This window comes from Micromonospora zhanjiangensis (assembly GCF_042650605.1).
Lineage (GTDB): Bacteria > Actinomycetota > Actinomycetes > Mycobacteriales > Micromonosporaceae > Micromonospora_J > Micromonospora_J zhanjiangensis.
On sequence record NZ_JBHSBN010000034.1, the window covers coordinates 1 to 56,232 of the forward strand.

The 56,232-nt window shown below is 72.5% G+C and carries 53 protein-coding genes and 1 pseudogene; 29 read left to right on the top strand and 25 right to left on the bottom strand.

Going from position 1 to position 56,232, the window contains the following annotated elements; genetic code table 11:
* The 4 genes from ACFOX0_RS29875 to ACFOX0_RS29890 all read left to right on the top strand — a co-directional run.
* On the top strand, positions 1–290 hold a 290-nt coding region (locus tag ACFOX0_RS29875), incomplete at its 5' end, for a LysE family translocator (RefSeq protein ID WP_377552273.1).
* 375 nt (positions 291–665) lie between these two features.
* Positions 666–1,379: a hypothetical protein gene (locus tag ACFOX0_RS29880; RefSeq protein WP_377552275.1), complete on the top strand. Its 714-nt coding sequence runs from the start codon at positions 666–668 to the stop codon at positions 1,377–1,379.
* Positions 1,380–1,523: 144 nt separating this feature from the next.
* Positions 1,524–2,009 (top strand): ricin-type beta-trefoil lectin domain protein, encoded by a 486-nt coding sequence (locus ACFOX0_RS29885; protein ID WP_377552276.1) that lies wholly within the window; start codon positions 1,524–1,526, stop codon positions 2,007–2,009.
* A 247-nt stretch (positions 2,010–2,256) separates the two neighbouring features.
* On the top strand, positions 2,257–3,465 hold the full coding sequence (locus ACFOX0_RS29890; RefSeq protein WP_377552278.1) for a cellulose-binding domain-containing protein: 1,209 nt from the start codon (positions 2,257–2,259) through the stop codon (positions 3,463–3,465).
* 103 nt (positions 3,466–3,568) lie between these two features.
* Here ACFOX0_RS29890 and ACFOX0_RS29895 read toward each other — a convergent pair whose 3' ends face one another.
* Together ACFOX0_RS29895 and rho are read right to left on the bottom strand one after the other, a co-directional pair.
* The gene (locus ACFOX0_RS29895) at positions 3,569–4,552 is read right to left on the bottom strand and encodes an asparaginase (RefSeq protein ID WP_377552279.1); all 984 of its coding nucleotides are present in this window, start codon (positions 4,550–4,552) and stop codon (positions 3,569–3,571) included.
* Positions 4,553–4,631: 79 nt separating this feature from the next.
* Positions 4,632–5,945 (bottom strand): annotated as a pseudogene (rho, locus tag ACFOX0_RS29900) (transcription termination factor Rho); the annotation flags it as partial.
* 1,141 nt (positions 5,946–7,086) lie between these two features.
* Here rho and ACFOX0_RS29905 point away from each other — a divergent pair.
* From ACFOX0_RS29905 to ACFOX0_RS29915, 3 genes are all read left to right on the top strand, one after another.
* Positions 7,087–7,821 (top strand): DUF5753 domain-containing protein, encoded by a 735-nt coding sequence (locus tag ACFOX0_RS29905; protein WP_377552282.1) that lies wholly within the window; start codon positions 7,087–7,089, stop codon positions 7,819–7,821.
* Positions 7,818–7,994 carry a DUF397 domain-containing protein gene (locus ACFOX0_RS29910; RefSeq protein ID WP_377552284.1) on the top strand — a complete coding sequence of 59 codons (177 nt, stop codon included), beginning with the start codon at positions 7,818–7,820 and terminating at the stop codon, positions 7,992–7,994. The genes ACFOX0_RS29905 and ACFOX0_RS29910 overlap by 4 nt, the downstream gene beginning before the upstream one ends.
* A gap of 127 nt (positions 7,995–8,121) precedes the next feature.
* Positions 8,122–8,754 (top strand): CG0192-related protein, encoded by a 633-nt coding sequence (locus ACFOX0_RS29915; protein WP_377552285.1) that lies wholly within the window; start codon positions 8,122–8,124, stop codon positions 8,752–8,754.
* Positions 8,755–8,838: 84 nt separating this feature from the next.
* Here the strand turns inward: ACFOX0_RS29915 and ACFOX0_RS29920 are convergent, their stop codons facing one another.
* The 4 genes from ACFOX0_RS29920 to ACFOX0_RS29935 all read right to left on the bottom strand — a co-directional run bounded on the left by ACFOX0_RS29920 (position 8,839) and on the right by ACFOX0_RS29935 (position 11,082).
* A complete protein-coding gene (locus ACFOX0_RS29920; protein WP_377552286.1) occupies positions 8,839–9,249 on the bottom strand; it encodes a VOC family protein in 411 nt (136 codons plus the stop codon).
* A gap of 10 nt (positions 9,250–9,259) precedes the next feature.
* Positions 9,260–9,679 carry a helix-turn-helix transcriptional regulator gene (locus tag ACFOX0_RS29925; protein WP_377552288.1) on the bottom strand — a complete coding sequence of 140 codons (420 nt, stop codon included), beginning with the start codon at positions 9,677–9,679 and terminating at the stop codon, positions 9,260–9,262.
* Positions 9,680–9,718: 39 nt separating this feature from the next.
* Positions 9,719–10,495, bottom strand: coding sequence for a hypothetical protein (locus ACFOX0_RS29930; protein ID WP_377552289.1), 777 nt, complete (start codon positions 10,493–10,495; stop codon positions 9,719–9,721).
* Positions 10,496–10,674: 179 nt separating this feature from the next.
* On the bottom strand, positions 10,675–11,082 hold the full coding sequence (locus tag ACFOX0_RS29935) for a hypothetical protein (RefSeq protein ID WP_377552290.1): 408 nt from the start codon (positions 11,080–11,082) through the stop codon (positions 10,675–10,677).
* 192 nt (positions 11,083–11,274) lie between these two features.
* Between ACFOX0_RS29935 and ACFOX0_RS29940 the strand changes: the two genes are divergently transcribed.
* Complete coding sequence (locus tag ACFOX0_RS29940) at positions 11,275–14,106, top strand: ExeM/NucH family extracellular endonuclease (protein ID WP_377552291.1); 2,832 nt, start codon at positions 11,275–11,277, stop codon at positions 14,104–14,106.
* A gap of 60 nt (positions 14,107–14,166) precedes the next feature.
* On the opposite strand, the gene ACFOX0_RS29945 is transcribed toward ACFOX0_RS29940, so the two are convergent.
* The 4 genes from ACFOX0_RS29945 to ACFOX0_RS29960 form a co-directional block, all read right to left on the bottom strand.
* Positions 14,167–15,342, bottom strand: coding sequence for a PP2C family protein-serine/threonine phosphatase (locus tag ACFOX0_RS29945; RefSeq protein ID WP_377552292.1), 1,176 nt, complete (start codon positions 15,340–15,342; stop codon positions 14,167–14,169).
* Positions 15,343–15,410: 68 nt separating this feature from the next.
* Positions 15,411–15,626, bottom strand: coding sequence for a hypothetical protein (locus tag ACFOX0_RS29950; RefSeq protein ID WP_377552293.1), 216 nt, complete (start codon positions 15,624–15,626; stop codon positions 15,411–15,413).
* Between the two features lie 254 nt (positions 15,627–15,880).
* Positions 15,881–18,229 carry an endopeptidase La gene (gene lon / locus ACFOX0_RS29955; RefSeq protein WP_377552295.1) on the bottom strand — a complete coding sequence of 783 codons (2,349 nt, stop codon included), beginning with the start codon at positions 18,227–18,229 and terminating at the stop codon, positions 15,881–15,883.
* A gap of 76 nt (positions 18,230–18,305) precedes the next feature.
* Entirely contained in the window at positions 18,306–19,202 is an 897-nt protein-coding gene (locus tag ACFOX0_RS29960) for a lytic polysaccharide monooxygenase auxiliary activity family 9 protein (RefSeq protein ID WP_377552297.1), read from the bottom strand.
* 128 nt (positions 19,203–19,330) lie between these two features.
* On the opposite strand from ACFOX0_RS29960, the gene ACFOX0_RS29965 reads away from it, so the two are divergent.
* The 3 genes from ACFOX0_RS29965 (at position 19,331) to ACFOX0_RS29975 (ending at position 21,486) form a co-directional block, all read left to right on the top strand.
* Positions 19,331–20,416 carry an S-(hydroxymethyl)mycothiol dehydrogenase gene (locus ACFOX0_RS29965; protein ID WP_377552298.1) on the top strand — a complete coding sequence of 362 codons (1,086 nt, stop codon included), beginning with the start codon at positions 19,331–19,333 and terminating at the stop codon, positions 20,414–20,416.
* Positions 20,416–21,045: an MBL fold metallo-hydrolase gene (locus ACFOX0_RS29970; RefSeq protein WP_377552300.1), complete on the top strand. Its 630-nt coding sequence runs from the start codon at positions 20,416–20,418 to the stop codon at positions 21,043–21,045. Before ACFOX0_RS29965 ends, ACFOX0_RS29970 begins: the two co-directional genes overlap by 1 nt.
* A gap of 129 nt (positions 21,046–21,174) precedes the next feature.
* Positions 21,175–21,486 (top strand): hypothetical protein, encoded by a 312-nt coding sequence (locus ACFOX0_RS29975; protein ID WP_377552301.1) that lies wholly within the window; start codon positions 21,175–21,177, stop codon positions 21,484–21,486.
* 49 nt (positions 21,487–21,535) lie between these two features.
* Here ACFOX0_RS29975 and ACFOX0_RS29980 read toward each other — a convergent pair whose 3' ends face one another.
* The 7 genes from ACFOX0_RS29980 to ACFOX0_RS30010 form a co-directional block, all read right to left on the bottom strand.
* A complete protein-coding gene (locus ACFOX0_RS29980) occupies positions 21,536–22,753 on the bottom strand; it encodes a GNAT family N-acetyltransferase (protein WP_377552302.1) in 1,218 nt (405 codons plus the stop codon).
* 74 nt (positions 22,754–22,827) lie between these two features.
* Positions 22,828–23,487, bottom strand: coding sequence for a response regulator (locus ACFOX0_RS29985; protein WP_377552303.1), 660 nt, complete (start codon positions 23,485–23,487; stop codon positions 22,828–22,830).
* Entirely contained in the window at positions 23,484–24,650 is a 1,167-nt protein-coding gene (locus tag ACFOX0_RS29990) for a sensor histidine kinase (protein ID WP_377552305.1), read from the bottom strand. The genes ACFOX0_RS29985 and ACFOX0_RS29990 overlap by 4 nt, the downstream gene beginning before the upstream one ends.
* Entirely contained in the window at positions 24,647–25,483 is an 837-nt protein-coding gene (locus tag ACFOX0_RS29995) for a CPBP family intramembrane glutamic endopeptidase (RefSeq protein WP_377552308.1), read from the bottom strand. The genes ACFOX0_RS29990 and ACFOX0_RS29995 overlap by 4 nt, the downstream gene beginning before the upstream one ends.
* Positions 25,484–25,640: 157 nt before the next feature.
* Positions 25,641–26,336 (bottom strand): hypothetical protein, encoded by a 696-nt coding sequence (locus ACFOX0_RS30000; RefSeq protein ID WP_377552309.1) that lies wholly within the window; start codon positions 26,334–26,336, stop codon positions 25,641–25,643.
* Positions 26,333–27,163, bottom strand: coding sequence for an ATP-binding cassette domain-containing protein (locus ACFOX0_RS30005; protein WP_377552311.1), 831 nt, complete (start codon positions 27,161–27,163; stop codon positions 26,333–26,335). Before ACFOX0_RS30005 ends, ACFOX0_RS30000 begins: the two co-directional genes overlap by 4 nt.
* A complete protein-coding gene (locus ACFOX0_RS30010; protein ID WP_377552312.1) occupies positions 27,160–27,498 on the bottom strand; it encodes a PadR family transcriptional regulator in 339 nt (112 codons plus the stop codon). Before ACFOX0_RS30010 ends, ACFOX0_RS30005 begins: the two co-directional genes overlap by 4 nt.
* 66 nt (positions 27,499–27,564) lie before the next feature.
* Between ACFOX0_RS30010 and ACFOX0_RS30015 the strand changes: the two genes are divergently transcribed.
* From ACFOX0_RS30015 to ACFOX0_RS30025, 3 genes are all read left to right on the top strand, one after another.
* Positions 27,565–28,521 (top strand): DUF2332 family protein, encoded by a 957-nt coding sequence (locus tag ACFOX0_RS30015; RefSeq protein ID WP_377552314.1) that lies wholly within the window; start codon positions 27,565–27,567, stop codon positions 28,519–28,521.
* A 424-nt stretch (positions 28,522–28,945) separates the two neighbouring features.
* Positions 28,946–29,743, top strand: a complete 798-nt coding sequence (locus tag ACFOX0_RS30020) for a helix-turn-helix domain-containing protein (RefSeq protein ID WP_377552316.1) — start codon at positions 28,946–28,948, stop codon at positions 29,741–29,743.
* Positions 29,734–29,934, top strand: coding sequence for a DUF397 domain-containing protein (locus ACFOX0_RS30025; protein ID WP_377552318.1), 201 nt, complete (start codon positions 29,734–29,736; stop codon positions 29,932–29,934). The genes ACFOX0_RS30020 and ACFOX0_RS30025 overlap by 10 nt, the downstream gene beginning before the upstream one ends.
* An 83-nt stretch (positions 29,935–30,017) precedes the next feature.
* Here ACFOX0_RS30025 and ACFOX0_RS30030 read toward each other — a convergent pair whose 3' ends face one another.
* The gene (locus ACFOX0_RS30030) at positions 30,018–30,884 is read right to left on the bottom strand and encodes an alpha/beta fold hydrolase (RefSeq protein ID WP_377552319.1); all 867 of its coding nucleotides are present in this window, start codon (positions 30,882–30,884) and stop codon (positions 30,018–30,020) included.
* A gap of 106 nt (positions 30,885–30,990) precedes the next feature.
* On the opposite strand from ACFOX0_RS30030, the gene ACFOX0_RS30035 reads away from it, so the two are divergent.
* A complete protein-coding gene (locus ACFOX0_RS30035; protein ID WP_377552320.1) occupies positions 30,991–32,958 on the top strand; it encodes an AfsR/SARP family transcriptional regulator in 1,968 nt (655 codons plus the stop codon).
* Positions 32,959–32,973: 15 nt separating this feature from the next.
* On the opposite strand, the gene ACFOX0_RS30040 is transcribed toward ACFOX0_RS30035, so the two are convergent.
* Complete coding sequence (locus tag ACFOX0_RS30040; protein WP_377552322.1) at positions 32,974–33,696, bottom strand: PP2C family protein-serine/threonine phosphatase; 723 nt, start codon at positions 33,694–33,696, stop codon at positions 32,974–32,976.
* Between the two features lie 66 nt (positions 33,697–33,762).
* Between ACFOX0_RS30040 and ACFOX0_RS30045 the strand changes: the two genes are divergently transcribed.
* From ACFOX0_RS30045 to ACFOX0_RS30060, 4 genes are all read left to right on the top strand, one after another.
* Positions 33,763–34,785 (top strand): LuxR C-terminal-related transcriptional regulator, encoded by a 1,023-nt coding sequence (locus ACFOX0_RS30045; RefSeq protein ID WP_377552323.1) that lies wholly within the window; start codon positions 33,763–33,765, stop codon positions 34,783–34,785.
* 156 nt (positions 34,786–34,941) lie between these two features.
* Positions 34,942–36,783: an SCO2524 family protein gene (locus ACFOX0_RS30050; protein ID WP_377552324.1), complete on the top strand. Its 1,842-nt coding sequence runs from the start codon at positions 34,942–34,944 to the stop codon at positions 36,781–36,783.
* Between the two features lie 2 nt (positions 36,784–36,785).
* A complete protein-coding gene (locus tag ACFOX0_RS30055; protein WP_377552325.1) occupies positions 36,786–37,703 on the top strand; it encodes an SCO2523 family variant P-loop protein in 918 nt (305 codons plus the stop codon).
* Positions 37,700–38,662, top strand: coding sequence for an SCO2522 family protein (locus tag ACFOX0_RS30060; protein ID WP_377552326.1), 963 nt, complete (start codon positions 37,700–37,702; stop codon positions 38,660–38,662). Before ACFOX0_RS30055 ends, ACFOX0_RS30060 begins: the two co-directional genes overlap by 4 nt.
* Positions 38,663–38,714: 52 nt before the next feature.
* Here ACFOX0_RS30060 and ACFOX0_RS30065 read toward each other — a convergent pair whose 3' ends face one another.
* Positions 38,715–43,283, bottom strand: coding sequence for a HEAT repeat domain-containing protein (locus ACFOX0_RS30065; RefSeq protein ID WP_377552328.1), 4,569 nt, complete (start codon positions 43,281–43,283; stop codon positions 38,715–38,717).
* A gap of 86 nt (positions 43,284–43,369) precedes the next feature.
* Here ACFOX0_RS30065 and ACFOX0_RS30070 point away from each other — a divergent pair, with 86 nt between their 5' ends.
* On the top strand, positions 43,370–44,302 hold the full coding sequence (locus ACFOX0_RS30070; RefSeq protein ID WP_377552329.1) for an SCO2521 family protein: 933 nt from the start codon (positions 43,370–43,372) through the stop codon (positions 44,300–44,302).
* Between the two features lie 22 nt (positions 44,303–44,324).
* Here the strand turns inward: ACFOX0_RS30070 and ACFOX0_RS30075 are convergent, their stop codons facing one another.
* The 4 genes from ACFOX0_RS30075 to ACFOX0_RS30090 form a co-directional block, all read right to left on the bottom strand.
* Positions 44,325–44,699, bottom strand: a complete 375-nt coding sequence (locus ACFOX0_RS30075) for a hypothetical protein (RefSeq protein ID WP_377552331.1) — start codon at positions 44,697–44,699, stop codon at positions 44,325–44,327.
* 29 nt (positions 44,700–44,728) lie between these two features.
* Entirely contained in the window at positions 44,729–44,968 is a 240-nt protein-coding gene (locus ACFOX0_RS30080) for a hypothetical protein (RefSeq protein WP_377552332.1), read from the bottom strand.
* 193 nt (positions 44,969–45,161) lie between these two features.
* The gene (gene mscL / locus ACFOX0_RS30085; protein WP_377552334.1) at positions 45,162–45,632 is read right to left on the bottom strand and encodes a large conductance mechanosensitive channel protein MscL; all 471 of its coding nucleotides are present in this window, start codon (positions 45,630–45,632) and stop codon (positions 45,162–45,164) included.
* Positions 45,633–45,670: 38 nt separating this feature from the next.
* On the bottom strand, positions 45,671–46,354 hold the full coding sequence (locus ACFOX0_RS30090) for a FadR/GntR family transcriptional regulator (RefSeq protein WP_377552336.1): 684 nt from the start codon (positions 46,352–46,354) through the stop codon (positions 45,671–45,673).
* A gap of 50 nt (positions 46,355–46,404) precedes the next feature.
* On the opposite strand from ACFOX0_RS30090, the gene ACFOX0_RS30095 reads away from it, so the two are divergent.
* Positions 46,405–47,649, top strand: coding sequence for an MFS transporter (locus ACFOX0_RS30095; protein ID WP_377552338.1), 1,245 nt, complete (start codon positions 46,405–46,407; stop codon positions 47,647–47,649).
* A 100-nt stretch (positions 47,650–47,749) separates the two neighbouring features.
* Here the strand turns inward: ACFOX0_RS30095 and ACFOX0_RS30100 are convergent, their stop codons facing one another.
* Positions 47,750–48,106, bottom strand: coding sequence for an STAS domain-containing protein (locus ACFOX0_RS30100; protein WP_377552340.1), 357 nt, complete (start codon positions 48,104–48,106; stop codon positions 47,750–47,752).
* Positions 48,107–48,267: 161 nt separating this feature from the next.
* Between ACFOX0_RS30100 and ACFOX0_RS30105 the strand changes: the two genes are divergently transcribed.
* The 8 genes from ACFOX0_RS30105 to ACFOX0_RS30140 all read left to right on the top strand — a co-directional run bounded on the left by ACFOX0_RS30105 (position 48,268) and on the right by ACFOX0_RS30140 (position 56,205).
* Positions 48,268–49,146: an STAS domain-containing protein gene (locus ACFOX0_RS30105; protein WP_377552342.1), complete on the top strand. Its 879-nt coding sequence runs from the start codon at positions 48,268–48,270 to the stop codon at positions 49,144–49,146.
* The gene (locus ACFOX0_RS30110; protein ID WP_377552344.1) at positions 49,146–49,565 is read left to right on the top strand and encodes an STAS domain-containing protein; all 420 of its coding nucleotides are present in this window, start codon (positions 49,146–49,148) and stop codon (positions 49,563–49,565) included. Before ACFOX0_RS30105 ends, ACFOX0_RS30110 begins: the two co-directional genes overlap by 1 nt.
* A complete protein-coding gene (locus ACFOX0_RS30115) occupies positions 49,562–49,981 on the top strand; it encodes an ATP-binding protein (RefSeq protein WP_377552346.1) in 420 nt (139 codons plus the stop codon). Before ACFOX0_RS30110 ends, ACFOX0_RS30115 begins: the two co-directional genes overlap by 4 nt.
* 13 nt (positions 49,982–49,994) lie before the next feature.
* Positions 49,995–51,005 carry a SpoIIE family protein phosphatase gene (locus ACFOX0_RS30120; protein WP_377552348.1) on the top strand — a complete coding sequence of 337 codons (1,011 nt, stop codon included), beginning with the start codon at positions 49,995–49,997 and terminating at the stop codon, positions 51,003–51,005.
* 126 nt (positions 51,006–51,131) lie between these two features.
* Positions 51,132–52,460, top strand: a complete 1,329-nt coding sequence (locus ACFOX0_RS30125) for an ATP-binding protein (protein WP_377552354.1) — start codon at positions 51,132–51,134, stop codon at positions 52,458–52,460.
* On the top strand, positions 52,457–54,001 hold the full coding sequence (locus ACFOX0_RS30130) for a SpoIIE family protein phosphatase (RefSeq protein ID WP_377552356.1): 1,545 nt from the start codon (positions 52,457–52,459) through the stop codon (positions 53,999–54,001). Before ACFOX0_RS30125 ends, ACFOX0_RS30130 begins: the two co-directional genes overlap by 4 nt.
* A 15-nt stretch (positions 54,002–54,016) precedes the next feature.
* Complete coding sequence (locus ACFOX0_RS30135; protein WP_377552358.1) at positions 54,017–54,646, top strand: ABC transporter ATP-binding protein; 630 nt, start codon at positions 54,017–54,019, stop codon at positions 54,644–54,646.
* Positions 54,643–56,205 carry a DUF6297 family protein gene (locus ACFOX0_RS30140; RefSeq protein ID WP_377552350.1) on the top strand — a complete coding sequence of 521 codons (1,563 nt, stop codon included), beginning with the start codon at positions 54,643–54,645 and terminating at the stop codon, positions 56,203–56,205. The genes ACFOX0_RS30135 and ACFOX0_RS30140 overlap by 4 nt, the downstream gene beginning before the upstream one ends.
* The last annotated feature ends 27 nt before the right edge of the window (positions 56,206–56,232 follow it).

The window sequence follows — 56,232 nt, forward strand, 5'->3', positions numbered from 1 at the left end:
CCGGATTCGGGGTCTACCTGCTCGCCACGGCCGCCGGGCTCGTCGCTGTGTTCACGGCCGTCCCGATGCTTTACACCGCGCTCAAGGTCACTGGCGCTGCGTATCTGCTGTATCTGGCGTACCGGGCACTGCGCGGGCGCAAGGGCTCCCCTTTTGAGTCCCAGGAACTGCCGAAGGACTCCACACGTCGGCTGTTCACGATGGGCTTCCTGACGAACCTGCTCAACCCGAAGATCGCGATGACCGGCTCCACATCGAGGGCGTCTCGGGTTCCACCACGGAAAGTGTGATCCATACCCTCCGGGAATACTTACGCCGGCACAATGGCGGCATCTCGGGGCAGACGAGCGTACCCGGCAGTCTCCCGCCGCTCGGCCCGGAGTGACGCGGACGAGGCCTCGCCGCCAGGGCGGTGGTGTGGGCTCGGGGACGCGCCGTAGGTGACCGGGGATGCTGGGCGTCGTCCGCGAGTTGCGGCCTGCGGGACGCCCGGATCGGCGGTCGCATCATCTGCAAAAGGTGCCGGGTTGCGAAGCCGAGACTCTGGTCGATGCGCGTAGGACGAACGTGGCCTTGGACGGAACTGAGGGGAAGCTGAACCAGAATGCCGCGGACGACGTTATGGGGCCGACATCGTTGCCGACGACGATCGGAGTCGAACATCCATGGACGCGACCGAGGGTCAGGACTGGCCGACCTACCACTTCACCGGCGACGACCCCGAGACGGAGGCGGAACTCGCCGGTGACCTGCTCGGGATCGAGCAGGTCAACCGTACTGCTCCGCACCTTGCCGTTGAACCCGCGATCGTGGTCACCGGTACGACGGTGGAGGTGTCGTATCCGGGCATGTCCGCGCAAGCGGTCAGCTTCGACACACAGAACTGGCCAAATCCTTCTGCGGCACAACTCGACAGTCTCCGATTGGCTCCGGAGCAGGCTTTCCCGTCTGCCGACCAAGATGCCTTGGCGAACCTCCAGTACGCCGCGGACCGCCTGCTCGTCGGCCGGGTCAATCAGAGACTCGCCACGGTTGCCGGCGATGAGACCGCGCGCGCGGCACTCGGCAGTGAGGTGCAGCAGGCAATAGCGCCGTTCGCCAACGCGTACGACGCTGTTCGGACCTCGCATCGGAACAACGAGGCGGCGGCGGCCGCCGCGGCGAGGGCGGCCGCGGCGAGAGCCGCCGAGGGACAACGACGGGCCTGGCAGCAGGCCGCCGCCGAGATGCGGCCGGGCGGCCAGGAGGCCGGCCAGTCATCCCGCCGATCGAGTGGATCGGGCCGGTCGAGTGGATCCGGCGGATCGGGTCGGTCGAATGAACACGGCGATTCGGGTCGGTCCGGTCGGGAGCGTCGCCATCGGCGGTCGGCGAGGTAGCGGACACTGCGGCGGCCCGGGTCCGGGGGCCGAGTCGCCGCGCGCGGCAACGTGGGCAGTTGGAACTGAAGCATGCCTTCTAAGAATCCACTGAGAAGGTCGGCCCATGGTATGGCGAAACGGACTCACCATGGAGGCGGCAACATGCCATCACGAGGGAAGATCGCGTCGCTGCTGACGGCCGGGGTCGCGGCTGTCGTCGCCGTGCTCGTCGCGGCGACTCCGGCCGCGGCGAGCACCGCCGGCGCTCCGCAGGGAGTGCTGCGCAACGCGGGGACCGGGCTGTGTCTGGACTGGTCGGGGTCGCTCAATCCGGGCAACGCCACGTTCGTGGTGACGGCACCGTGCACCGGTTCGAAGACCCAGCGGTGGACGTACTCGGAGGCGGACCACCAGATCCGCAACACGGGCACGGACTACTGCGCCGTCACCGGCAACACGAACGCGGTCTTCGTCGCCACCTGCGCCGACCTGTGGGGCCAGCACTGGGGATACACCGGCGACGGCCGGTTCCACCAGCTCGACTGGACGGTCGGCTGCATGCAGGACGACACGTCCTTCAGCTACGTCAGCTGGACCGGCATCTGCCGGAACACCGACATCGAGGTCTGGCGGCAGGCGGCCGCCTGAGCGGCCGGCGTCGCGCGTCCCGCCCGGTCCGCCGGGCGGGACGCTTTCGCGTACGGCTTGATTAAATAGTCATCCCTCAATACATTGGGTCAGGGCACCGCCGCGGTCCGTTCCACCGGGCCGGCCGCGGCAGACAGTTTCCGTCCGAGCCGGGCTTCTTCGGTCGTACGCGCCGACCGCCACTCCCGCGCACCGTGTGCTTCGCGTCGTGCGCGCCCACCCGCTCGATGCCAAGAGGACCCACACCATGACGAACACCCGTGCCCGTCTCACCCCGCTGCTGGCGGCCACCGTGGCGGTGGCCGCCGCCACGGCCGTCACCGGCACCACCCTGATCGGCGGTCCCGCCTCGGCGGCGCAGGGCTGTCAGGTCACCTACCAGGCCAACCAGTGGACGGGCGGTTTCACCGCGAACATCAAGGTCTCCCCGGGCGACACCGCCGTCAGTTCCTGGACCGTCACCTGGACGTACGGCGGTGACGAGCGCGTCACGAACGGCTGGAACGCCACGGTCAGCCAGTCCGGTGCGGTGGTGACCGCCCGCAACGTGTCGTACAACGGCAGCATCCCGGCCGGCGGGTCGACCGAGTTCGGCGTGCAGGGCACGAAGGGTGCCGGGACCGCGGCGCCGACCGGGTTCACCCTGAACGGCGTACCGTGCAACGGCGCGCCGGTGCCGACCACCGCGCCGCCGACCACGGCGCCGCCCACGACGGCCCCACCGACCACCGCACCGCCGACCACGGCGCCGCCCACGACGCCGCCGCCGGCCGGCTGCGGGTCCGCGGTGCTCTGCGACGGGTTCGAGAACCAGAGCGGTACGACCCCGTCCGGCGACTGGACGGTGGTCAACCCGGACTGCTCGGGCGCCGGCACGGCCACGGTCGACGCCGGTACGGCGCACAGCGGCGGCAAGTCGATCCGGATCAACGGCGCGGCCGGCTACTGCAACCACGTCTTCCTCAAGTCCACCCGCAACCTCGGCGTGGGCGGCGTCCGGTACGTCCGGCTCTGGGTGCGGCACACCACCGCCCTGCCCACCGAGCACGTCACCATGCTGGCCATGGCCGACTCCGCCGACGGCAACAAGGACCTGCGGATGGGCGGCCAGAACGGCGCCATGCAGTGGAACCGCGCCTCGGACGACGCCACGCTGCCCGAGCAGAGCCCGGCCGGGGTGGCGCTCAGCGTTCCGCTGCCCACCAACCGGTGGGCGTGCGTGGAGTTCATGGTGGACGGTTCGGCCGGCCAACTGCGCACCTGGCTGGACGGCACCGCGATCACCGGCCTCACCGCTGACGGCACGCCCACCCACGACGTCGACGGGCAGTGGTACAACCGCACCTGGCGTCCGCAGCTCACCGACCTGAAGCTGGGCTGGGAGGCCTACGGCGGCGGCTCGGACACCCTCTGGTACGACGACGTGGCCCTCGGCAGCAGCCGGATCGGCTGCTGACCACCGACGAGCCGACCGCCGGTCGGACGACCGTCGACCGACCCTGACGCACAGTGCCGCGGTGCCGCTCCGGTGGCACCGCGGCACCGTCCCGCCGGGTGGGTCAGGACCGATCGGCGAAGACGGCGCGGATCCGGTCGGCGTCCGCGCCGCCGGCCAGCAACGTCCGCAGCAGCACCCGCGCCTGGTACGAGCGCAGCAACCCGCCGCCGATCAGCCCGCGCCGCATCAGGTCCCGCTCCGAGCCGACCGCCCCGTACGTGTCGGTGAACACCGAGCCGGCGCCGCTGCGCGAGGTCAGCACCACCGGGATCCGCCCGGCCAACTCCCCGAGCACCGGGGCGAGATCGGCCGGTACGTGACCCACGCCGAAGCCGGCGACCACCAGGCCCTGGTGGCTGTCGGCGAGCCCGGCCAACCCCGTGCCGTCGTCGTCCAGCGAGACGGTGTGCAGGGCGACCCGGTTGGCGGCCAGCCCTTCAGCGGCGGGCCGGGGGAGTGGGGCGTGCCGGGGCAGGCCGACGAGCAGGCGTACCCGGCCCTCGACGACGTGCCCGACCGGCCCGAGGTTGGGCGAGACAAAGGTGGCCGTGCTGGAACTGTGCGACTTGGCCACCCAGCGGGCGGCGTGGATCTCGTTCTTGAAGGCGACCAGCGCGCCCAGGTCACGGGCCGTCCGGTCGGCGGCCACCCGGACCGCGGCGAGCAGGTTCGCCGGACCGTCCGCGCCGGGCAGCGTCGGGTTGCGCATCGCGCCGGTGAACACCAGCGGCTGCGCGTGCGGCCAGACCAGGTCGGCCAGGAACGCGGTCTCCTCCAGCGTGTCGGTGCCCTGGGTGACCACCACCCCGTGCGCCCCGCCGGCCACCGCCGCCGCGGCGTCGTCCAGCACGTCGAGCACCTGACCGAAGGTGAGGTTCGCGCTGGGCACGGCCCGCGGATCCCGTACGTCGAGGGACACCCCCGTCCCGGCGAGCCCGGGTACGGCGGCGACCAGGTCCGCTCCGCCGAGCCGGCTGACCACCCCGCCGCCGTCGTGACCGGTCATCGAGATGGTCCCGCCGAGGGCGAACAGGGTCACGTCCATCGGCGTCAGCGTCCTTGCTGTCCGGTCACCGGCACGCCGGCCGGCATACCCACGGCGGCGATCCTAACCCGCGGCTCCGTCAGCGGCGGGCGGCCAGGCCAGGGCTGGCCAACCGGGCGAGGAAGTGGCGGTTGCTCTCCGACTTGGCGAGCTGCTGGACCAGTTGGTCGATCGACTGCTGGCGGTCGAGGTTGGACAGCGCCCCTCGCAGGTTGCGGACCGCGGCGTGTTCGGCGGGCGCCAGCAGGACGTCCTCCTTGCGGGTGCCGGACGAGCGGATGTCGACGGCCGGGAAGGTGCGCCGGTCGGCGGCGGCTCGGTCCAGTTTGAGTTCGGCGTTGCCGGTGCTCTTGAACTCTTCGTAGATCAGGGTGTCGGCGGCCGATCCGGTCTCCACCAGGGCGGAGGCGATGATGGTGAGCGAGCCGCCGTTCTCGATGTTGCGGGCGGCGGCGAGCAGTCGCTTCGGCGGGTGCAGCGCGCTGACGTCGATGCCGCCGGACAGGGTCCGGCCGCCGCTCTTGGCGGCCAGGTTGTACGCCCGGCCCAGCCGGGTCAGCGAGTCGAGCAGGATCACCACGTCGCGGCCCAGCTCGACCAGCCGCTTGGCGCGCTCGACGGCCAACTCGGCGACCGCGATGTGCTCGTGCGGCGGCCGGTCGAAGGTGGCCGCGACGACCTCGCCCTTGACCGAGCGACGCATGTCGGTAACCTCTTCGGGCCGCTCGTCGACCAGCAACGCGATCAGGTGCGCCTCGGGGTGGTTACGGGCGACGGCGTCACCGATCGCCTGCAGCACCATCGTCTTGCCGGCCTTCGGCGGGGAGACGATCAGCGCCCGCTGGCCCTTGCCGATCGGCATCACCAGGTCGATGACCCGGGTGGTCAGGACGTGCGGGTCGGTCTCCAGGCGCAGCCGCTGCTGCGGGTAGAGCGGGGTCAGGTCGTAGAAGTCGGGCCGCCGCCGGGCGGCCTCGGCGGGCAGCCCGTTGACCGCGTCGAGGCGGACGGCCCGATGCCCGTACGCCCGGCGGCGACCGCCGGAGCGGGTGGTTTCCTCCGCGACGCCGGTGACCTCGTCGCCTCGGCGCAGGCCGTGCCGGGACGCCAGGCCCGACGGCACGAGTACGTCGTCGGGCGACGGCAGGTAGTTGTCCACCCGGACCACCAGCTCGTTGTCGACCGTGTCGACGACACCGGCGAAGGCGACGAGCTGCTCGCTCCGGCCCTGCTGCTGGCCGCCCCGGCGACTCTGGGCGTCCTGCCTGTCCCGGCGGCTCTGGCCGTCCTGGCCGGTGCGTCCGCCCTGGCCGGTGCGTCCGGTCTGGGTGCTCTGGCCGGCGGGTTTGTTGCGGGTCGGGCGGGTCGCCCGGTCCGCCGGCCGGCGCCGATTCGGTGCCGCCACGGCGGTGGAGGGAGGGGTCATCGAGGTTCCTTTCGCTGGGAGCGGTGCGCTGCCTGGCGCTCACCGTCGCCGTGGTGTGGCTCGGGTCCGGCGGTCCGGTCGAGGCGTCGGCGTGGCGGCCCTTGCGGCTGTTTCCGCAGGTCGGGCTGGCATCGCTCGGAGAACCGGTGGAGCGGGCGCGGGGACTGCCACCGGTGGTGGCGCGGCGCCGGGTGAACCTGGCGTCGGTACCGCTGGCGTCGGTGATGCGGCGCCGAAACGGTGAGTCTCCGTCCCCGGTGCCCGGTAAACCCGGTTCGTCGGGGATCGTTGCTGATTCGTGTTGTCCGGCCGTATCAGGGCGCCTCGTCGAGGCCGTGTACGGGCAGGTCACGGGCGAAGAGGTGCCTGCCTGTCGTCAAGGACGCCCGGCACATGCCGGTGGTGCCACTGCCGGTACGGCGACCCTGTGCGTGCGTGATGTCGTCGGGAGATCGTCGTCGTCAGAACCGACAGCCGAGAGGAACATCCGTGTGGCGCCCCAACGCGCCGAGAACACCGGACCTACCAGCACACTACAAGCCCTCGCCCCCACGTGACAAGACAACCCGGATCCGCGCCGCCGCCCACTGGTGGATGAGCCATGATCATTGGCAGAAAACCGGCACGACACGCCGGGGATGGTGCCGGATTTCTGCCAATGATCGAGGCCCCGGGGGTGCTGGCTGGGGCGGGTCAGGACTGGGCGCGGCGGGCGCGGTCCAGCCAGGCCATGAAGCGGTCCCACAATTCGGTCGGGGTGGGGGGTGGCGTCGGGGTTCAGCTCGATGAGGTCGTAGACCGCCTCGGACATCGTGGTGTGCGTCCGGGCTTGGGAACGGACGCGGTCACGACGCACCCCGGAGTAGGCGCCGGAAAATGCGCTGCAATCGAAAACGCACCGGTTTCTCCTCTCCCGAGAATTGGCGCGGTGCCGTGCCCGTCCCTTGTTTCCGGGCACGGCACCGTGGCGGTTCCACCCGGTTCGCAGCCGCTGTCAAGCTGGCGGTTCCACCGCCCCTACCCTGCCGAAACGGGGGCAGACACCGCGATGGCGCATGGGTAACCTCTGCGGGGACACATAACGCGTCCGGAGTGGAGCGACGTGATTGTGAATCATTTTCTCCGTCAGGCGATGCACGAGGCCGGTCACACCTACGAGTCGCTGGCATACGCCGTCGAGGTCCACCCGAAGACCGTGCTGCGCTGGGTCAGCGGCGGCCGCACCCCGCACCCCCGCCAACGCGTCGTCGTCGCCAAGACGCTGCGCCGCGACATCAACGACCTCTGGCCCGACGAGCACCGAAACCAGGCATTCCTGCCTTGGATCGAGGCCGAGCGCAGAGCGACCACGCTGCGATCCTTTCAGCTCGCATTCGTGCCTGGGCTGTTGCAAACGGAGGCATACGCCCGTGCGGTGTTGACTACGGCACGGCCAGATCTCGATTGCGGGCAGGTGGAGGAGTTGGTGGTCGACCGCATGGAGCGGCAGCGGGTGCTCATCAGTGACCGCCCACCACACTGCACCTTCGTCATCGACGAGGCGGCGCTCCGACGCGGTAGTCCCGGAGTCATGGGTCCCCAACTCGCCCGACTACTCGATCCCGGAAGCCAGGTCGCTCTGCACGTCGTTCCGCTGTCCGCCGGCTTTTACGCCGGCCAAGCCGGACCCTTCGCGCTGGCAACCGTGGAGAGTCGAGACATGGGCTACCTGGAGTATCCCGGCTCGGGCCACGTCACCCATGATGTGGAACCGTTGACGCGTCTGTGGGAGGGCGTACGCTCGGTGGCATTACCGGTGGACCAGACCCGGGACCTGATCGCGAGGATGGTGAGCGAGCTGTGAACCCGACGTGGCGCAAGTCCTCTCGCAGCGGTGGCACCGAATGCGTCGAGGTTGCCGACAATCTGCCCGGTGTCGTACTGGTGCGCGACAGCAAGGACCGCGACGGCGGCACGCTGGTCTTCCCACCGGGTGCCTGGCGTGCCTTTGTCGCCGGCGCCGGTCGGCGCGGTTAGAGCCCACGCATATCGATTTCGGGCTCACATCAAAAACGATGTAGGAACACCATCCTTGATGTGGAGCCGAAATCGGGATGCTGTCCGGCCGAGCCGCCGCGACGGTGTGGCGGCTAGGCTCCGGCTCATGGCGTTGTTGCACAAGGCGAAGATCACGCCCGGGAAGCTCGAACTCATCGCGGCCTGGCTGCCCGGCCGGGCCTGGTACGCCGGACCGGCCGACGGCGAGGTGGTCCGGGTCGGCAGTTTCCGGTTCGACGACCCGGCCGGCGAGGTGGGCGTCGAGACGTCCCTGGTCCGGGTCGGTGACGGTCCGACGTACCAGGTCCCGCTGACCTACCGCGGCGCACCGTTGGACGGCGCGGACGGGTGGCTGGTCGGCACCACGGAACACTCGGTCCTCGGCCCGCGCTGGGTGTACGACGCGTGCGGGGACCCGGTCTACGCGGCGACGCTGGCACACGCCATCTACACCGGCGGTGGGCAGGCGGAGGAGTACTTCGAGGTCGACGGCCGGCGCGAGGTCCGGCCGCCGAACATGACGCTCGCCGTCGACGGCGCGCCGAACGCGCCGGCACCTGCCGTCGGGTCGATCGGCCAGGTGCTGCCGGAGGACCCGACGGTGATCGTCAGCGATGCCGTGCAGTTGACCGTGGTCCGCCGGCTCGACGGCCACGACCGGCTCGCCGGTACGGTCCTGACCGGCACCTGGCCGGGCCAGCCGGCACCGGTCCCGCTGGCCTACGCCGCGACGCGCTGACCGGCGCCGCCCGCCGACCCTCGGGAGCCGGCCCGGTGCCACCGGCCGGCGTCCCGGGGTCGCGACGGATGTCCGGTGTCCCGGTCAGCCCTTCGGCTTCTGATTGATCCGGACCATGTTGCCGGCGGGGTCGCGGAACGCGCAGTCCCGCACCCCGTACGGCTGGTCCATCGGCTCCTGGAGCACCTCGGCCCCGGTCGCCGCGACCTTCTCGAACAGCGCGTCCACGTCGTCGGTGCCGAAGATGAGGCCCGACAGCGAGCCCTTGGCCAGCAGCGTCCGCAGCACCTCGCCGTCCTCCGGTGAGCGGCCCACCCCGGCGGTCTGCATGACGATGCCGAGTTCGGGTTGGCCCTTCGGGCCCACGGTGAGCCAGCGCGCGCCATCCATCTTGACGTCCTGGCGGATCTGGAGGCCGAGCGTGTCGCAGTAGAACGCGATGGCCGCCTCGTGGTCGTCGACTTCCAGGAAGAAGTTGTGCAGTGTCAGTTCCATGTGAAGGACGCTACGGGGCCGGCCTGACCTGCGCTTCTCGGTTCCTGCTCGGTCTGCTGACGAGTTTGGTCCAGCAGGCCGGGACGGTCGCCAGCGCGCTGTGGTTGCGGGCCCGGTACGCGCTGGGGCTCTCCCCGACCAGTTCGGTGAACCGGGTGCTGAACGAGCCGAGCGAGGTGGCGCCGACCGCCAGGCAGACCTCGGTGACCGACAGGTCGCCCCGGCGCAGCAGGGCCATCGCCCGTTCGATCCGCCGGGTCATCAGGTACGAGTACGGGGTCTCCCCGTAGACCGCCCGGAACTGCCGGGAGAAGTGGGCCGGTGACATCAGCGCGACGCGGGCCATCGCGGGCACGTCGAGCGGGCGCGCGTACTCCCGGTCGATCAGGTCACGCGCCCGGCGCAGGTGCTTGAGGTCCTCGGGCGTCACCCCGCCAGCGTACCGACCGGTTCCCGCCGGTCCACGGGGTCAGCCGGTCCGGGCCGGCAACCAGTCGGTGGCCCGGCGGACCCGGGTCGGGTCGGTCACCGTCCGGACCCGGGACCGGATCGGGCGGGTACGCCGCCCGGCCGCCTCGGCGCGCCGTGCCGCCGCGTACGCCTCCTCGCGCAGCGCCCGGGCCGCCTCCGCGGCCGTGTCGGCGGTCTGCCAGGCGAGCCGTTCCCGGTCGACGGCGGCCCGTTCCAGCGCGGCCAGCCGATCCCGGATCACCTTACGCAGCACCAGTTCCTGCTCGACGGGATGCCGGCGGGGGTCCCAGCCATTGCTGTGGTCGAGGGCGTCGACGAGTTCGCGCACCGTCAACTCCCGCCGCCAGTACGCGGCCATCACCGCCCGGTGCATGAACCGTTCCCGGTCGGCGTACTCGGCCGGGGTGCGCGGCGTCCGGGGCGGCGGGAACGCGGCCGCGAGGGCCAGCCGCCGGACGATGGCCTCGGCCTCGGCCAGCGCCGGGCGGGCCGTCTCGGCCTCGTCCTGGGCGGCGAGCCACTCCGCCCGCCGTCGCCGGGCCGTGGCGGCGGCCCGTTCGGCGGCCACGGCCACCTCCTCGGCGTACCGGTGCAGTTCGGCGGCTTCGGCGTCGCGCGGGCCGGGGTGGTCGGCCTGGTCGGGGTCGGTCGCCGTTCCGCGTTCGCGGCGCCGGACCAGTCCGGCCATCGCGACGACGGCGAGCCCGATCAGCAGGACCCAGATGACCGCGGCGCGCGCGGCGTCGAGCAGGACGTAGTGGAGGAATTTTTCCATTTCCAGCACCTCGCTGGTGAACGATGTGGATGCGGTTCCGGTTGCCGCGGCGCGGGCGGGACACGTCCCGGGCGTGGCTGCGTGGCTCGGCAGCGCGTCGGGGCCAGGATTCGGCGCGGAAGCCGCCGCCTGCGGTCGCGCTACGGCGTGGCGCGCGGGATCCGGCGGCGGGGGTGACGTCAGGAGCGCGGCGGGGCGCGCTGGCCGTGCGGGCCGGCCGGCGGCGCGGTCACCGGCCGGTGGACCGGCGTGCCGATCGGGGCGGCGTCCGAGCGGTGCGGCGGGCCGGGCACCGGGCCGGTGCCGTCGGGGACGATCAGGTGCCGGTCACCGGTCGACCCGCCGTCGTCGGACCGCACGGTCGGCGTCGCCGGCCCGAGCTCGTCCGCCGCGGGCAACCGGTCGACCGAGGTCAGCTCGACGACCGCCGGTCGCACCGGCTCGGGTGCCGCCGGCACCGCGGTCGCGGCGATGGCGCCGTGCGCCACCAGGGTCAACGCGAGGGCGGTCAGGGCCAGTCCGGTCAGCACCCGGACGAGCTGTCGCGCCATCCACCAGGCGGAGGAGGCGAGCGCGACGGGGACCACGAGCGGAAATCTACCCGCTTCCGACCTGATTGGCACGGTGTCGTCCGCCTCATTCCCGTCTGTCGGACCCGCTCGTCGGACCGCGCAGGTCCGCCCCGCTGGGGCAGGGGAGGTGTACATCCGGGGGTTGCTGCCCAGTCATCGGGTCCGCTTAGGATCCGCGGGTCCACCTCTCATCGGAGGCATCAGCGAATGCGCCTGAACAGACGCAAACCCCCACTCAAGGCGCTCGGCGCGCTGCTCACCGGCAGCGCGCTCGGCCTGACCGGCGGCGCGGTGGCGCTCGCCGCCGAGCCCGCCACGACCCCCTTCATCAGCGAGCTGCACTACGACAACGTCGGCGCCGACACCGGCGAGGCCGTCGAGGTCGAGGCGCCGGCCGGGTTCGACCTGACCGGTTGGCAGATCGTCCTCTACAACGGCGGCAACGGTGCCGCGTACGGCACGAAGACCCTCGCGGGCGTCGTCCCGGCGGCCGGTGTGGTCGTGCAGACCTACCCCACCGACGGGATCCAGAACGGCTCGCCGGACGGCGTGGCCCTGGTGAACCCGGCTGGCGCGGTGACCGAATTCCTCAGCTACGAGGGCACCTTCGCCGCCGTGGGCGGCCCGGCCGACGGCATGACCAGCGTCGACATCGGCAAGGCCGAGGCCAGCAGCACGCCTGTCGGCTACTCGCTGCAGAAGATCGACGGCGGCTGGCACGACCCGGCGGTGAGCAGCTTCGGCGTCCGCAACACCGCCGGTGGCGGCGACCCGGATCCGGACCCCGGCACCGGCTGCACCGCCACAGTGGACCACACCATCGCGCAGGTGCAGGGCACCGGCGCGGCGACGCCGCTGGCCGGCACGAAGGTGACGGTCGAGGGCGTGGTCACCGCCGACCACCGCAGCGGCGGCTACAACGGCGTGTACCTGCAGACCGCCGGCAGCGGCGGTCGTCCGGCCGCCGCCGGCACCGCCTCCGACGGCATCTTCGTCTACGTCGGAAGCAACGCCGCGAACCACCCGGCTGTCGCCGTCGGCGACCAGGTCCGGGTCACCGGTACGGCGAACGAGTACAACGGGCTCACCCAGCTCAGCATCGCCGCCCGCACCGACGTGCAGGTCTGCGCGCACGGTGCCGCGCTGCCGGTACCGGTGCCGCTGACCCTGCCGCTGGCCGACGCCGACCGCGAGTCGGCGGAGTCCATGCTGGTCGCCCCGGTCGGCCAGTTCACCGTCTCGGACGTCTACAACACCAACCGGTACGGGGAGATCGCGCTCGCCGCCGACGACCGGCCCGCGCCCACGCCGACCGACGTGGCCCGCCCGGGCACCCCGGCCGCCGCCCAGGTCGCCGCGGCCAACAAGCTGGCCCGGATCCTGCTCGACGACGGGAAGACCACCAACCTGTCCACGGCCGGGCTGCTGCCGCCGTACCTGTCCAAGGAGAACCCGGTCCGGGTCGGCGACACGGTCGAGTCGTTCGGGTCCACCGTGCTGTCGTACGGCTTCAACGAGTGGCGGCTCCAGCCGACCGTCCCGGTAGGCGCGGACACCCCGCCGACCGGCCGGGCCACCTTCAAGGCCACCAACCCGCGTACGCCCGCCCCGGTGAACGTCGGCGGTGACCTGCGGATCGGCACCTTCAACGTACTGAACTACTTCGTCCACTTCGGAGGCGAGGCCCGGGGTGCGGCCGACGCGGCCGGGTTGGCCAGGCAGGAGGCGAAGATCGTCGCGGCGATCAACGCGCTCGGCGCCGACGTGGTGGCGTTGGAGGAGATCGAGAACTCGGTCCGGTTCGACCCGGCCGACCCGCAGCAGGCGCTGAAGCGCCTGGTGGGTGCGCTGAACCAGGCGGCCGGCGCCGGCACCTGGGATTACATCCGCAGCTCGCCGGACCTGCCGCCGGCCGCCCAGCAGGACGTCATCACCGTCGCCATGATCTACAAGCCGGCGCGGGTGACGCCGCGCGGCGCGGCCCGCTCGGTCAACGACGAGAGCGTCTGGTTCAACGCCCGCGAACCGCTGGCGCAGACCTTCACCGCCGGTCCGACCACGTTCACCGTGGTCGGCAACCACCTCAAGTCCAAGAGTCCGGCCACGCCGCCGTCGACCGGCGACAACGCCGACGTCGGGGACGGGCAGGGCGAGTTCAACGGTGACCGGATCCGCCAGGCGCGGGCGCTGACCGCCTTCGTGGACCGGGTCAAGGCGGACAGCGGCAGCGACAACGTGCTGCTGATGGGCGACTTCAACGCGTACACCCAGGAGGACCCGATGCAGGTCCTCTACGGCAAGGGCTACGTCGACCTGAACTCCGCCCGGCCGGACCCGGAGGCGTCGTACGTCTTCAACGGCGAGTCCGGGTCGCTGGACCACGTGCTCGCGTCGCCGTCGATGCGCCGCCTGATCACCGGGGTGGACGACTGGCAGATCAACGCGGTCGAGTCGTTCGCGTACCAGTACAACGGGCTGGCCGCCTTCTACGAGCCGTCCCCGTACCGGGCCAGCGACCACAACCCGATGGTGGTGGGCGTACGGACCGGACCGGCCTGCACGACCACCGTCACCGGTGACCGTCGCGGGCCGCTGGTGGTCGCGGCCGGGCTGACCTGCCTGGACCACGCCACGATCGGCGGGCCGGTGACCGTGCTGCCCGGCGCGTCGCTGGCCGCCACCGGCGGGACGATCGCCGGCCCGGTCAGCGCCGTCGGTTCGGCGCTGCTGCGCCTGACCGGCACCGTGGTCACCGGCCCGGTGACGGTGGTCGGTGCGACCGGCGAGGTGACCGTCCAGTCCGGTCGGGTCGGCGGTCCGGTGTCGGTCACCCTGAGTTCGGCCGCGGTACGGGTCGACTCGGTCACCGTGGCCGGCCCGGTCACCCTGGTCGGCAACAGCGCCGGCCAGGCCGCCGTGGTCGCCGGTAACACCGTCGGTGGTCCGCTGTCCTGCGCGACGAACACGGTCGCCCCGGTGAACGAGAACCGGGCCAACACGGTCCGCGGTCCGGCCCTCGGGCAGTGCGCCCGGCTGTAACCCGTCCGGCGAGCGGAGCTGGCCCGGGGCGGAACTCTCCGTCCCGGGCCGGTACGCGGCTCAGGGCCGGTCCGGTTTCCACTCGACGAACATCGCGGTGGCGTCGTCCTGCAACTGGTCCTTCTGGTGGCGCAGGATGGCGCGGACCAGCCGGCGCATCGTCTCCGGGGTGGACAACCGGTCGGCCAACGCCCGGGTGACCAGGTCGACCAGGCGCTCGATGCCGAACAGTTCGCCGTCGATCCCGTGCGCCTCGGTGACCCCGTCGGTGTAGAGCAGCAACTGGTCCCCGGCGTGCAACTGCTCGGTCAACACCCGGGGCGGCCGGCCGGTCAGGTAGCTGAGCCCCAGCGGCAGCGCGGTCGGCGCCGGGAACACCTTCGCCAACCGGCCGCCGCGCAGCAGCAGTGGCGCCGGGTGCCCGGCGATGACCAGGCGCAGCTCGCCGGTGGCGCAGTCGAGTTCGGCGAGGACGGCGCTGGTGAAGCTGCCCGGGTGGTGGGCGTGGATCAGCTTGTCGATGCTGCGGGCGATGTCCGCCAACTCCAGGCCGGTCCGGCGCGCGTTGCGGTAGGCGGACAGCGACAGGGTGGCCAGCAGGCTGGCCTGGGTGCCGTGGCCGACCGCGTCGAACAGGGCGACCGAGAGCAGGTCGCCGTCCAGGGCGTAGTCGAAGACGTCCCCGCCGATGTCGTAGCAGGGTTCGAGGATCCCGGTCACCATCGCCCGCCGGGCGGTGAAGGTCAACGGCGGGAGCAGGCTCCAGACGATCTCCGCGGCGAGTTGCATCGGCTCGCGGCGGCGCAGTCGTTCGACCTTGTCCCCGTACGCCCGTCGGCTCATCAGCAACTGGGCCAGCGCCACGGCGAACTCGCCGGCCTCGGCCCGGAGGGCGGGCGTGGGCGTCCCGTCCGTGGTGATCTCCAGTACGCCCAGCCGGTCGCACCCGTCGGTGAGCGGGAGCCACAACCGGCCGGTCCGGCCGCCGCGCTGGTGCGGGCGCTCGGTGGTGAAGGTCCGGCCACCCAGGCTGCCGTCCACCGGGATCGGCCGCCGAGGCGGCACGCCCACCCCGTCGAGCGGGACGAGCATGCTCTGGTTGTAGTCGACGACGTAGGCCACGATCGAGGTCGCGGACAGGCTGGGAGCGAGCGCCATCACCGCCGCGGGCAGGTCGTCCAGGGACGCGTACGGCGCCTCGGCGAGCAACCGGCGGATTCCCGTACGCGCGTCCACGGCCCCTACCTTCCGGGCGGACCCGATCCGGGTCCGCCCGCTCACGGTACGGGCCGGGACGTCAGGTGCTAACGGCGCCCACCGGTCGGACCCCCGACGCCGTCCGGTACCGGACCGACGGCGGCGACCTCGGGCTCGGTGGTTCCGCCGACGGGCCCGCGGCGCGGCGTCGGCACGGACCGCACCGCCAGGTAGCCGAGCAGGCCGAACGGGGACAGGAAGATGGTCAGCAGCAGGATCGGCGAGACGATCAGTGGGTGGATGCCCCGTTCCCGGCCGTCCACTCCGTCGACGACTACGCCGACGCGGCGCGACGGATCGCCGAGACCGACCTCGGACTGGTCGGCAGGCGTACCGAACCGGCGGAGATGGTGCAGACCGCGGTGATCGGCACCATCCTCGGCGACCGGCTCATCGCCGGCCTGCGTCGGCTGGCCCAGGAGGACGCGTCGGCCTCGTTCTTCGCCGGACGCGACGCGACCGGGGCGCTCCACCAGCGTGGAACGCCCCGGTCGCGGGATGCCGGCCCGGGCCCGCGTCAGGCGGCCGTGAGGGCCGTTCCGTCCCGGGAACCGCCGTCGACCTCGCCGACCTCGTCGACCGGCCGCAGCGCCAACGCCAGCACGTCGGCCACGTCGGCCAGCGTGTGCACGGTCAACTCCTGCCGTACCTCGGCCGGCAGGTCGTCCAGGTCCGGCTCGTTGCGGGCCGGGATGATCACCTCGGTGAGGCCGGCCCGGTGCGCGGCGAGCAGTTTCTGCTTCACCCCGCCGATCGGCAGCACCCGGCCGGAGAGGGTCACCTCGCCGGTCATCCCGAACTCGGGACGTACCGGTCGGCCGGAGGCCAGCGAGGCCAGGGCCGTGACCATCGTGATGCCCGCGCTCGGCCCGTCCTTGGGCACCGCGCCTGCCGGCACGTGCAGGTGGATCCGCCGGCCGGCGAGGGCGTTCGGGTCCAGCCCGAACCGCCGCCCGTTGGACCGCAGGTACGACAGCGCGATGTGCGCCGACTCCTTCATCACCTCGCCGAGTTGACCGGTCAGGGTCAGCCCCGGCTCGCCCTCCATCGAGGTCGCCTCGATGAACAGCACGTCGCCGCCGGCACCGGTGACCGCCAGCCCGGTGGCCACCCCGGGCACCGCGGTCCGCTCGGCCGACTCCGGCGTGAACTTCGGCCGGCCCAGGTAGCGGGCCAGGTTGTCCACGTCCACCCGGATCGGCGCGGGGTCGGTGGCCAGCGTGACGGCCGCCTTGCGGAGGATCTTCGCGAGCGCGCGTTCGAGCTGCCGGACCCCGGCCTCCCGGGTGTGCTCGCCGGCGATCCGACCCAGGGCCGCGTCGTCGACGGTCACCTCGTCGGCGGTCAGCCCGGCCCGTTCCAACTGCCGGGGCAGCAGGTGGTCCCGGGCGATGGCGACCTTCTCCTCCTCGGTGTAGCCGTCCAGGGTGACCAGTTCCATCCGGTCCAGCAGCGGACCGGGGATGGCCTCCACCACGTTCGCGGTAGCCAGGAAGAGCACGTCCGACAGGTCGAGGTCGACCTCCAGATAGTGGTCCCGGAAGGTGTGGTTCTGCGCCGGGTCGAGCACCTCCAGCAGGGCGGCGGCCGGGTCGCCGGCGTACCCGGCGGAGATCTTGTCGACCTCGTCCAGCAGCACCACCGGGTTTATCGAGCCGGCCTCGCGCAGCGCGCGGACGATCCGGCCGGGCAGCGCGCCGACGTACGTCCGGCGGTGGCCGCGGATCTCGGCCTCGTCCCGGACGCCGCCCAGCGACACCCGGACGAACTTCCGGCCCAGCGCCCGGGCCACCGACTCGCCGAGACTGGTCTTGCCGACCCCGGGCGGGCCGGCCAGGGCCAGCACCGCGCCCGACCCGCGACCGCCGACCACGGCCAGGTTGCGGGCCGCGCGCCGGTTGCGCACCGCCAGGTACTCCAGGATCCGGTCCTTCACGTCGGCCAGCCCGGCGTGGTCCGCGTCGAGCACCTCGCGCGCCGCGGCCAGGTCGGTGTTGTCCTCGGTACGCGTGGTCCACGGCATCTCCAGCACCGTGTCCAACCAGGTACGGATCCAGCCCGCCTCGGGGGACTGGTCGCTGGCCCGTTCCAGCTTGCCGACCTCGCGCAGCGCCGCCTCGCGTACCTTCTCCGGCAGGTCGGCGGCCTCGACCCGGGACCGGTAGTCGGCGGAGCCGTCCGGTTCGTCCTCGCCCAACTCCTTACGGATCGCGGCGAGCTGCTGGCGCAGCAGGAACTCCCGCTGGGACTTCTCCAGCCCTTCCCGGACGTCGGTGTTGATCCGTTCGGTGACCTCCTGCTCGGCGAGGTGGTCCTTCACCCAGCCGACCAGCAGCTCCAGCCGGGCGGTGACGTCCGGTGCGCCGAGTAGTTCGATCTTCTGGGCCAGGCTGAGCCACGGCGCGTAGCCGGCCGAGTCGGCCAGTTCGCCGAGGTCGGTCATCCGCTCCATCGCGTCGATGACCTGCCAGGCACCACGGTCGGAGAGGACGGACGTCATCAGGGCCCGGTACTCGCGGGCCAGTTCCCTGGCCCGGCCGGCCGGGGCGGGTTCGTCCATGGTGGTCGCCTCGACCCAGAGGGCCGCGCCGGGGCCGGGCACGCCGGCGCCGATCCGGGCCCGCCGGACGCCACGAACCACGGCGGCCGGCTCGCCGCTGGGCAGCCGGCCGACCTTCTCGATCAGGGCGGTCGTGCCGACCGAGCCGTACTCGCCGTCGACCCGCGGCACGGCCAGCAGGGTCTTGTCGCCGCTGGCCCGGGCGGCGTCGACGGCGGCCTGGGTGGTCGGGTCGAGCGTCACCGGGATGACCATGCCGGGCAGCAGGACGGCGTCGGTCAGGGGAAGAACCGGGAGAGTTGCCATCGAACACCTGCTTCGGTTTGAACTTGAGCGTGTCTGGCTCAAGTTCGTCCGGGCGTTCGATGTTCCGCCTTGTGACTCAGCTCACCCGGCGACGTCGCCACCAGAAGACGCCGAAACCGGCCGCCACCAGCGCCAACGCCCCCGCCGCCGCGACCGGCAACCAGCCCGGCCCGGAGTCGGTGCCGCGCCGCGCCGCCACCTGCTCGGCGGGCCCGAGGGTGGCCGGGTCCGGCGTACCGGTCGGGTCGTCGGTCGGGGCGGCGGCCGCGCCGGTCGGCGCGGCGGGGGTGGACGGGCCGGCGGTCGGCCGGCGGGTGCCGGTCGACGGACCGCCGGTGCCGCCACCACCGGCCGGCGGCACGAAGACCACGTCCGAGCACGAGTAGTAGGTGTCCGCCGACTCCGAGTTCTGCCAGATCGTGTAGATCACCTGACGCCCGGTCCGGTCGGGCAGCGTGCCGGAGAACCGGTACGCCCCGTCGCGTACCGGTGGGTCGGTGCTCACCAGGAACGGCTTCGCCTCCAGCTCCGACCAGGTCAGCGGGCGGGTCGGGTCGTAGCCCTGCTTCGTGGCGTACACCCGGAAGGTGCCCTTGTGCGGGATCGTCGTCCGGTAGGCGAAGGCGAGCCGGGAGCCGGCGACCAGCCGGGTCGCCGGCCAGTCCGCCCGGGCCAGGTCCATCCCGCGGAACTTCGCCAGACCGGCGCTGCACAGCTTGCCGTCCGGGATCATCTCCCGGTCCCGGCCGTCGATTCCGGCGACCCGGACGTTGTCCCACTGGGCGAAGTCGGCACCGGCCGCCGCGGCGGCCCGGCAGGCGGCCGACCGGGCGGCCGAGCCGCCCTCCGGCCCACAGGCCGCCGCCCGGCTCAGCGGCGTCCCCGGTGCCCCGTGTGCCGAGGCGGGCGACCCCGCGGCGGTGACCAGCAGGACCGGAACCGCGGCGACGGCGGCCAGACGACGTAGGCGCATGCCGAGAGGTACGGACGGCCGCCCCGGATCGTTCGATCCACCGTGCCGTCGTCGTTCATCCAGGGTGTGAGCAGGTGGACGGCGGTAGGTTCGGTGTGCGGGAGTACGACCGACGGCGAGGAGGCAGCGTGAGCCAGCAAGTCCGGGGTGTCATCGCGAGGGCCAAGGGCGCACCGGTGGAGGTGACCACCGTCGTGGTTCCCGACCCGGGACCCGGTGAGGCCGTGGTACGGGTGCAGGCGTGCGGCGTCTGCCACACCGACCTGCACTACCGCGAGGGCGGGATCAACGACGACTACCCGTTCCTGCTCGGCCACGAGGCGGCCGGCGTCGTCGAGCAGGTCGGCGACGGTGTCACCGACGTCGAGCCGGGCGACTTCGTGGTGCTCAACTGGCGGGCGGTGTGCGGCGTCTGCCGGGCCTGCCGGCGCGGCCGGCCCTGGTACTGCTTCGCGACCCACAACGCGGCGCGGAAGATGACCCTCACCGACGGCACCGAACTGGCCCCGGCGCTGGGCATCGGCGCGTTCGTGGAGAAGACGCTGGTGCACGCCGGCCAGTGCACCAAGGTCGACCCGGCGGCCCGGCCGGCCGCGGTGGGGCTGCTCGGCTGCGGCGTGATGGCCGGTCTGGGCGCGGCGATGAACACCGGCGGGGTGACCCGGGGCGACTCGGTGGCGGTGATCGGCTGCGGCGGGGTGGGCGACGGCGCGGTGGCCGGCGCGGCGCTGGCCGGCGCCACCACGATCATCGCGGTGGACACCGACTCGCGGAAGCTGGACTGGGCCCGCCGGTTCGGGGCCACCCACACCGTCAACGCCTCGGAGGACGACCCGGTCGAGGCGGTGAAGGCGCTGACCGGCGGCTTCGGTGCCGACGTGGTGATCGACGCGGTCGGCCGGCCGGAGACGTTCAAGCAGGCGTTCTACGCCCGCGACCTGGCCGGCACGGTGGTCCTGGTCGGGGTGCCCACCCCGGAGATGACCGTCGAACTGCCGTTGCTGGACGTCTTCGGTCGCGGCGGCGCGGTCAAGTCGAGCTGGTACGGCGACTGCCTGCCCAGCCGGGACTTCCCGATGCTGACCGCGCTGTACCGGCAGGGCCGGCTCGACCTGGACGCCTTCGTCACCGAGGAGATCACCCTCGACCAGGTGGAGGAGGCGTTCACCCGGATGCACCACGGCGACGTGCTCCGCTCGGTGGTGGTCTTCTGATGCCGGCCCGGATCGACCACGCGGTCACCTCCGGCACGTTCTCGCTGGACGGGCAGACCTTCGACGTGGACAACAACGTCTGGGTGTTCGGCGACGACCGGGAGTGCGTGGTGATCGACGCGCCGCACAGCGCCGAGGCGGTACGCCGGGTGGTCGGCGGCCGGCGGGTGCTCGCCGTGCTGGCCACCCACGGGCACGACGACCACGTACGGGCCGCCCCGGCGCTGGCCCGGGCGGTCGGCGCACCGGTGCTGCTGCACCCGGACGACCGGGTGCTGTGGGACCTGGTGCACCCGGACGTGCCGCCGGACGGCGAGCTCGCCGACGGGCAGCGGATCGAGGTGGCCGGCACCGAGCTGCGGGTGTTGCACACGCCGGGGCACAGCCCGGGTGCGTGCTGCTTCCACGCGCCGCAGGCGGGGGTGGTGTTCACCGGTGACACCCTGTTCGCCGGTGGGCCGGGCGCGACCGGCCGGTCGTACAGCGACTTCGACACGATCATCTCCTCGATCCGAACCCGGCTGTTCACCCTGCCGCCGGAGACCGTGGTGCACACCGGGCACGGCGACAGCACCGGCATCGCCGCCGAGGCACCGCACCTGGACGAATGGATCGCCCGCGGCCACTGACCCGGTGTTCGTGGTCGCGGGACCCGAGCCGGCCGAATCCGTCGCGATCGGCCGAAACGGCTGCTTCGGGGTAGGGGTGCGGGCATGCTCGGGGGTGCTGGATCGGCCCCCGGGCAGAGGAGGCGCGCCGTGAAGGACTACCACAGCGACTGGACCGAAGAGCAGAGCGCGGTGTACGACGAGGCGTACCGCGTCGGGCAGGAGTGGGCGCAGGACCCGGAGACCCCGGTCGACGAACAGCAGCGGGTGGTCAACCTGGCCGAGGCCGACGAGGACGACCTGGCCGACGTGGAAATCGAGTACCAGCCGCTGGTGGACGCGGTGGCCGACGCGACCGGGGTGGACCTGGCCAGCGTGCCGGCCTCCCGGGACGATCCCGGCTTCGCCGGTTTCGTCGACGGCGTCCGGGACGCCGTGGCCGGGGACACCTTCGGCCTCTGAGGCGCGCCTGGCTGAGGCGCGGCCGGCGGCGGCGCGCGGCGTGCCGGCCTCAGAAGTCGGCGTACAGGTGGGGCAGCCGGCGGGGGAAGAGCGTGCGCAGTTGGGCGGCCGCGTCGTCGGGTACGGCGCCGAGGCCCTGGAGGACCACCTCGACCGGATCCAGCACGCCGTAGACCAGGGCGGAGAGGCCGGCCGCGGTCAGCGTGGCCGCCGGTACGGCGGTCGGGTCGGCACCGGTCAGCTCGATCCGGCCGTCGGTGCCGTCGAGCAGGTGCCGGCCGGACAGGAACGGGTCGTCGACGAGTTCGACCACGACCCGACCGGGCCCGGCGGCCAGCCCGCGCAGCGCGTCCAGGGACAGCAGCCGGGCCATCGGGGCGGCCGAGGTCGGGAAGTGGACGTCGGCCGTCACCCGTACGGCGAAGTCGACGCCCCACAGCTCCGGCGTCTCGTCCGGGGCGATCCGCATGGTCACCCGGTCGACCTGGTCGACGTGCCGGGCGAGGAACTGCAACAGCAGGGTCCGGCCGAGCGGCCCGGTGGTCAGCAGGTCGTCGCCGGCCAACGTGCCGCCGTGGTCGGAGATCCGGTACGTGAACACCCCGGCCACCTCGCCGTCCACCAGCGCGGTGACCGACCAGCGCTCGTCGGTGTCGCGCGGCCACACCGCCCGGGACGCCGGGAAGATCGCGAAGCCGTGCCGGTCCGCCAGCAGCCGCTCGGTCAGCGCGCGCTGGTCGGGATAGCCCTCCCGGATCCGCTGCCAGCGCAGGTCGCCCGGCAGGTCGGCGCGGACCAGCGGAGCGAGCCCGGCCGGCGAGAAGCCGACCGTCCGTGCCTTCGGCAGGCCGGCGTACCCGAACCGGGCGTAGAACGAGGGGCGGAACGGGTACAGCGCGCTGACCACACACCCCTCGTCGCGCATCTCGCCGAGCAGTCGGGTGAGCAGGGTCCGCACGTGTCCCTGCCGGCGGGCCAACGGATGGGTGGCCACCGCGGCGACGCCGGCCATCGGCAACACCGTCCCGCGCACGTTCTGCCGCATCGGGATCGCCGTCACGGTGGCCAGCGCGGTCCGGCCCTCCTCGGCCACCAGCGTCCGGCCGTCCTCGGTGTACGGCAGGTAGTCACGGAACTCGTCCAGCCGCGCCGCCGTCGCCGGGGAGGCCTCGAAGGCGTACGCCTGCAACGGGAAGGACCTGGTCAGGCGCTCTTCGGTGGTCAGTCGCCGGATCTCCACGTGCTCCATCCCAACCGCGTCGACCACCCTTTTCAACTGATATTGCGAAAAGCGCGTGGCCGGGACACCGGTCCGGCCACGGAACACGGCCGCCGCACCGGTCAGGTCACCAGGCCGCGGCGGTAGGCGTAGACCACCGCCTGTACGCGGTCGCGCAGGTCGAGTTTGGTGAGGATGCGCGAGACGTACGTCTTCACGGTCTCCTGGCTGATCACCAAGGTCGCGGCGATCTCGCTGTTGGACCGGCCGTCGGCGAGCAGGCGCAGCACCTCCAGCTCGCGCGGGGTGAGCGTGACGTCGTCCGGGGTGGCCTCGGTGGGGCGGATGCGTGCCGCGTACCGGCCGACGAGCTGCCGCGTCACCTCGGGCGCCAGCAGCGCGGCGCCGGTCGCGACGGTACGGATACCGTGCAGCAGTTGCGCCGGTGGGGCGTCCTTGAGCAGGAACCCGCTCGCCCCGGCGCGCAGCGCCTCGTAGACGTACTCGTCCAGGTTGAACGTCGTCACGACGAGGACCTTGACCGGTTGGGGCACCCCGGCACCGGCCAGCAGGCGGGTCGCCCCGATGCCGTCGAGCACCGGCATCCGTACGTCCATCACCACGACGTCCGGGCGCAGCCGGCCGGCGAGGTCGACCGCGGCGCGCCCGTCGCCGCACTCGCCGACCACCTCAAGGTCCGGTTGGGCGTTGATGATCGTCGCGAAGCCGGTACGGATCAGCGCCTGGTCGTCGCAGACCAGGACCCGGATCGGCGCGGTCACGAGGGACTTCCCGCCGGGATCCGGGCCCGGACGGCGAAGCCGCCACCCGGCCGCCGGTCGGCGCTGAATTCGCCGCCCAGGACGTCGACCCGTTCGCGCAGCCCGGCCAGGCCCCGCCCGCTGCCGCCGGGGGAACCGCCGGGAGGTCTGCCGGACGAGTCGGCTCCGTCGGTGTCGACCCGCACGCTGATCTCTCTTTCGCCGTGCCGGACCACGACGGTCGTCCGGCTGCCGTGGGCGTACTTGAGGGCGTTCGTCAGGGCCTCCTGCACGACCCGGTACGCCACGAACTCGGCGCTGCCGGGTGCCTGTGCCGGGGTGCCCTCCTCGGTGAACTCCACCGGCTGTCCGGCCCGCCGGGTCTGCTCCACCAGGGTGCGCAGTTCACCGGTGGACGACGTCCGGGCGTCGTCGCCGTGGTCGGGGTTGAGCAGGTCGAGCAGGTGCCGCAGGTCGGCGATGGCTCGCCGGCCGGTGTCGGTGACGGCGGTCAGGGCCTCGTCGAGGCGGTCCGGGGCGGCGGTCAGGTAGCGGGCCGCCTCGGCCTGCACGACCATCGCCGTCACGTGGTGGGTCACCACGTCGTGCAGTTCGCGGGCGATCCGGGTGCGTTCGGCGGCGCGTGTGGCCTCGGCGACCTGACGGCGGCGTTCGGCCTCGACGGCGCGGGCCGTCCGCAGCCAGGCCCCGGCACCCGTTCCCATGGCCAGCACCAGGTAGAACGTCACGTACTCGGTCACGCTCTCGGTCGAGCCGGACCGGACGAGCGCGACCGCCAGCGCCAGGTACGCCACGGTGAACAGGATCGTGGTGGTCCGCCGGTGGCGGTCCAGGTGCAGGCCCGTACTCAGCAGCGCGAACAGTAGCGCGGCGCCCGAGACCAGGTGGTAGCCGCGGAGTTGGTCGACGGCGAAGCCGATCGACACCAGCGCGAGACAGGCGGCCGGCCAGCGCCGGCGTACCGCGAGCGGAAGGCATTCGAGGCCGACCACCAGGACGGCCAGCGCGTCGTGCGGGCGGCTCGGCAACTCGCCGAGTTGGGTGCCGTGGCTCTCCAACGCGGGCAGGAACGACGTGCCGGCGAGCAGCAGCGCGAACGGGAGATCCCGGACCGTGACGGCACAGCGCCGCCACAGGTCCGGGACTCGACGCGGGTCGATCACCGGGCGAGCGTAGCGGTCGCGTCGGCCGGGGCGGTGCGGCCCCGGCGGGGCAGCACGTTGCCGCGCTTGCGGGCCAGCCGCATGAAGACGGCGGTTATCGCCAGGCCGACCAGCACGGTGACCAGGCTCGCCTCCGGTCCGAACTCGCCGCCGCTGATCGCGGTCGGGCCGGAAGTCACGGCGTGCACCAGGCCCTGCGTGCCGGACTTGCCGGAGACGCCGGCGCCGAAGATGCCGCCCTCGACGAAGTTCCAGGCGAAGTGCAGCCCGATCGGCAGCCACAGGGTCCGGGTGGCGGCGTAGCCGGCGGCGAGCATGCCACCGGCCTCGACCCCGATGGCGAGCACGCTCAGCAGGGTGGCGTGCGGGTTGGCCAGGTGGGCCAGCCCGAAGACCAGGCTGGTCAGCACCAGCGTCGTCCAGGTGCCGAGGCGCGGCTCGATGATCCGGAACAGGATGCCGCGGAACAACAGCTCCTCGGTCACGGCGGCGGCGGCCATGAAGCCGAGCAGCGCCAGCGCGCCCGGCACCGAGCCCCAGCCGGTCATCCGGTAGCCGCCGAAGACGGCGATGACCGAGATGACGGCGACGAACATCCCGGCGCCGATCAGCGCCCCCCGGCCGAGGGGCGCACCGGCACCCTGCCAGGACAGCTCCGCCGGCTCGCGGTGCTCGGTCCGGCGCACCACCCAGCGGTACGCCAACAGCGCCAGCACCGCCGTCGCGAAGCCGAACAGAAGGGTGAAGAACCAGTTCGGTTGCACCGCGTTGGCGAGCAGGCTGCCGACCCCGGCGACCACGGCGACGACGACGAGCTGCTTCAACAGTCGCATCAGGACTCCTCGTGAGACTCCGCGGCCGGAGTGCCGCGGCGTGCCTCAAACGCTATGGAGCCGGCGGTCCGAAATCGTCACCGCACAGTGGACATCCGGAAGTAGCTCGCACGGGGGACAAGCCCGGCGGGCCGGTCGCTCAGTGCGGGACGGTCGCTCAGTGCGGGACGGCGCCGAAGCGGAGGTGACCGCGTCGACGCAGCCGGAAGCCGGACACCAGTGCCACCAGCACCGCCAGGCCGAGGGTGAAGCCGATTCCGTGCACGATGCCCCGGACCAGGTAGCCGCCGTCGGTGTGGTCCACCGCGTACGTGCCGAGTTCCCGAACCGACCACAGTGGCGTGAGCGGGGCCCACGAGGCGTCCGGGTCCATGAGCATCTGGATCCCGATGGTGATGAGCAGCAGCAGTGTGCCCTCCAACTCGCGGGGCAGCACAGTGCCGATCAGCATGCCGAACGGCGCGGCCACCGCCACCGAGAAAACCATCGCCAGCGCGGTCCCGCCGTGTCGCACGTTCGGCGCGTCGAAGTGGACCAGCAGGTAGAACGGTATCGCCACGGCCAGCCCCAGGGCGGTCAGGCCGAGCAGCCGACCGAGGTAGAGCTGACTGGTCCGGTAGCCGGTCAGCCGCAGCCGCGGCTCGATCTCCCGGCTGGCGCTGGTGGCGAAGAGCGCGGCGGTGCTGACCGCCCAACTCACCCCGAGCAGCAGCAAGCGGACCGACTGCCCGACGTAGTCGCCGCGACGGAGCAGGTAGAAGGCCAGCGGGAAGAGCAGCAGCAGCGCGATCACGCCCTTGCGGCGAATCAGCTCGCGCAGCGTCATCTCCGCGACGGTCAGCAGCTTTCTCATCGGCGGGCGCCTCCAACGGGTGCCGAGGTGAGATCGAGGACCAGGTTCACCCGGTCGAGTTGGGTGAGCAGGTGGGTGACCACGACGATCGCCTTGCCGGCGTCCCGCAGCCGCCACAGCTCGTCCCAGAAGTTGACGTACGTCCCCCGGTCGAAGCCCTGGTACGGCTCGTCGAGCAGCAGCACGTCCGGCTCGGTCAGGGTGGACATGGTGAGATTGAGCTTCTGCCGGGTGCCGCCGGACAGGTTCCGGGCCACGGTGTCGACCGGTTCGTTCCAGCCCAGCTGAGCGGCGGCGGTCCGGCCGATCTGACGGGACCGGGCGCGGGACAGCTCCCGGCCGGCGCCGACCAGGACGAAGTGTTCGTCGGCGCGCAGGTAGTCCAGCGTGCCGCCCTGCTGTGGGCAGTAGCCGAGCCGACCGGCGACGGTCACCTCGCCCGAGTCCGGCGAGTCCAGGCCGGCGCAGATCCGCAGCAGGGTGGACTTGCCGCAGCCGTTCGCCCCGACCACGGCGGCGATCTGGCCGGCCCGGACGGTCAGGTCGACGTCCCGCAGGACGGTGCGCCGGCCGTACCGCTTGGTGATGCCGCGGGCCGCGAGCAGCACCGGGCCCGGCCGCAGCGGCGTGGCGGTCGGGGCCGTCCGGATGCTCTCGGCGACCGCCGCCGCGTAGTGCTCGGCGGGCCCGAACACGGCGTACGGGTCCTCGCCGCTGTCCCGCAGGTGGGTGGCCGCCTCGGCGACCACGTTCGCGATGTTGTCCGGGCCGATGCCGTGCCGGCGCAGTTCGATCTCCAGTGCCGCGAGCCAGCTGTTCACGTTCATTGCTCCACCGCCTCCTTCCACAGCGACTCCACCTGGCCGGCGAACAGTTGCCAGTCCCGGCCGTCCCGGCGCAGGGCGGTCTGCCCGGCCTCGGTGAGGCGGTAGTACTTGCGGGCCGGTCCGGCCGCGCCCTCCCGCCAGTGCGCGACGACCAGTCCGGTGCGCTGCAACCGGAGCAGCACCGGGTAGAGCGTGCCGCCCTGGATCGGTCCGATTCCGGCCTCGTCGAGCGACTGGGCGAGTTGGTAACCGTAGGACTCCTCGCGGGCCAGCAGCGCGAGGACGCACAGGTCGAGGACCCCACGGAGCCACTGACTCCGTCGGTCGGTATCCACGTCGTAGAAGGTAGCGGAACCAGCTAGCTGACACAACTACCTAGTCCGGTGCGGGATCATTCGGGGATGACGACCGCCGCCGAGTACACCGAGTTCGCCCGCGAGGCGCGGGGCGTGTCACCCGCGTACGAGCGGCTGTCGCTGGCGGTGTCCCGGGACGGGGAACTGCTCGCCCTGCTCGACGCGCTGCCGCCGGCCAGGCGCCAACCGAACCTGCTGTTCGGCGTCGTACGGCTGCTCGGCGGTCCGGTCGACGACCCGGCCGCGTTCCGCGACTGGACGGTGGCGAACTGGCCGGCCGTCGAGGCGGAGATGCGCGGCCGGGCCACCCAGACCAACGAGGCCGGGCGGTGCGCCGTACTGCTGCCGGTGCTCGCCGGGCTGCCGCAGCCACTCGCGCTGCTGGAGGTCGGCGCGTCCGCCGGGCTGAACCTCTATCCCGACCGGTACGGCTACCGCTACGGCGATCACCGCCTCGGCACGGGCAAACCGGTCCTGGACTGCGTCGCGATCGGGGTCAAGCCGCCGACCCGGGTGCCGGAGGTGGTCTGGCGGGCCGGCCTGGACCTCAACCCGCTCGACGTGACCGATCCGGCGGATGTCGCCTGGCTGGACGCGCTGGTCTGGCCGGAGCACGAGCACCGGCGAGCCCGGCTCGCCGCCGCAACGGCGGTCGCGGCGGCCGACCCACCCCTGCTGGTCCGCGGCGATCTGGTCGACGACCTGCCGGCGCTGGCAGCCCAGGCGCCCGCCGGGGCGACGCTGGTCGTGTTCCACACCTCGGTGCTCTACCAGGTGCCGGCGCCGCGCCGGGCAGCGTTCACCGATCTGGTACGCGGGCTGCCCGGCCACTGGATCGCGAACGAGGACCCGGAGGTGCTGTCCTACGACGGGTTACCCGAGCCGCCGGACGACGGCCACCACAACGTGCTCGCGTTGGACGGGGTGCCGCTGGCCTGGACCCGAGGACACGGGCAGGAAATCAGGGCGCTACCGGCGACGTGTCGGCCAACACAACCATGACGCCTGCGGGCGCGGCCCGGGAGATTTCAGGCGCCGGTGTTCGAGAATTCCCCCGCCACGACCCGCCTCGGCCGTTGCCCGACGCCATCGTCAGTCTATCTTGGACAAGTTTTGTTCCCACCGAACAGAACTTGTCCAAGATAGACAAGCATGGCCGGTCCTAATGCTGTTGGCCCGGCATCCCAGCGACCCCTTTCCTCCGAGAGTTGGACGGGGCCCCGGCCCGATTAGGGCTGACGCCTCCCGGGGCCCCGTCGCTGGTCATCCCATCGGGCCCCTTGTGGGCCAGGCTCCCCGGCCCGCTATCTCCGTTGGGATAACCGCGTGACTCCACACTGGCCGGACCGGGCCGATCGTGGAAGCATGAATGGATCGGCAGCCGTGCCGTTAAAGATCCCGGCAATACCTGTAGGGGGCCGTAGAGGTGAGTAATCTTTTGAATTTGTTTGGCGAGGAACTACGGATAGCCCGGCAGGAGGCCGGACTGTCCCAGGAGGATTTGGCGACCAAAATCAACTACTCGGCCGCTCAGGTGTCCGCGGTTGAGCGGGGCACCCGCCGGCCCTCCGATGACCTGGCAAACAGGGCTGACGCCGTGCTGGGGCTCAACGGTCGGCTGTCCCGGCTGCTGGCAGGCATCCGGCACGAGGCTGCGCAACCGGCGTTGCGGCCCTGGCTGGCGTTTGAAACGGAGGCGGTGGCCCTCCGCTCCTATGAGCCGTGCCTGATCCCGGGGTTGCTCCAAACGGAGGCGTACGCCCGCGCCCTGCTGTCCGGTGGGGGACTACTGACCGCCGCTCAGATTGACGAACAGGTTGCCGTGCGGATCGAGCGACAGGCCGTGCTCGCCCGGGAAAATCCGCCCCAGACCGTCTTCGTCATCGACGAACAGGTATTGCGCCGTCCGCTGGGCGGGCCGGAGGTGATGCGGGAGCAGTTGTTGCACATACTGCAACTGGTGGATGACTGTTCGCGTGTCCGGGTGCATGTCGTCCCCCTGTCCGTGGGGGGCTACGCCGGGTTGGACGGGCCCTTGGCCGTAGCCACCTCCCCGGAGGGGGCCGTGGCCGCGTACCTTGATTCTCAGTTGACAGGCACGCTGGTGGAGCGGCCTACTGACGCGAGCGAGGTGATTCGCGCGTGGGAGGTTATCCGCGGGGACGCCCTCTCTTGCACGCAGTCACGACAACTGATCGAGGAAGCGGCGGAACAGTGGACTTGACCGGCATCCGGTGGCATAAGAGCACCCGCAGCAACAGCACTGGCGGTAACTGTGTGGAGGTTGGCGACAACCTCCCCGGGGTGGTGGCTGTCCGCGACACCAAGGATCGGGACGGGGGAACCCTGCTGTTCGCGCCGGCCGCATGGGCAGCCTTCACGGCTGCCACCCGGGCGGGCCGGTTGGGCCGCTGACGGCTCCCCACGACGACGAAACCCCCCGCCCGGAGCCACCCGGGTCGGGGGTTTCGTTGTTCCAGGAGGTCACCGACAGCCCGTCACCGTTCGAGCAGGTCGCGCAGCACCTTGACGATCTCGTCGGGCGCTTCCTCGGCCATGAAGTGCCCGGCCGAGGTGGTGCGGTGCTCCAGATCGGCGGCCCAGTCGCGCCACAGCCCGGCGGCGTCGAAGCCGAGTGCGGTTCCCCAGTCCTGCTGGACCACGGTGACCGGCATGACCAGGCGGTTCCCGGCGGCCCGGTCGGCCTCGTCGTGCTCGATGTCGATGCCGGCCGAGGCCCGGTAGTCCGCGACGATGGAGGGGACCGCCTCGCGGGAGGCCCTCAGGTACTCCGCCCGCAGGTCGGCGGGAATGGCCTGCCGGTCGCCGGCCCACACGTCGAGGAAGTAGCCGAAGAAGGCGTCCGCGCTGGCGCTGATCATCTGCTCGGGCAGCCCGGGTGGCTGGGCCATCAGGTACAGGTGGAAGGCGACCGCCGCGCTGGATCCGTGCAGAATGTTCCACATGTCCAGAGTCGGCAGGACGTCGAGCGAGGCGAGGTGGGTGACCACGGTGGGGTGGTCGAGGCCGGCCCGGATGGCGACCAGGGCGCCGCGGTCGTGCCCGGCCAGCGCGAAACGGTCGTGCCCGAGCCGGCGGGCGACCGCAACGACGTCGGCCGCCATGGTCCGCTTCGAGTACGTGTCGCGGTCGCGCGCCGCGGGCTTGTCGCTGGCGCCGTAGCCGCGCAGGTCGAGGCAGATCACGGTGTGGTCGGCGGCGACGTGCCGCCACATGAGGTGGGTCTGCGGGAAGCCGTGCAGCAGCACGATCGGGCTGCCCGTACCACCCACCGCCACGTTCAGCGTCACGTCGTCGTCGACCGGGACGCGCCGGTAGTCGAAGTCGGGGATGGCGAAAGTCATGATCGTCCTTTGCTCGTCGGTTGGCCGAGCCCAGCGTGCCGGTCGGCGATGAGCAGGCGATGAGCGCGATACGTTGGGCCGGGGGCGCGGAAGGGTGGTTCGATCGATGCGGGTCAGGTTCGGTGTGCTCGGGCCGGTCGTCGCCTGGGACGGCACCGGTGCGCCGATCGACCTGAAGGGGCCGAAACACCGCGCGGTGCTGGCCAGACTGGTCGTCGCGCGTGGTCGGGTGGTGCCGGTCAACCACCTCGTCGACGACCTGTGGCGGGACCCGCCACCGGGCGCGGTGGGTGCCGTCCGCACGTTCGTCGCGGCGCTGCGGCGGGCGGTGGAGCCGGGGCGTCCGCCGCGGGAGCCGGCCCGGTTGCTGGTCACCGAGGGGCCCGGCTATGCGCTCAGGGCGGCGCCGGACGCGGTCGACGCCTGGCGGTTCGAGGACGCGGTCGCGGCCACCGGGCCCTCGCCGGACACGATCATCGAGCGGCTCGACCGGGCCCTGGGCTGGTGGCGGGGGCCCGCGTACGCCGGCTTCGACGACGAGCCGTGGGCGCGAGTCGAGCGTTCCCGCCTCGAACAGTTGCGGCTGAACGCGATCGAGCAGCGGGCCGAGGCGTTGTTGACCGTGGGGCGGGCCGCCGACGTCGTACCGGATCTCGACGCGCACGTGGCGGAGCATCCGTGGCGGGAGGAGGCGTGGCGACTGCTGGCCCTCGCCCTGTACCGCGCGGGCCGCCAGGGTGACGCGCTCGCGGTGCTGCGCCGGGCCCGTGGTCTGCTGCTGGAACAGCTCGGCGTCGACCCGGGTCCGCGCCTGCGGCTGCTGGAGACCGACATCCTCCGCCAGGTCGACCGGATCGACGACGGTGCCCGATCGCCGGAACCGGACCGGGTCTGGGCGGCGGTCACGGCGGCGTACGACCGCTCCGTGGCCGTCGGAGCCGCGGATCGACTGGAATCGACGGTCAACCTGCTGCGAAGTCTCGCCGTGACCGGGGCGAGCGGACTCGATGCGGCGCGGGAGGGGCGGGTCGCGGCCGTCGTCGCCGCCGAGCAACTGGGCGATCCCGAACTCACCGCCCGGGTCATCGGCGGCTACGACGTACCCGCGATCTGGACGCGTTCGGACGACCCGGCGCAGGCGGCGCGGCTCGTCGCGGCGGCCGAGCGGACCCTGGTCGCCTGTCACCCCGGACCGGCCGAGGCCGCCCGGGCCCGGCTGTTGGCCGTCATCGCGGTGGAGTCGCGCGGTACCCGCGCGGCGCGCGGACCCGAGGCCGCCCGGGAGGCGGAACGGATCGCGCGTCGCCTGGGTGACCCGGCCCTGCTGGCCTTCGCGCTGAACGGCGTGTTCATGCAGAGCTTCCACCGGGCGGGACTGGCCCCCGAACGGGACGCGATCGGTGCCGAGCTGATCGACCTGGCCGGCCGGCACAGCCTGGTGGCGTTCGAGATCCTCGGGCACCTCGTCCGGCTGCAGGCCCGCGGCGCGCTCGCGGACTTCGCGACCGCCGACCGGCACGCCGTCGCGGCCGACCGGCTCGCCGGGCGGCACCACCGCCCGCTGGTCGGCGTCTTCACCCAGTGGTACCGAGCCCTGCGGCTGGCCGCGACCGGGCCGTCGCCGCGGGCCGCGGAGATCGCCTACCGCGACGCGGCGGCCCGGCTCGCCGACGCCGGCATGCCGGGGGTCGAGCGGGGCCTCCTACCGCTGGCCCTGCTCTGCCTGCGGGTGTGGCACGGCGACCCGGTCCGCTTCGACGAGACCACCGACTGGGGCGGTTACACGCCCTGGGTACGCCCGCTCCTCCTGCTGGGCCGGGACCGCCCGGCCGCCGCCGCCACGGCACTGCGGCAGGCCCCCGATCCGCCGCGCGACCTGCTCTTCGAGGCCCTGTGGTGCCTCACCGCCCGGGCCGCGGTCGCGCTGGACGACCGGGCGGTGATGGCACGCGCCCGGGCCGAACTCGCGCCGGCCGCCGGCGAACTGGCCGGGGCCGGCAGCGGCATGCTCACCGTCGGCCCGGTCGCCGGTCATCTCGACATTCTCGACGCGGCCCTGAGCCGCGCCCGATGACCGCGGACCGGGCCGTCATGCCGTCGCCGGCACGACGTCGGCCAGCACGACGGTGACGTTGTCCGGCGCGCCGCCCTGGTGGGTGAGCTTGATCAACTGCTCGGCGCACTGGTCCCGGTCCGGACAGCCGAGCAGCGTCAGGGCGATCACCGGATCGGACACCACGTCGGACAGGCCGTCGCTGCAGACCAGCAGCCGGTCGCCCGGCTGGACGGTCAGCGCGGTGTGGCTCGGCGTGATCTGGGCGCCGCGGACCACCTGGGTCACCAACGAACGCTGCGGATGCTGCCGGGCCTGCTCCGGGGTCAGCACGCCCTGGTCCACCAGCGCCTGCACGAAGGTGTCGTCCCGGGTGAGCCGGTGCAGCTCACCACCGCGGAGCAGATAGCAGCGCGAGTCGCCGACGTGCGCGACGGCCAGCCGGTCCCCGGCGAGCAGGGCCGCCGTGAGGGTGGTGCCCATGCCCTCGCTGGCCGGGTCGGTCCCGGCGGCGGCACCGACCTCCCGGTTGGCGGCGTCCAGCGCGTCCCGCAGCGCGGCGACCGGGTCGTCCACCGGACCGGTGTCCAGCCCGGCGAGGACCCGGATCGCGATGTCGCTGGCCACCTCGCCGGCCGGCAGCCCGCCCACCCCGTCGGCCACGACGATCAACCGGTCGCCCGCGTACGCGGAGTCCTCGTTGTTGGACCGGACCAGGCCGGGGTCGCTGAGTTCGGTGGTCCGGAGGATCAGGCTCATGTCACCTAGCCTGCCAAGAACACCGTCGGGGTGTCTCTACGTACTACTGCGTAAGGTTGGCTCGTGATGCCGGTGTCCATGGTCGGGCGTGCCGGGGAGCTGGCCGAGCTCGCCCGCGCCTGGTCCGCCGTGGTCGAGGCGGACCGGCCGGCGCTCCGGACCGTGGTGATCACCGGCGCGGCCGGGGTGGGCAAGAGCCTGCTCATCGCCGCGGCCCTCGACGGGTACGCCCCGCGCCCGTCGACCGTGCTGTCCGGCGTCGCGCGGGTGCACAGCCCGGCCCCGTACGACTGGTTGGCGGCCGTGTTGTGCGGCCGGGACACCGCCGACCTGCCGGTCCCGGCGGACGCCCTGGCCTGGTTGGCCCAGCAGCCCAACTCGCCGCGGGAGCGCTACGCGCCGGAGGCGCTGCTGCGGCTGGCCGTGGCCACCGTCCGGGCGCTGGTCGGCGCCGGGCCGGCCGTGCTGGTCGTCGACGACCTGCACGCGCTCGACCCGGCGAGCCTCAACCTGATCGGCGAGCTGGCGGCGGTGCCCGACCTGCCCGCGCTGCTGGTGGTGGGCAGCCGGCCGCCCGCCGCGTCGGTGGCGCCGCAGCTCACCGCGCGCACGCTGGCTCGGCTCTCCGGTACGCCGGGGGCGGTCCGCCAGCACCTCGGCCCGCTCACCCCGGCCGAGGTCGCCGAGGTGCTGGCCGAGGTGTACGCCGGTGAGCCGGTCGCCGAGGAGATCGTCGCGACGGTGTGGGAGCGGACCGGGGGCAACCCGTACTGGCTCACCGAACTGCTCGCCGCCCGCGGTGCCGGTCCGGTGGCGGCGTTGGTCGCCGGGCCGCTGCCGGAGCACCTGCGGCTGCCGACCGGTCCCGCCCCGGACGCCGCCGAGCTGACCAGCCGGGAGGCCGAGGTGCTGCGGTGTCTTGCCGGCGGGATGTCGAACAAACAGATCGCCCGTTCGCTGGGAATCTCCGTCCGCACGGTCACCGTTCACGTTTCCAACCTGCTGCGGAAGACCGGTGCGGCCTCCCGAACGGAAGCAGCACTGCTGGCCGTGCGCCATCAGTTGATCGGTCCGATGAGACGGTCGTAGTAGTCCCCTTTCTCCGAGCTTGACGCGTACGCCATCATTAGCAGAAAGGACCGGAGCTTTGTCTACATGCTCCGGTGGGCCGACGTCTCTGGCCGCGTAACGCGAGTGCCGCTCGGCTGTTCGACGGTGCATTTGGCGGATGGTGGTGTAGGACTGATGAGGATTCAACCCCGTCAGCAGCTCCTGGAAATTTGGGGCGCGGCCGTAGGGTCGTCCTGGCAGGACGGTCAGTGGCAGTGGGGCGGTCGGCACGGCTCGAATTCGATCGGGGACGCCGAGCAGTTGCTCTGCCTCCTGCTTCCCGCGACGCAGGTGGCCTCGTTCAAGATCGACAATCCGGACGAGACCGCCGACGAGATGCTCCGGGCGCTGCGCCCGCTCGGCACGGCGACCCAGATCCCCCGGGTGTTGATCCAGGTGCTGACCGAGTACTTCACCAAATACCGCGACGAGACGGGTGCCCCGGTTTTCTCCGGCGGCACCTATTTCGTGGTCGAGGACGGCGCCGACAAACCCACCCCCGAACAGCTCGAACTGGGCATCGTCGACTCGTACGCGATGTCGGTGACGCTGTCGCTGGCCACGATCGGTTTCGCGAAGGTCTTTCGCGGCGCGGTCCGCCGGGACGAGGTGCTGCGCGAGATCGAGGCACTGGAGACGCTGGCCAGCCAACGGCTCAGCGCCGCGATGGTGGGCCTGTTGCGCAGTTTCTCGGTCTACGTCTTCGACGTCGACTCCACCGAGGGCGGGGTGCTGATCCGGACGGTCAACCAGTCCCGCATGCCGCAGCGCCAGGTGGTCGCGCAACTGCGCCGGGAACTGCGCCAGACGATGGCGACCTTCCGCGAGGTCCTGATCGGATCCGGCCAGGTGGGTGACCTGGAGAGCGCCAACCGGCTGTTCGAGTGCGGTTGGTCCTGGGGGGTGGTCAAGGACGCCCCGGTGGTGGAGACCGAGGAAGCGGTGGGCGAGCAGCCCAAGGGCGTGGCCGAGGAGAAGCCGTACCTCTACTTCACGGTGGTCGCACTGGACGCGATCGAGGACCTCTTCTCCGAACGGACCCGCATCCTCGGCCTGCTGAACGACGAACAGCAGCGGCTGTCCCGGGCGCTGCAACTGCGCTGGGAGTTGACCCGGACCTACTGGGCCACGGTCGCCACCTTCGGCAACAGCCACCGCTGGCCGTTGGAGGACATCCCCTGGCAGACCACCGACGCTGACACGTCCGACTACTTCACCCTGCTGGTCACCTCGCTGGCCGTGAAGGGTCTGGTCAACCTGCGTGGCTCGGACGCCGAGCTGTCCCGGGTCGGTTCGGTGCTGAGCGAACTGGCCAACCGGGCCCGGATCACCCGCCGCCCGTTCGAACGGGACGCGGCGCTGACGCTGCACGCCCCCGGCGTACGGGTGAACCTGATCGGCAGCGAGCAGTTGGGCGGGCCGCGGCTGCGCTGGGCGGTGAGCGAGTTCGCGCCCCTGCTGCTGCAGCGGACCGCGTACATCGCGACGCTGATCAGCGACACCGAGCAGCGGGGCGTCCTGCTCGACCTGGCCGACGCGGTGTGGGACCACCTGAGCAGCCGGCGCCTCGACCAGGGCTCGATGCGGGCCCTGTGGGACCAGCCGGCCAAGGCGTTCCCGCAGTTGAACGTCCACTACGACCGACCCTCCTGGTACTTCACCGAGCGGGTGGTGGCCGGACTGGTCACCACGGCCAACATGCTCAACCGGGCGCCGCTGCGCAGCGGGCGGCTGGTCGAGGTCGCGATGGAGCTGCTCAGCGAGGCGGAACACCTCTACGACATGGAGTTGCTCAGCGGTGCGGCCGAGGCCGGCCCGAAGATGCAGCAGACCTTGCACGTCGTCCGGGTCAACCTGGAGCGGGCCCGCGAGATCGTGCAGGACCGGCCGGGCACCTCCGTGGCGCTGACCAGCGAGGTGCTGCGGTCGCTCGACGAGTTCTCGGCGGCCCGGCGCGACGTCACGGAGGCGGGCTGACCATGCTGATCTTCGCGGCATCCGACAAGGGCGGCACCGGCCGCTCGGTCACCAGCAGCAACGTCCTCTACCGCAGCGCCCTGCAGGGTACGGACGTCTGCTATCTCGACTTCGACTTCGGCTCGCCGACGGCCGGTGCCATCTTCAACGTCGAGTCGGTGGTGCACGGCACCACCCGGGGCGGACTGCACTCCTACCTGGACGGCGACGTCGCCGAACCGCAGCGGATCGACGTGTGGGACGACTCCGACCGGTCCAGCCTGCGCAACCGCCCGCCGGGTGCCGGCCGGCTGGTCCTGCTGCCGGGCGACGCCGGCGGTGGGGAGTTCCCGTCCACCCGGGAGATGGTCATCCGGTGCGGCCGGTTGTTCCTCCGGCTGGAGGAGGAGTTCGACCTGGTCCTGGTGGACCTCAGCGCCGGCCGGTCGTACGCCACGGACATGGTCCTCGCCGCCACCGCGTTGCCGGAGCTGGCCTCGGTCCGGGCGCGGTGGCTGGTCTTCCACCGGTGGACCCGGCAGCACGTGCTGGCCGCCTCGGCCCTGGTCTACGGGACCAGGGGAATCCTGGAGACGGGCGTCCGGCACGGACACGACCGCGACGAGTTGGCCGACTCGCTGCGGTTCGTCCGGACCGCCGTCGTCGACCCCGACTCGCCCGAACTCGAAGGGCTCCGGCCGGGTCAGCTGGCCTGGCTGCGCGAGTGCAACCGTGACCTGCTCGAACTGGCCAGCACCAACCGGGTCGGCCGGACCATGTTGATCGACTCGGTGCCGCTGGATCCGGTGCTGCAATGGCGGGAGCAACTCATCTCCGACAACGACGTGTACGCGCGCCGGATCGCCAACCTCGAGACCGTGGAGGCATTCACCAGGCTGGCCAAGCTCATCGTGGACGACGCCGCCTGGGAGACGCTGTGACGGCCCCGGAGGTCGCCTTCGAGGAGAGCACAGCCCGACGCAGCGTCGAGTCGGTGCCGCTGTCGCACGTGTCGATCGAGGTGGGCCACCTCTACATCGAGGAGTTCGCCGGCGGGATCGAAGGGCTCAAGCGGCACTTCGCTCGGATCGCCCCCTGGGTGGCGGCGGCCCGGCTGGCGGCCGACGACCGGGCGCCGACCGGGCGGGCCCGGATCAGCACCTGCTTCATGATCGACGACTACTTCAGTCGGTTCAGCACACCCACGGTGGTGGCCCGGCAGGTGCTCACGGCCGCCGAGAGCGCCGGGCTGGTCATCGACTACTTCGCCCGGGAGGCCGGCTGCGCCCAGGCCGACGACATCCCGCTCGCCGAACTGGTGCTCACCCAGTTGGTCTCCGACCCGGTTCCGGAGACCACCGGCGACCGGCCGCCGACGATCGAGACCGGCTGGCTGTGCAACGGCAAGCGGTCACCCGCGCTCGGCCCGGCCCAGGCGATGAGCGGTGGGCGGGTGTGGCAGCCGCCGGTGCAGAACGCGGCCAACCGACATTCGATCTTCCTGGACGTCGAGCTGTGGGACTACCTGGACAACGGCGAGCGGCAGTGGTCCTGTCCGTTCCTGGCCGCCGTCTGGCAGCTCATGCGGCTCGGCCTGCTGCGACACCAGGGCGAGGGAGTGACCAACCCGTACCTGCTGGACGACTGGCCCGACGACTGGGACCGGCTCCCGGCGGTGGTCAAGCTCAACCCGAACGCCGCCCCGTTCAGCGCCTACCGCACGTTCTCGGTCCTCGGCACCCGGTTCCTGCCGATCGAGCACGCCGTCCGGACCATCCTCAGCCAGGTCTCGGTCGACCCGGCGGTGCTGGACCAGCTGCACACCCGCAGCCGGGCGGAACGACTCGACCTGCCGAAGGACCTGGTCGAGCGAGTCGAGTACGCGTTCGTCGCGGACTGAGCGGGTCGAGTACGCGTTCGTCGCGGACTGGAGCGGGTCGTGCCGGCGCAGCTCATCCGACCACGTCCGGCAGATCCCCCGGATCGGCGCCGGGCAGCCAGGTGAGCGTCTGACCGGCCAACCGGCGGAAGTCGGGATCGGCGTCCTTCGCCGCGAGTTCGGTCAGCAGGGCGCGGACCTGGTCGTCCTCGCCGTACCGCGTCCCGAGCACCAGGACCGCGGCGGCGCGGACCGACCAGTCCTGGTCGTGCAGTCGGGTGACGAACAACTGGCGTACCTCGGTGTGCCCGGCGAGCCGCTCGCCGAGCACCCGCAGCACGTCCCGGCGGACCTGGACGTCGGAGTCGTGCTCGGCCTTGTGGATCAGCAACTCCCGGACGCTGCGGTCGGTGCCGAACCGGTCGCCGAGGATCCGTACCGCGGCGCTGCGGATGGTCGGGTCGGTGCTGTCGGCCCGGGCGACGAGGGCCTCGTACTGTTCGACGTCGGTGCCGAGATGGCTGGCCAGCGCGCCGGCGGCCTCGCGGACGAGTTCGGCGTCGGGGTCGACGCGCACCCGCTCCAGCAGCAGCTCCCGGACGCCGGGCCCGGCGTTGAACCGCGCCACCAGCATCCGCACCGCGGCCAACCGGACCCGGGCGTTGCTGTCGTCGTGCAACCGCCGGGCCAGCAGCCGGTGGGCCCGCTGCGGTGACCCGGCGCGACCGAGCACCGCGGTCGCCGCGTGCTCGAAGACCCGGGCGTCCGGGTCGCGGCGGGCCCGGTCCAGCAGTACGGCGTGCGCGTCCCCGTGCGCCTGCGCGTGCGGGATGAGCGCGGTCACCGCCGCCAACCGGACGGCGGCGTCGTTGTCGGCGCGGGCGCGTTCGACGACCGCGGCCCGGATGTCCGGATCCGTGCCGACGCATTCGGCGAGGGCCCGCACCGCGGCCAGCCGGACGTCGGCGGCGGGGTCCTGCCGGGACAGCTCGGTCAGCACGGCGCACACGTCCGGATCCATGCCCACCCGCTCGACCAGTGACCGGACCGCCGCCAGCCGGATCTCCGGGTTACCGTCGTCGCGGGCCAGCCCGGTCAGCGCCGCGCCGACCGCCGGATCGACCCCGACCTGCTCGGTGAGTGCCCGGGTGACGTCCAGCCGCAGGCCGGCGTCGCCGTCCCGACCGGCCGCGGCGATCAGCAGCCGCACCATCGGCTCGTCCCGAGCGAAGCACTGGATCAGGGTCTGCAGGGCGGCCCGCCGGGACGAGGGTTCCGGGTCCTCCCGGGCGCGCTTCTCCAGCAGCGCGCGCACCTCGGAGCCGTCGATGTCGGGCCGGCCGTCCGGACCGGACCGGTCGATCAGCGCCTGGGCCGCGGCGCGCAGCACCAGCGCGTCCCGGTCGTCGCGCAGCCGTTCGAGCAGCAGGTCGCGTACCACCGGGTCGTCGGACAGCCGTTCGCCGAGGACGCGCACCGCGGCCCGGCGCGGCACCGCCTCGGGATCCTGCCGGGCCCGGGTGGTCGGCACGTCGGAGTTCCGGCGGGCCCGGGTGATCAGCGCCTCGCGGACCTGGGCGTCGGCCGGGAAGCGGTCCACCAACGCGTACGCCGCGCTGCGCAGCACCTCGGCGTCCTGGTCGGTGCGGAGCCGGTCGAGCAGCAGGTCCCGCAGGTCCGGCTCGGCGCCGAGCCGCTCGCCGAGGGCCTGGACGGCGGCCCGGCGCACCGGCGGGTGAGTGTCGCCGCGGGCCCGCTCGCGGAGCAGTTCGGGCACGCCGGGCTCGTCCCGGAACCGCTCGCCCAGGGCCCGGACGGCGGTCAGTCGGACCCCCGGGTGCCCGTCCTGGGCGGCCCGTTCCACGAGCAGGTCGCGCACCCGGTGGTCGTCGCCGAACCGTTCGCCGAGGGCCTGCACCGCGGCGAGTCGTACCCCGGCGTGGAGGTCGTCCCGGGCCCGCTTGACCAGCCGGAGCCGGGCCCGGGTGGCGGCGGCCAGGTGCGCGTTGCTGTCCGCCACGGCCGTCGCCACCTGGGCCAGCTCGGCCAGCCCGGCGACCGAGGCGTACGAGGCGGTGTTGGCGTCCATCGAACCGAGCACCTCGTCGAACAGGTCGTCGATGCGTTCGGCGGGGGCGGACAGCATGGCGGCGAGCCGGGCCGCGTACGTGGACACCGGGCTCCACACCACCCGGACACCCCGCCGGCGGTACCAGGACAGGTAGACCTCCCGCCCGGGCCAGTTCGGGCCGATCGCCTTGGCGGCCGGCAGGATCTCGTCCTCGATCAGCGCGGCGGTCTCCCGGTCGTCGATCGCCACGCAGTGCTCCAGCAGCAGGACCAGCCGCCGCAGCAGTGCCTCGGCCGGCGCGGCCACCGCGTGGATGTCGCGGACCTCGGCGAGGCACTGCACGGCCAGCGCCAGGTTCCACGGCGGGGGCGCGAAGCCGGCCGGTGGCCAGGGCTGGTTGACCTCGGCGGTCAGCAGTTCGATCACCTTCGCCGTGTGCCGGGCGTGCATCGCCCCGGCCAGCAGCCGGAGCACCTCCCGCCAGGACACGTCGGCCCAGTGCCGGCGGTACAGGTCGGTGATCTCGTCGAAGGTGAGCACCTGGTCGTGCTGGAACCGGGTCAGGATCGCGTCGGCGCAGAAGAACTCGAGGAAGGTGCGGTGCACGAAGCCGTGCACGTGCGGGCCGTACCGGCTAAGGATGAAGTTGCGCTCGCGGAACTGCCCGATCATCGACAGCGCGACGGCCCGGGCGGTGGCCGGGTCGCGCTGGTAGCGCTCCATCAGGTACTGCTCGAAGACCTCGCTCAGTTCCTCGGTCGGTACGTAGTTGACGGTCAGTCCGCGTTCGTTGGCCTGCATCCGGTAGGCGAGCCGGCGCAGCAACTCCTTCTTGTCCTCGGTGTCGAGGAAGGCCAGTTGGGTGTTGTTGTGCTTGCGCAGGTGCCGGTTCACGTCCCAGTGCTCGACCAGCACCGTCGCGGCGTGGTCGTAGAGGCGCCACCGTTCCTGCGGCAACGCCTGGTGGTTGCCGATGATCGCCAGGATGGTCAGCAGCAGCGGGTTGCCGGCCAGTTCCCGGATCGCGTACGAGTGCCGCATCGCGTCCAGCAGTCGGGCCCGCCCCTGCTCCGCCTCGGCCGGGTGACCCGGCCGGGCCGACCGGTACCAGCCGGCCAGGAAGTCACCGGCCTGCTGGTCGTCCAGGTCCTGCAGGGTGAAGTGGTCGAACCCGGCGTCGGTCAGGATCCTGCGCGCGTAGCCGATGGTCCGGGAGGTGACCACCACCCGGGCCTGCGGGAAGTCGGCCGCGAAGTTGACGATCTCGCAGGCCACGTCCTCGCGCTGGCGCGGGTCGAAGACCTCGTCCAGTCCGTCGAAGATCGCGACGACCCGGCCCGCGGTGAGCTGTCGCAGCAGCGCCGCCCGCTCCACCCCCAGCCCGTCGGAGGCGGCGTGCCGGTCCAGGTAGTCCAGGAACCCCGCGCACCGGCCGTCGGCCACGGCGGTGACGTACGACCGCAGCTCGATCAGCAGGGGCAGGTGGTCGGCCAGGTGGGCGAGCCGCTCGTGCGGCCGGTCCTCGGTGAGGGACAGCGCCAGGTGCCGGGCGATTGTCGACTTGCCCGAACCCGGGTCGCCGAGCAGCACGACCGTCCGGCGCTCCGGATCGGTCAGCACGTCGAAGACCCGCTGCAGCGGTTTCGCCCGGTACGACTCGTTCAGCTGCACCAGCTCCGCCGGGTCCACCTCGTCCGGCACGTCGTCGCTGCCGATCGCGCCGTGCGCCTGCATCCGGCGCCGCCACTCCCGGGGCAGCTCGGCCGGCGGCGGGTCCTCCCGTACGGACGGCTCCACGAAGACCGAACCGAGTTCGATCTGCAGGTACTCGTCGTTCGGGGCGGGCGTCAGCGCGTCCAGGTCCAGCATCCCGTAGTGCTGGCGCAGCCGGCCGAAGTAGTGCTTGATGGTGTCGCTGAACGGCTGCGGGAGCGGGGCCGGGCGGAGGTTCTCGGCCAGGTACATGGCGACCGCGGCGGTCACCCGGGCGGCGAGGTCGGTCGGGTCGGCGAAGATGCTGCAGGTGTGCCGGGCGGCCAACTCGGCCCGCAGGGACTCGATCCGGTCGGCGTCCACGCCCCGGTCGACGGAGCTGCGCGGCCAGGGGGCGTCCTCGTCGAGCAGGAAGATCAGGCAGTGCTTGCCGTCGGCCAACGCGCGCCGGTACTCCAACTCGGTGATCGACTTGTCGTATCCGGCCGGCACGAAACCGTACCGCCACGCGAATATTCCGACGTAGACATCGCATTCTGAAACATCCGCAAGGCATCGTTCCAGCGGGCGTCTATCCTCGGCGACATAGGATTCCATCGCCACGTCATCGACCCGTAACCGGCGCAGCGCGAGCTGCACGGCGGCGCGACATTCCTGGAGATCCCGGAATGTGGCCGATACGTAGACCTTGGTCACGGCGGCTCCTCGCGGCGTGAGCGGCACGTGGCGCAACCGTACCAATGGGATGCAAGAATTGATGTCGTCCATTGACCCGATCGGGCTCGCCGAGCGGGTCACCTTCCACCGCCGGTCCGCCGTGGTCGATGACTCAACGGGTGTCGGTTTGCGCTGCCCCATGATGATGAGATGAAATCGTCGGATCGGCGTGGTTGCCTGTCAGGCGCCCACCGGCGGTGGAGTTCGACGTTGCGGGAGGCGCCGCCATGCTGACCTTGGGTGAGGTCCACACCGGATTGCTGCAGAACTCGACCTCACTTTCCCTGGACCGCACCGCCGACCTGCTCGACCTGTTGGTGGGCCAGCGGGTCCGACGGTCCGAGCGACCGATCGCGTACGCCGTGTCGCCGGACGAGATGACCGGCGTCGACTGCCGGCTGCCGACCGCCTCGGGTCGGGCCAACCGCGGCGTGGGCACCGTCGTCTCGCACGCCGCCGTGACCGGTGGGCACGTGCTGCAGGGATCCACCTACACCCGGGTCGACCGGGCCCCGAGCAACCGCCGACTGGCCTGGTCGCACTACCTGTCCCGACCGGGCCAGGTGGAGACCATCGGCAAGGTCGACGCCCGGGACGTGTGCCAGGGCTTCCTCGGCCCCGCGCCGCAGAGCCAGACGCTCAACCTCGGCGCGATCAGCGCCCGGGTGGTGGACGGGGTGCAACGCTCACCGCTGCTCGACCGGCGACCGCCGTTCCGGACCCGGCGGACCAAGCTGCGCTGGTCCGTCCTGCCGGCACCGGACGAGACGGCGGAGCCGCGCGGCACCTTCCGGGTCGAGTCGGACACCCTGCGCACCCTCGAACTGACCGCACCGGCCGGTGACGTACAGGCAATCGTGGAGCTGTGCGAGGACCTGGCCCTGCACGACTGGCTGCTCACCACCCTGCTGTCGCTGATGGAGGCGAGCCTGACCGGCACCGGCACCCGGGCGCAGAAGGTGCACCGGCTGCGTCCGGCGATCGACTGCCTGCTGCACCTGTGGATGCCCGCGGCCCGGCTGGACGAGTCGGTGCTCTCGGTGTGGCAGGCGCTGGAACGCCGGCCCGGGTTCACCCGGCAGTGGCAGTCGTCCGTCGACCGGATCCGCGACCAGGTCACCCTCAGCACCATCGCCCTGCTGGAGGCCCCGGTCCGCTGACCGCTGGCCCGCCCGGGGGCCGTCAGGCGGTCCCGACCGCCAGCGTCGTTCCGGGTACGGCCAGCCGTACCGCGTCGGCCGTCACCTCGCTGATCTGGTCGGCCTCGACGTAGCAATCGGGCCCGGACCGGTCGCCGGTGAGCCTGAGGTAGCCGGTGCGCAGCAGCCGGGCGGCCAGGTCGGCCGGGACGGCCGGCTCGTCGCCCTCCTCGGTGTGCGGGACCTTCCCGGCGAGTACGCCGTCGCCGTCCGACGGTTCCTGCGCGACGACCGCGTTCGGGTCGCCCGACCGGACGGCGGTCACGGTGCCGACCTCGGCGCCGGTCGCGTCGATCACCCGCATGCCGGGGGCGATCCGGTCGAGGAGGACAGGGCCGTTCGGGACGTCTGGCTGCATATCGGGCCGGTTCCCGGAACCGGTCGGCGCTAAACGCGGCCACCGGGCGACCCACCGGACAACTCCCGCCAGTTGTCCGGGCCGGTGAGCAGGGCGCGCACCGCGTCGTAGGCGGCGTCCTCGGTGTCGTACTCGGCGAACCGGGAGATCCCCTCGGCGCCGCCGGTCCGTCGCTCCACGTGCCAGCGGTCGCCGTCGGCGCGCAGGAAGACGTCCCGCCGGGCGAGTCGCCCCCACTTGCCGTTCCACCAGTGTTTGCGCTGCTCCATGCCGGGACTCTATCGAACATACGTTCGATGATGGATGCCCACCGGTGGACCGGCGACGGCCGTCGATCCGCCGGTGGTCGGCGGGATCGACGGCCGTCGGGCGTTCCGATCGGTACGCCCCGAGGGGGTCGGCGCGGGCCGGTCGGCCCGTGCCGAGGGGGTCGGCGCGGGCCGGGGCTCAGCGGGTCCGGGCTCAGCGGGTCCGGGGGTCGGTGCCGCGCGGGTACTCCTGGCCGGTCAGCCGGTCCAGCGCGCCGCGGTGCTGTTCCGGTACCCGGCCGGCGCCGGCGACCAGCGCGTCCCGGATCTCGGTGAGCAGCTTGACCTCCTCGCTGGGCGCCGCGGGCGGCGGCTCCTCGCCCCGCTTACGCCGCTCGGCCAGCTTGTTCATCGGGTACACGACCAGGAAGTAGAGCACCGCCGCGGTCAGCAGAAAGGTGATCAAGGCGTTGAGGAACGCGCCCCAATCCACGTAGTTGTCGGTGCCCAGCTTGATCCGCCCCCCGACGTGGTTGCCGTCGGCCCCGACGAGCTTGATGACCGGCTGCAGAAACGCATTCGTGAACGCGGTGACCACTGTCGTGAACGCGGCGCCGATGACGATGCCGACCGCGAGGTCGACGACGTTGCCGCGCATGATGAAGTCTTTGAAGCCCTTGAGCATTCGTCCTCCAGCGATGTCCGGGTTGTTACCGCGGCACCCTATTCCCCGGAGGTCGACTCCAGAAAAGTACCGGCCTCGTCGGCCGCCCGGGCCGGGTCGCCGGCCCGGATCGCCGCGATCAGGCGGGTGTGGTCGACGTACCGGTCGGGCCGCAGGTCACCGCCGACCGCCTGGGCCACGGTGGCCCGCATGGCGGTGCCGACCGAGGCGTACAACTCGGCCAGCATGGCGTTGTGCGCGGCCGCGACGATCGTGCTGTGCAGGACCGCGTCGGCCTCGACGAAGTCGGCGGCCCGGCCGGACCGCCAGGCGGCCTCCCGGTCGGCGAGCGCGCGGTCCAGCGCCGCCAGGTCCGCGGGCGTACGCCGGGCGGCCGCCAGCCGGGCGGCCTCCACCTCGAACGCCCGCCGGACCTCGACCACCTCGGCCAGCCGGGCGGCCGGGAACTGCCGGGCGACGGCGCCCGCGAGTTCGTCCGTGGAGATCACGTACGTGCCGGAGCCCTGCCGGCACTCCAGCACCCCGGCGTGCACCAGCGCGCGGACCGCCTCGCGGACCGTGTTGCGGCCCACGCCGAGCGCCTCGACCAACTGCGGCTCGGTGGGAATCTTGCTGCCGAGCGGCCAGGAGCCGTCCTCGATCGCGGCCCGGAGCCGGTCGATGGTCTGCCGGATGCGGGTCCGCCGTGGCGCGGCCGGCGCGGAATCGAAGGCCGGTGTCATCCGTTACACCACCCGTCCGGAAATCATCCCATGATTGTAGGGTCGACGACATGACGCCGCCAACCGCCACCTACGCCGCACCGGCCGACGCCGCGGCACCCCGCACCCCGGTGGTACGCGGCGGCTTCCTGGTCCTCGCCGCGATCCTGCTGATCGCGCTGAACCTGCGGATCGCCATCACCAGCCTCGGTCCGCTGCTCGACGAGGTACGTACCGGTCTGCGACTGTCCGGCACCACGGCCGGCCTGGTCACCACCCTCCCGACGATCGCCTTCGCCGGGTTCGGCGCGTTGACCCCGGCCCTGGTCCGCCGGTTCACGCCGGCCCGGGTGCTGGTGGTCGCGATGGCCGCGCTCGCCGCCGGACAGCTGCTGCGGGTGCTCACCGGTTCGTCGCTGGTCTTCCTGATCACCAGTGCGCTGGCGCTGGCCGGGATCGCGGTGGCCAACGTGCTGCTGCCGATGCTGGTCAAGTACCACTACCCGGACCGGGCCGGGGTGCTCACCGGGGCGTACATCATGACCCTGACGGTGGGCAGCACGGCCGCCGCGGCGGCCGCCGTACCGGTGGCGCACGCCTTCGGGTCCTGGCGGGTCGGCCTCGGCGTCTGGGCGCTGGTCGCGGCGGTGGCGGTGCTTCCGCTGGTCCCGCTGGCGCTGCGCTGGCGCGGCGCCGGCGCGCCGGCCGGCGGCCCGGTGCCGGCCGGCGCGGGCCGGGTACGCCCGGCCCGGACCCGGCTGGGCTGGGCGATGGCCCTCTACTTCGGAGCCCAGTCGCTGAGCGGGTACGCGATCATGGGTTGGCTGGCGCAACTGTTCCGGGACGCCGGCTACCGGCCGGCGACCGCCGGTCTGCTGCTGGCCGGGGTGACCGCGCTGGGTGTCCCGATCGCCCTGGTGATGCCGACCCTGGCGACCCGGCTGCGGACGCTGCGGCCGTTGGTGCTGACGCTGGCCGGCGCGATGGCGGTGGCCTACGTCGGGCTGGCCCTCGCCCCGTACGGCGGCGCACTGCTCTGGGTCGCGCTGGCGGCGGTGGGCCAGGGCGCCTTCCCGATGATCCTGGCGACGATCGGCCTGCGCGCCCGCACCCCGCAGGGCACCGTGGCGCTCTCCGCGTTCGCCCAGAGCACCGGTTACGTCATCGCCGCCCTCGGGCCGCTGCTGGTCGGGGTGCTGCACGACGCGACCGGGGGGTGGCTCGCCCCGATCGGCTTCCTGCTCGGCGCGCTGGCCGTGCAGACCCTCGCCGGGCTGGTCATCGCCCGGCCCCGGTTCATCGAGGACGAGCGGTAGTGCCGGGTCCCGGTCACGGGACTCGCCGGGCGCCGGCCGTCCCACCGCACCACCCCGCCGGCGGCGGGAACCGATGACGGCGGGGCGGTGCGGAACGGAGTCAGTTGGCGGCCGGGCTCGGCTCGCCCGCCACGGCCTGGTCGACGGTGGGGTAGGTCTGCAGCACCTCGACCAGACCGCTCACCTCCAGGATGCGCAGCACGCCGCGCTGCGGCGCGGCGAGCCGGACCACCCCGCCGGCCTCGTCGCAGCTGTTCTTCGCTCGGACGAAGACGGACAACCCGGTGGAATCGCAGAACGACACCTCGGCCAGGTCGAAAACCAGCCGGTTGCGGCCCTTTTCCAGCAGATCCGTGATCTGATCCTGCAACTGGGGCGCGGTGGCCATGTCGAGTTCGCCCGCGACCGACACGACGACCACGTCGCCGCGTTGTTCGGTGTGCACCGTCAAAGACATTCGGGACCTCCTGGTATCGGACGAACGGTACCCGACCGTTGGCCGGCGACGCAGGACCACCGACGGTCGGCGATGACCGGGATCATGTCGTTGCCTACCGGCAACTAACTATGGTTGAGCGGTGATAGAGTCCGCCCGGTCCGGGCCCAGGGAGGTAGCAAGTGGCGCTTAACGCAGACGACAGCACCAGGCTGGCTGAACTGCTCGAACAGCACTCCGAACAGATCCTTGTCCGGTGGACCGAGTTGGCCACCGAATCGTTGCGGGGCCGGCTGAGTCAGACCGAATTGCGGCGTCAGGTGCAGGAACTGTACAACGCCCTGCTGGCGGCCGCCCGGTCCGGCGCGCAGAACGGCCGGCTGGACCTCGACGGCGAGGGCGGTCAGGAACTCCGGGCGGTGCTCGCCGAGCTGTCCCGCAGCCAGGCCCGGCAGGGCTTCAGCGCCACCGAGACGGCGGTCGGGGTGTTCGCGCTCAAGGAGGCCCTGCGCGGCACGATGGTGGCCCGCGGCGAGGAGGCCCAGGCGCTGGCCGACTTCGTGACCTTCTCCCCGTTGATCGACCAGTTGGGGCTGTTCACCTTCGAGAGCTACGCCCGGGCCCGCGAGGAGTTGATCGCCGACCAGGCCGAGCAACTGCTCGAACTCTCCACCCCGGTGGTCAAGCTCTGGGAGGGCGTGGTCGCGGTGCCGTTGGTCGGCACCCTCGACTCGGCCCGGGCCCAGGTCGTCATGGAGCGGCTGCTGCAGACGCTGGTGGACACCGGCTCGCCGCACGCGATCATCGACATCACCGGCGTACCGGCGGTGGACACCCAGGTCGCGCAGCACATTCTCAAGACCGTGGTGGCGGCCCGGCTGATGGGTGCGGACTGCATCATCTCCGGCATCCGGCCGCAGATCGCCCAGACCATCGTGGCGCTCGGCATCGAGTTCGGCGACATCGTCACCAAGGCCAGTCTGGCCGACGCGCTGCGGCACGTGCTGCGGCTCAACGGCCTGGAAGCCGCCGCCCGCCGGTCGCACCGCCGGGAGTCCTGATGGAGCGGGTGCCGGTCCTGAAGATCGGCGACATCCTGCTCGTCTCCATCCAGGTCGACATGGAGGACCAGACCGCCCTGCAACTGCAGGAGGATCTCGCCGAGCGGATCGTGGCGACCGGTTGCCATGGCGTGATCATCGACATCACGGCGCTGGACATCGTCGACTCGTTCGTCGGGCGGATGCTCTCCACGATCGCCTCGATCTCCAAGGTCCTCGACGCGGAGACCGTGGTCGTCGGGATGCGTCCGGCGGTCGCGATCACGCTTGTGGAACTGGGCCTTTCGCTCAACGGCATCCGGACCGCCCTGAACGTCGAGCGGGGGATGGAACTGATCGCGGCGGCCAGGGACGACGACGAGGAGCCGGACGACGATCTCGACGCCGGCGAGTCCGAGCGGGTGGCGGCGTCGCCGTGACGGCCGGCCTGGACCTCGGGCGCCCACAGACCCAGGCGATCGCCAGCGACGAGGACGTGGTCCGGGTCCGGCAGTTGGTGCGTACGGTCGCCGTCGCGGTCAAGCTGTCGCTGGTGGATCAGACGAAGCTCGTGACGGCCGCCAGCGAGCTGGCCCGCAACACGCTGGTCTACGGCGGCGGCGGATCGGTGGAGGTGGGCCTCGTCGACAACGGCCGGCGCCGGGGCGTCCGGATCGTCTTCGCCGACGAGGGGCCGGGCATCGCCGACCTCGACCTCGCCCTGACCGACGGTTACACCACCGGCGGTGGACTCGGACTCGGCCTCAGCGGGGCGCGTAGGCTGGTCGACGAGTTCGACATCGAGACTGCGGTGGGCCGTGGCACCCGCGTCACGGTGACCAAATGGTCCCGATGAGCGGAGCTGACGCGTGATCGACGGAATCGGTGACGACGGCCTCTGGTTCCGGATCGAGACCACCAGCGCGGCCGCCGCTGCCCGTCGGGGCGCCGAGCGGCTCGCCGCCCAACTGCAGTTGGGCGAGCAGCGCACCGCCGACCTCGCCATCGTGGTCGCCGAGCTGACCAGCAATCTGGTCAAGCACGCCGACGAGGGCGTCCTGCTGCTCCGGCCGGTACGCGCCGAGGGACAGGCCGGAGTCGAGTTGATTGCCATCGACGCCGGGCCCGGGATGGCGGACCTGGTCGGTTCGAGTCGGGACGGGCACTCCACCGCCGGCACCCTGGGCATCGGGCTCGGCGCGATCGTTCGGCAGGCCAGCTGGTTCGACGCCCACTCCGTACCCGGTCGCGGGACGGTGCTGGTGGTCCAGGTCTGGCCCGCCGGTCGGCAGCCGGCACCCGGCTGGGCGGGCGGGCTGGTCCGCCCGTTGACCGGCGAGACGGTCAGCGGGGACGGTTTCGCCGTCCGGATCCGGGACGGCCGCCACCAGTTGCTGGTCTGTGACGGCCTGGGCCACGGCCCGCTGGCCGCCGCCGCGACCCGGGCCGCCGTGCAGGCGTTCCACACCGCGCCGGCGGCGCCACCCGCGGCGATCGTCGAGCACCTGCACCGGTCGCTGACCCACACCCGCGGTGCCGCGCTGGCGGTGGCCGAACTCGACCGGTCGGCCGGAATCGTGCGCTACTGCGGGCTGGGCAACATCGCCGGCGCCCTGGTCGACGAGGCGGGTGGCCGGCGGGGTTTCGTCTCCCTGCCCGGCATCGCTGGCCACCAGCGCCGGACGGTCCGGGAGTACGACTACCCGTTCGACCCGGGGAGCATCGTGGTGATGCACTCCGACGGGGTGGCCGACCGGTGGCAGCTGGCGAACTACCCCGGCCTGTCGAGCCGGGCGCCGCTGGTGTTGGCCGCGGCCGTCCTGCGGGACGCCGGCGTCCGTCGCGACGACGCCTGTGTGCTCGCCGCCCGGGCGGCCTGAATGGCCCGGTCCCAACCCGAACCGCGTGCCGCGTCGTCCGTGCCGTCGACCCCCGTCGACGACGGTTCGGCGGGCCCGGCGGCCGGACCGGATCAGCCGGCCGCCGCCGACGCCCTGCTGCTGCAGATGGCGCTGCGGGTCGAACATGACATCTTCGTGGTCCGGCAGCGAGGCCGCGAGGTGGCGCTCGCCGTGGGCCTGGAGAACCAGGACCAGATCCGGATCGCCACCGCGCTGAGTGAGGTCGCCCGCTACCTGCTCGGTCGGGTGGGTGGGGCGGACGTCACCTTCCTGGCCCCGCCCGCCACCGCGGGGTGCGGGCCGGTTTTGCGGATCGACCTGACCGCGCTGGGCGCCGTCCCGGCCGACGAACTACGGCACGGCCAGTCGGTGCCGGTGGGCCGGTTGGTGGACTCCCTGGACGTCGACGACCGCGGGGCGGCTACGGTCGTACGGATGTCCCGACGCATTCCTCCGGGCGCCGAGCCGCTGGACAACGACCGGCTCCGGCGGATCCGGGCCGACCTCGCCGCCAACTCGCCCGGCACGCCGCTGGACGAGCTGGCGCTGCAGAACCAGCAGTTGATCACGGCGCTGGACGAGGTCCGGACCCAGCGGGACGAACTCGCCGTGCTCAACGACGAGCTGGCGGAGACCAACCGTGGCGTCATGGCGCTGTACGGGCAACTGTCCGAGGAACTCGAAGAGACCAACCGCGGCGTGGTAGCGCTGTACGCCGAACTCGACGAGAAGTCGGCGCAGTTGCGGGCGGCCAGCGAGGCGAAGAGCCGGTTCCTGGCCAACGTCAGCCATGAGCTGCGGGCGCCCGTCACCGCGATCCTGGGGCTGGCCCGGCTGATCACCGACTCCGGCTCCGATCCGCTCACCGAGGAACAGAGCCGGCAGGTCGAACTGATCCGGACGTCCGCGGCCGACCTGCTCTCCCTGGTCAACGACCTGCTCGACCTGGCCAAGGCCGAGTCGGGCCGGTTGGAGCCGAGCTGGGACGAGGTGGACCTGCGGGTGGTGTTCGGTCAACTGCGCGGCACCCTGCGGGCGCTGGCCACCAGCGCGAAGGTCGAGCTGGTGGTGGAGGAGCCGCCGCAACCCGCGACGATCCGGTCCGACGAGGTGCTGCTCTCCCAGGTGCTGCGCAACCTGCTGCACAACGGGCTCAAGTTCACCGAGAGCGGCGAGGTCCGGATGCGGGCCGAGCGGCTGGCCGACGGCTGGCGGCTGATCGTCTCGGACACCGGGCCGGGCATCCCGCACGAGCTGCAGAACCGGATCTTCGAGGAGTTCTACCAACTTCCCGGCACCCGGAGCCGGGGGACCGGGCTCGGCCTGTCGTACGCCCGCCGGCTGGCGACGTTGCTCGGCGGCTCACTCGAACTGACCAGTGAACCCGGCCGGGGCAGTACGTTCGTCGTGACACTGCCTACGCACGGGGGCTGACCGTGGAGTTCGACCCGGCGACGATCCTGGTGGTCGACGACAGCGCCACCAAGCGCTATCTCCTGGTCAACTGGCTGACCCGGGCCGGCTTCCGGGTGACCGAGGCGGAGACCGGCGGCGAGGCGCTGGAACGGGTCGGCACCGAGCAGGTGGACCTGGTGGTGCTCGACGTCCGGCTGCCGGACATGAACGGCTTCGAGGTGTGCGGGCGGATCAAGTCCGCCCATCCGGCGACACCGGTGATCCACGTCTCCGCGCACGCCGTCGACGTGGTGGACCGGGCACAGGGGCTGACCGGCGGGGCCGACGCCTACCTGACCGAGCCGATCGAGCCGGAGGAGCTGGTCGCCACCGCGCACGCCGTGCTGCGCTACTACCGGGCCCGGCAGCGCGCCGAGTTGCTCGCCGACCGGCTCGCGATGCTGGCCGACACCACCATGGCGGTCACCACCGCGCCCAGCTTCGGCCGGTTGTTGGTGGCCGCCGCAGCGGGCGGGGCCCGGATCTTCAGATCGCCGGTCGCGGTGATCGCGGAGACGTTCGACGGCGAGTGCATCGCCGGTGTCGCCAGCGGCCCGGAGGGCACCCCGACGACCCGACCCTGGGTGGTCGACGACACCGGGGTCCCGGTCGGGTCCACCGTCCGGGTCGACCCGGCGAGCGAGTGGCAGGTCCTCGACTGGGGCGCCGAGGAGCGGGTCACGGTCGCCGCCGCCCGGTTGCGTCCGGACCGGGCGCCGCTCTACGTCGTGGTCCCGGAGAGCGGTCAGACCCCGGGTACGCCGGTGCTGATCCAGCTGGCCCAGGCGGTCGCCGCCGCGGTCGAGGCGCAGCGGTCGTACGACGAGGAGCACCGGATCGCGGTGACCCTGCAACGCAGCCTGCTGCCCCGGCGGATCCCCCGGATCAACGGGCTGGACCTCGCCGTGCGGTACGAACCGGCCAGCGCGCAGACCGAGATCGGTGGCGACTTCTACGAGCTGGTGGTGCTCGACGGTCACCTGCTGGTGGCGATCGGCGACGTGGCCGGGCACTCGCTGCACGCCGCCACGGTGATGGCCGAGATCCGGCACGCGCTGCGGGCGTACGCCGTCGAGGGGCACCAACCGGGCGAGATGCTGGACCGGGTCGACGTCCTGATGCGGACCCTGCTACCGGGCGAGTTCGCGACGATCTGCGTGCTGCTGCTGGATCCGCGCACCGGGCGGGCCCGGCTGGCCAGCGCGGGGCATCTGCCGCCGCTGGTCAACGTCGACGGCCGGGTCGACCGGCTGCGGCACCGGGCCCCACTGCTCGGCGTGCGGGCGGACCGGCCGGCGGATCTGGAGTTCGTCCTGCCCCCGGGCGGGACCCTGGTGCTCTACACCGACGGACTGATCGAGCGCCGGGACTCGGACATCGACGCCGGCCTGGCGGCGCTGACCACCGCGGTCCGGCACGTCGAGGACGACCTGGACCAGTTCTGTGCACGGCTGCTGGTCGAGCTGGCCCCGGACGAGATCCAGGACGACGTCGCGGTGCTGGCGCTGCGCCGCCGCTGAGACCGCGGTGCGATACTGCTCGCCGTGTCCGTCGACGCCCTGACCATCCGCGACCTCCGCGTGGCGTACGGGTCGCACGTCGTCTTCGACGGCTTCGAGCTGGACGTCCCGGTCGGCGCGGTGCTCTGCGCCACGGGTGAGAACGGCACCGGCAAGTCCACCCTGCTGCGCTGTGTCGCCGGCCTGCAGAAGCCGGACGGCGGCGCGGTCCGGGTCTTCGGTCGCCCGCCCGGCCGGACGGCGGCGTTCTGGCGGTCGGTGGCCAGCACCGTCGAGAATCCGAGCTGGTACCACGGTCTGACCGTGCGGGAGCACGCCGAGCTGATCCGGCTGGCCAACGGCGTCGACCCGGGCGACGGGGAGATCGACCGGCTGTTCGAGGTGCTCGGCCTGACCACGGTCGCCGACAGCGCACCGCTGAACCTCTCCTCCGGGCAGCGGCAGCGCCTGCTGCTGGCCGCCGTGCTGGTCCGGCCCAGCCGGCTGTTGATCCTCGACGAGCCCGAGCAACGGCTGGACCCGGCGGTCAAGCCGGTGGTCGCCGGGCTGCTCCGGTCGTACGTCGAGGGCGGCGGCACGCTGGTGATGGCCAGCCACGATCCGGCGTTCGCCGACGCCGTCGGCGGTGAACGGTTGTCGCTGTGACCGTCCGTGCCGCCGACGCGCGGGCGGCCGGCTCCGCCGACGGCGGCCGCGACGTCCCGGCGGCACGCGCGCGCCGGTGGATCCACCAGCGGCGGCTGGCCGCCGGCGGGCGGCGCGTCTCCTGGAGTTCGCTGTACGTCACGGCGCTGACCGTGACCGTCACGGTGGGCATCTTCGGGCAGCGGCTGCTCGGGGTGACCTGGCCCGCGCGCCCGGTCCCGCTGACCGGACCGGAGGGCGCGGCGGGACTGGCCCGGCTGGCGTTGATCGGCCTGGCGGCCTATCTGCTGCTGCGCCGGACCGGGCCGCTGGCGATCAGCCGGGCGCATCTGACCTGGTTGTTCCTGGCCCCGGTCTCCCGGCGCGGGCTGCTGCTGCCCGGCCTGCTCGGCGTGGTCGCGGTCGGGGCGACGGTGGGTGGGGTACTGGCGGTGGCGGCGGTGGGTCGTTCGGCCGACCGGCCGATCGGGGCCGACACGTGGTGGGCGGCGGTGCCGTTCGGCGTCTGCTGCGGCGCGCTCGCCGGCCTGGTCGCGGTCGCCGGCCAGCGCCGGGCCCTGGTCGGCCGGATCGCCGACCTGGTGGCGGCCGGGTGCGCCGTGCCGCTGGTCGCGACGGCGGTCGGTGCCTGGCACCCCGGGCCGCTGCTCGTGGCGCTGACCGGTCGGTTGCCGATACTTGCGGTGGTGACGCTGGTGGCTGCCGTCGGGCTGCTCGCCGGCTCGGTACGGATGGTGGCCGGGTTCCCGAGCCACCGGGTGCACGACGCGTCGGCACTGCGCGGCTCGCTGCTGGACGCGGCGGTGTCGGCGGAGCCGACCTTCCTGGTCGACCTGGCCGCCGACCGGTCCTGGCGACACCGGGTGCTGCGGTCGGCGCCGATCCGGCGGGTGGCCGGGTTGCCGGTGTCGTTCGGGCCCGACCTGCTGGTGCTGCGCCGCCGACCGGCCCGGCTGGGCTGGCTGGCGGTCGCGGCGCTGGCGCCCGCGGTCCTGGCCGCCGGGCCGAGGTGGCTGCTGGTGACCGGGCTGCTGGCCGGCGCGCTGTTCGCGGCGGAGACCACCCTGGACGCGGCCGGGCGGGACAGCGGGAACCCGGCGTTGCTGCGGCTGCTCGGGTTGACCGGCCGGCAGGCGTTGGCCGGCCGGCTGGTGGTCCCGGTGCTGCTGGCCGCGGCCTGGACGGCCGGGGCGCTGGCCGTGCCGGCGCTGCTGGGCCAGTTGCCGTCGGGTCCGTGGTGGGCGCTGGGGCTCGCGCTGGGACCGACCGCCGCGGTCGCGGCCCTCCGCCGGTCCCGGACCGGGTACGTCCGGCACGACCTGATGCCGATCGAGACGCCGATGGGCAGTCTCGCCACCGGGCCGCTGCTCTGGTTGCTGGCCGGCGTCGACCTGCTGGTGCTGCTCAGCGTGCCGACGCTGCTGGTGCTGTTCGGCGGCTCGACGCCGAGTTGGGCGACGGTGCTCACCCAGGCGGTGCTGGCCACCGCCGGCCTGGTCACCTACCTGGTGACCAGCACCGACCGGCTGGACAGCCGGCTGTCAACTACCCGCCCATGAAGTGGGTGGGCTTGTGGGTCTCTTCCC

What these genes read in the sequence shown, in the direction of transcription:
- ACFOX0_RS29880 (WP_377552275.1), top strand. Translation starts at nt 666, where the DNA reads ATGGACGCGACCGAGGGTCAGGACTGGCCGACCTACCACTTCACCGGC.
- ACFOX0_RS29885 (WP_377552276.1), top strand. Translation starts at nt 1,524, where the DNA reads ATGCCATCACGAGGGAAGATCGCGTCGCTGCTGACGGCCGGGGTCGCG.
- ACFOX0_RS29890 (WP_377552278.1), top strand. Translation starts at nt 2,257, where the DNA reads ATGACGAACACCCGTGCCCGTCTCACCCCGCTGCTGGCGGCCACCGTG.
- ACFOX0_RS29895 (WP_377552279.1), bottom strand. Translation starts at nt 4,552, where the DNA reads ATGGACGTGACCCTGTTCGCCCTCGGCGGGACCATCTCGATGACCGGT.
- ACFOX0_RS29915 (WP_377552285.1), top strand. Translation starts at nt 8,122, where the DNA reads ATGGCGTTGTTGCACAAGGCGAAGATCACGCCCGGGAAGCTCGAACTC.
- ACFOX0_RS29920 (WP_377552286.1), bottom strand. Translation starts at nt 9,249, where the DNA reads ATGGAACTGACACTGCACAACTTCTTCCTGGAAGTCGACGACCACGAG.
- ACFOX0_RS29930 (WP_377552289.1), bottom strand. Translation starts at nt 10,495, where the DNA reads ATGGAAAAATTCCTCCACTACGTCCTGCTCGACGCCGCGCGCGCCGCG.
- ACFOX0_RS29940 (WP_377552291.1), top strand. Translation starts at nt 11,275, where the DNA reads ATGCGCCTGAACAGACGCAAACCCCCACTCAAGGCGCTCGGCGCGCTG.
- lon (WP_377552295.1), bottom strand. Translation starts at nt 18,229, where the DNA reads ATGGCAACTCTCCCGGTTCTTCCCCTGACCGACGCCGTCCTGCTGCCC.
- ACFOX0_RS29960 (WP_377552297.1), bottom strand. Translation starts at nt 19,202, where the DNA reads ATGCGCCTACGTCGTCTGGCCGCCGTCGCCGCGGTTCCGGTCCTGCTG.
- ACFOX0_RS29970 (WP_377552300.1), top strand. Translation starts at nt 20,416, where the DNA reads ATGCCGGCCCGGATCGACCACGCGGTCACCTCCGGCACGTTCTCGCTG.
- ACFOX0_RS29995 (WP_377552308.1), bottom strand. Translation starts at nt 25,483, where the DNA reads ATGCGACTGTTGAAGCAGCTCGTCGTCGTCGCCGTGGTCGCCGGGGTC.
- ACFOX0_RS30000 (WP_377552309.1), bottom strand. Translation starts at nt 26,336, where the DNA reads ATGAGAAAGCTGCTGACCGTCGCGGAGATGACGCTGCGCGAGCTGATT.
- ACFOX0_RS30005 (WP_377552311.1), bottom strand. Translation starts at nt 27,163, where the DNA reads ATGAACGTGAACAGCTGGCTCGCGGCACTGGAGATCGAACTGCGCCGG.
- ACFOX0_RS30015 (WP_377552314.1), top strand. Translation starts at nt 27,565, where the DNA reads ATGACGACCGCCGCCGAGTACACCGAGTTCGCCCGCGAGGCGCGGGGC.
- ACFOX0_RS30030 (WP_377552319.1), bottom strand. Translation starts at nt 30,884, where the DNA reads ATGACTTTCGCCATCCCCGACTTCGACTACCGGCGCGTCCCGGTCGAC.
- ACFOX0_RS30035 (WP_377552320.1), top strand. Translation starts at nt 30,991, where the DNA reads ATGCGGGTCAGGTTCGGTGTGCTCGGGCCGGTCGTCGCCTGGGACGGC.
- ACFOX0_RS30040 (WP_377552322.1), bottom strand. Translation starts at nt 33,696, where the DNA reads ATGAGCCTGATCCTCCGGACCACCGAACTCAGCGACCCCGGCCTGGTC.
- ACFOX0_RS30045 (WP_377552323.1), top strand. Translation starts at nt 33,763, where the DNA reads ATGCCGGTGTCCATGGTCGGGCGTGCCGGGGAGCTGGCCGAGCTCGCC.
- ACFOX0_RS30050 (WP_377552324.1), top strand. Translation starts at nt 34,942, where the DNA reads ATGAGGATTCAACCCCGTCAGCAGCTCCTGGAAATTTGGGGCGCGGCC.
- ACFOX0_RS30055 (WP_377552325.1), top strand. Translation starts at nt 36,786, where the DNA reads ATGCTGATCTTCGCGGCATCCGACAAGGGCGGCACCGGCCGCTCGGTC.
- ACFOX0_RS30065 (WP_377552328.1), bottom strand. Translation starts at nt 43,283, where the DNA reads ATGGGGCAGCGCAAACCGACACCCGTTGAGTCATCGACCACGGCGGAC.
- ACFOX0_RS30070 (WP_377552329.1), top strand. Translation starts at nt 43,370, where the DNA reads ATGCTGACCTTGGGTGAGGTCCACACCGGATTGCTGCAGAACTCGACC.
- ACFOX0_RS30075 (WP_377552331.1), bottom strand. Translation starts at nt 44,699, where the DNA reads ATGCAGCCAGACGTCCCGAACGGCCCTGTCCTCCTCGACCGGATCGCC.
- ACFOX0_RS30080 (WP_377552332.1), bottom strand. Translation starts at nt 44,968, where the DNA reads ATGGAGCAGCGCAAACACTGGTGGAACGGCAAGTGGGGGCGACTCGCC.
- mscL (WP_377552334.1), bottom strand. Translation starts at nt 45,632, where the DNA reads ATGCTCAAGGGCTTCAAAGACTTCATCATGCGCGGCAACGTCGTCGAC.
- ACFOX0_RS30090 (WP_377552336.1), bottom strand. Translation starts at nt 46,354, where the DNA reads ATGACACCGGCCTTCGATTCCGCGCCGGCCGCGCCACGGCGGACCCGC.
- ACFOX0_RS30095 (WP_377552338.1), top strand. Translation starts at nt 46,405, where the DNA reads ATGACGCCGCCAACCGCCACCTACGCCGCACCGGCCGACGCCGCGGCA.
- ACFOX0_RS30100 (WP_377552340.1), bottom strand. Translation starts at nt 48,106, where the DNA reads ATGTCTTTGACGGTGCACACCGAACAACGCGGCGACGTGGTCGTCGTG.
- ACFOX0_RS30110 (WP_377552344.1), top strand. Translation starts at nt 49,146, where the DNA reads ATGGAGCGGGTGCCGGTCCTGAAGATCGGCGACATCCTGCTCGTCTCC.
- ACFOX0_RS30125 (WP_377552354.1), top strand. Translation starts at nt 51,132, where the DNA reads ATGGCGCTGCGGGTCGAACATGACATCTTCGTGGTCCGGCAGCGAGGC.